This window comes from Pseudomonas sp. 14P5.3.2 (genome assembly GCF_057799175.1).
In genome coordinates, this window is sequence record NZ_JBYOKU010000003.1 from 115,344 (window position 1) to 173,014 (window position 57,671).

Consider the following 57,671-nt stretch of genomic DNA (forward strand, 5'->3'; position numbering starts at 1 on the left):
TTGAGTGCTATGACATCAGTCACTCCAGTGGTGAGGCTACTGTCGCTTCCTGTGTGGTGTTCGGCCCGGAAGGCGCGATCAAATCCGACTATCGTCGTTACAACATTGAGGGCGTCACGGCGGGCGATGACTATGCGGCCATGCATCAGGCCTTGACTCGCCGCTTCAGCAAACTGAAGGACGGGGAGGGCAAGCTGCCGGACATCCTGCTGGTGGACGGCGGCAAAGGTCAGTTGTCGATGGCCCGTGATGTGCTCAACGAATTGGCGGTGCCGGATCTGATCCTGCTGGGTGTGGCCAAGGGCGCAACACGCAAGGCGGGTTTCGAAACTTTGTATCTTAATGATGCAGCGCATGAGTTCACCTTGCGCGGAGATTCGCCGGCACTGCACCTGATACAGCAGATTCGCGACGAAGCTCACCGCTTCGCGATTACCGGCCACCGTGCGCGGCGGGGCAAGACCCGCCGCACGTCAACGCTGGAAGGCGTTGCGGGCGTCGGGCCAACTCGCCGTCGGGACTTGTTGAAACATTTTGGTGGATTGCAGGAGCTGTCTCGTGCAAGCATCGAAGAGATCGCCAAAGCACCGGGGATCAGTAAAAAGCTCGCAGAGTCGATTTATGCAAACCTGCATAGCGAGTAGAATGCCAACTCACCTCGTAGCCAGTTGTGCCGATGAATATCCCTAATCTGATTACCGTTCTCCGCGTCCTGCTCATACCGATCTTCATTTTGTTGTTTTACCTGCCTTACCAGTGGAGCTATATGGCTTCCGCCTCGGTATTCGCTTTTGCCGCGGCAACTGACTGGCTGGATGGCTACCTGGCCCGCCGCCTGGAACAAAGCACGCCGTTCGGTGCGTTTCTCGATCCGGTTGCCGACAAGTTGATGGTGGCGGTCGCGCTGGTACTTCTGGTGCAGGAACACGGCAACTTGTGGCTGACACTTCCCGCTGCCGTGATCATTGGCCGTGAGATCGTCGTATCGGCCTTGCGCGAATGGATGGCCGAACTCGGCGCTCGCGCGCATGTAGCGGTGTCCAATCTCGGCAAGTGGAAAACCGCGGCGCAGATGCTGGCGCTGGTGATCCTGCTGGCCAATCCGCGTGACTTCAGCTTCTGGGTCTTGCTGGGTTATGCCCTGCTGATGATCTCGGCGGGCCTGACATTGTGGTCGATGGTTCAATACCTACGGGCCGCTTGGCCGCATCTGAAAACCGACGTTGAAAAGAAATAAAACTTTTTTGAATCAAAGGGTTGACGGGGCTTCTGAAATCTATAGAATGCGCCACACCAAGCGGGAATAGCTCAGTTGGTAGAGCACGACCTTGCCAAGGTCGGGGTCGCGAGTTCGAGTCTCGTTTCCCGCTCCAAGTTTGTACGCGGTTGTTGTTGTGCTACTAAACAGCGATCGTTTGAGGCCGAGTAGCAAAATGGTTATGCAGCGGATTGCAAATCCGCCTACGCCGGTTCGATTCCGACCTCGGCCTCCACTATAAACAAGCTCCGTAGATCCATGATTTACGGAGCTTTTTTATTTTCAGTGTGCTGCAAGATTTAGTCTTGAAATCAGCTACTGTGAACTTGCTTCACCGGGACGTGATGTATATATTTCCCGCTCTGCTTCACAAGGCTCAACATTGTCAGGTGTGCTGGTCGACTGACATGAGCACTACACCGCGCTACCGCCCGAATGGCGAAACTGGTAGACGCATGGGACTTAAAATCCCCCGCTCGTAAGGGCGTGCCGGTTCGATTCCGGCTTCGGGCACCATGAATATCAAGGGCTTGCATGACATATCTCATGCAAGCCCTTAGTTCTTTTTTCCGCAATCAAAAAATCTTTTCCGCAATTCGTGACCGTCAGTCACTTCGTAGGGGTAACCTTCATCCCCTTCCGCATACGGATGTACTGTTCTGTCATCCCGACGGTGGTGTGTCCGAGTTGGTCCCGAGCTTCTCTAATGCTCCCTGTTGACTCCTCCTTATCCGTGGCCGCTTTTGCTCGTAGGTCGCGCATCTGAAATTCTGCTTTCGGAATACCGGCTGCTTCCCTGGCGTCATCGAACCTTTTTCTGAGCATGCTGGTCGTCATCGGCTGCCCAGAGTCGATTACTACTAGGCGTGTTGATCTGATTTTGTGTCCGGCCTTTCGCGCCATGATTCGATCGATTACGACTTTGAGCTCACCAATGATTTCAATCCTTCGTTTAGCCCCAGTTTTGCCCTGCTGGACGGAGAGTTTTCCGTCCTTTATGTCACGCTCATCCATCTTCAATGTGTCAGCGACCCTCTGACCTGTTAGATAGAACAGGTCCAAAGCATCTCTTAATGGTTGATCGGCATGCTGGTAGGCTCTGGCAAGGACGTCGTCTTCAACATATATGTCGCGACCGGTTTCTTTATTACCCTTCACGCCTGAGCAAGGATTTGCCAAGGATGTGTAGCCATTCTCGCGAGCAAAGTTCCAAATGGAGCTGAGTAACGCTTTTTCCCGATTTGCACGGACAGGAGCTGTCTTACCACGATGACGAAGGTACTGGCTGACATGCTTCGGTTCGATTGCTTCTAGAGGGGCCGGAGGGTCGTTGAAGAACAGGAGAAGATTTTTCAGTTCGCGCGCGTTGTCCTTCTGGGTGGCATGGGCTTTCGTGGGAACCACCTCATTCATATAAAGCTCGGCCACGTACGCGAAGGTAAGGACGGTTTGTGTCAGAGCTTGAGAAACGCGGCTTTTTTCGAGCTTTGCGTACTCTAAAATGGCTAGGCCGTAATCTGTACCCAGTGGGATTTCCTTGCGTGGTTTCCCGCCAATATCGTATAGGTAATAGGTAGTGTTGCCGCGTTTTCTCTCGCGCAGCCGAGGAATGCTCCCCGGCTTTGTTGGTCTTCGTCCCATTTATCCCACCAGGCGCGGCTGCCACGTTGGAGTTTCTGGCGCAGTGGTAGTTGCTCCTGTCAGCGCCGATGCAATCACGCAAGGCCAGCCATTGCGCTTGATGGTGTGACGAATGCCATTGCGCTTCAGTACCGTAATCTGACCGACTTTAGTTTTAGCTCCGGTCAGCTCGCAGACCTGCTCATGACTAAGAAATTGAATGTTCATGCTGCCTCCTTGCTAACTAATACTGAGCGCTTCGAATGCGCTTGCTGCCACGACTGGAACCTGTCCGTTGCCAATGGCCTTAAGTCGGTCCACCCGATGGGCCACCCCATCAGCCACTCGGCCCATTCCGGGTTCAGATGACCACCATCCAATGCCATCACCGCGTGATCCAGGCGATCGTTCGAGCGGTCGGCTCCCGATCGGCGAGTCAGTGCGGCAGGGGAGGATCCCTTTGCCATGCTCGCCACCAGTGTTGGCCACCGTCTGGTGGCGGTCTTCTGCGACGAGCCAGATCCGATCCCGCTGATGAGGGGCACCGAGGTCAGCCGCTCCGATAACACCCCATCGCGCGTCATACCCCATTTTCGGCAAGGTCACCGAGCACGACGGCAAGTCCTCTTCCCACAAGCAATGGTGAGTTCTCCAGGTCGACGTAGCGCGGTCGTACCTCATCGGTAATTCGTGCCATCTGCCGCCACAGTCCTGAGCGTTCTCCGGCGATACCGAGGCCGTTGCCTGCGACCGAGATGTCCTGACAAGGAAATCCTCCCGAAACCACGTCAACAAGGCCTCGCCATGGTCGTCCGTCAAAACTGCACACGTCAGACCAAATCGGGAAAGGCGGGAGCAGTCCATCGGTTTGTCGTTGCGCCAGTATTTGTGCGGCGTAGGCATCACGCTCAACGGCGCAGACCGTGCGCCAGCCGAGGAGGTGGCCGCCGAGTATTCCGCCACCAGCGCCTGCGAAAAGAGCCAGCTCATTCACGCAGCCTCCACGATGACTTGCTCGGCGCTGGAGTGTGGTTGTCCGGCCAGGCTGCCCTCGATTTCTGGTTGTAATTTCGCAGCCATCGCAAGCACCTGTTCGCGTAGGGACCGGGCATCACGCTCGAGTTTCTTGCCGGTACGAAAGGCGCTGAAGGTTTCGGCGGCGATCCGTAGCAGCTCGCCGATGGCGATCAACGTCTGGTGCTCGGCCGGGCCGAACAGCGGACCCGCTTCAAGTCGTTTACAGGTGTGTGCCAGACGCGTGTGATCGGCCCGGATGAACTGCAGGGAGGCTTGAAGCTCGCGGATGGTTTTGGCGCTTGCTGCGCGCTGGATGTCTTCGCCCTCGCGCAGACCTGTCTCGAGACCATCACTACGGCCCATGATGTAACCGCCCCAAAGCAACAGGGCGGCCAGAACTATCAGGATGACGAGTGCACCGATTTGTATTGGGGTCATCATGTGGTGTGCTCCTTGGGTTGTCGTTGGCTGGTGGTGACAGCCGTCAGTGGTGTGGGGGCAACACGGCATTGGCCGTCCTGCTGCCGCTGCATGTCTTCATCAGCCTTGTAGGCGCGGATGTCGATCAGCGAGGCGACGTGGCGGATGTGCGCGTATTTCAGGGCCTTGCGGCTGGTGTCCAGCGTGGTGATCGGAAGCTGGATCCGGCCGCTGTTGATCTCCGTCACGAACGACTGTTCGTTGAGATTGCGAAAGTACTGCTCGCGGACTTTTTCCAGCGGGATCAGGACATCACCGAAGATGCGATACAGCAGTTCAACGGTGGCCGATTCGGGCGCCGGATGCAGTCGAAGCGGATTCTGTGTAGCGTTACTCATGGCCTTGTCGAGCCTCCTTGCGTTGTTGTCGTGCCGGGTGGTTCCAGGCGTTCAGGCAGTGGCGTCTGGTCAGCTCGCGCAGATGTTCGGGCACTTCGAGGAGCGCGGCGTTACGCTCCTCGCGTGTGCGCATAGAAACGATCTGGCGGGCGTACTCCCTAGGCCACGTCACGGCGATCTGCCGGAATGACAGGAAGATCGATGTCCAACTGCTCGGCCAGCCAGCGGATGCCGGCTTGCATGACGCGGGTCGACTGGCTGTACTGCATTCCGCATTTTTCGTCATACCAGGGGCTGTCCTTGACCCGCAGGTACGCTTTGTCGCGCTTCGGGTCCGCCGGGAGGTTTCCCTTGAGCAATCCTTTTTCCCGCATGAGAGCGATCAGTTTGGGGCGAGTGATACCGAGTTGAGCGGCTGCTTGGGCGAGAGTGCGTTCCATCGCGTCCTCCTCATGCTGCGTGCGCAGCTGGAGTGGCCGCTGCAGCAAGGTGGTTGATGGACTCAATGAGCTTTGCGTAGATTTCGGCATCGGGGTCGTACAAGGTGAAGCAGCGTGTGTGCGGACTCTTGTTGCCGATGCTCAAGATAGCGGTGACGCCCCGGCGCGTATGAGTGCGATGCAGCGCCACATGCAGGGGAAGTTCGAAGCCCATGTCGAGGCTCAGCACGCCGCCGGTGTGCACCAGTTCGAATACACGCTGCTTGTCCTGGACTTCAAAGCGACCGTATTGACGATCGGCATGCGGGAGATGAACCAAGTCGCTGGAGTTGCTGGCGTCGAACGGACCGTTGGCGATCTCTTCAATGAAATCGGCCAGTTTGAGGTGCATCTTTTTGTCGTTTGGCAGGGTTAGCGTGTGGCGTTCGCTGCCCAGCTCTACAACAAAAGTGCTTTCCATTGTGCCGCGCTCAGCCTTGAGACGGAATGCCAGGCATTCACGCTTCGGTGCTGTGCGCAGGACGTGGTTGAAGGTCTCGGTCAGGTTGACCTGGGCGTTGAGCAACTGCAGGGTGCGGTTGTCGATCTTGTACTTGATCATGCCGCGTGCCCTCCACCGTTCGGATCGATAGGAGAGGGCTGGCAAGATTTGGCGACAAGCTTGGGTTTGCTGTTATGAATGATGACTAGGCAGCCCGTGGCGAGCTGCAGCTGTTCGATCAGTTTGCGATTGCTGACGCATGCCGGATGGACATGCAATGTTGCGGTGGTGCGCATAGGTATTGCCTCGCTCTGTGGTAAAGAGTGAGGCAAATATCACGCACTGTGCTTGTTTGTGTCAACACATAATGTGATTAAAATAGTGCGGCACTGTGTAGAAAGCGTGATGACTTCAATATTCCGCCTACAAGATGGATTTCCTCCACCTCTTGTTCTGCAATGTGAAGAGTTTCGTGATCGGTATTGACGCTATCCAACCGGTACATTCCGTCTCGGAGATAAATAAATTCTTTGATCATCGCTTTGCCGGAGGACGTTCGAACTATGACCTCGTCACCGCTACTGAAACGTTTGTTCGGCTCTATAAGAACGAACTCGCCATTTTTTATGCGGGGCATCAGGCTATCGCCCATGACTCTTATGCCATAGGCATCTGGGTCATCGCTATGTATGTTTAGGTAGCCTTCACCTTGCCCTGGTGGCGGTTCTACCGTGTCGAAGAAGCCCTCATTCCCAAGCTGCGCGTTTGATAGCACAGGCACCTTTCCATCTTTAGCCCAGCCTACAAGGCTGCTAACAGGTTGGTCTTTGTCTTTCGATCTTCCGTAATCCCTCACAAGACGGTCTTCAGACCGAATCCGACCTTGAATGGCGTCCGGGTACGACTCAACGTCGGAACGATTTTTTCCTGCTACCAAGTCTGGAAAAGATACTCCCAGTGCTGTCGCTATCTTTTGCAAGTCGTGGAGATTGGGCTGGCGAGCCCCTTTCTCGTAATTCCCTATACGTGACTGGGATTCCCAACCGCAAGCGAAGGCAAGGGCTTGTTGGCTCATGCCTTTGGCTTTGCGGTATTGCTTAATACGTTCGCCGAGTGTGTTCATGTGCTTTTTTTACCACGCTGTGAAATTATTTATCATCACTTTGCGTGTTGAAATATCTACGATTCGTGATTAAGATGGCTCCGGCTAATTGGAGGGCATCATGAATCTGATCGCTGAACATCGAGAGAAGGCTGGGATCAAGCAGAAGGAACTCGTTGTAGCTCTTGGATGGACTCAGGCACGTATAAGCAATTACGAAGCAGGACGTCGAATCGCAGGGCTTACGGAGTGCAGAGCCATAGTCAGGGCGCTCAATAAGTTAGGAGCGCCGTGCAGTCTTGATGACGTATTTCCTCCGGAAATGGAAGAGTCTCAAGCCGCATAGAAAAAAGGCGACCCAAGGGTCGCCCAGTTTCTCCCGACAGCATCACCACAATGCTATCGGGTCGCGATGTCAGAAGGCGAGCACACCACATGCCGCCGACTTTCATCGCGTTTCCAAGGCTCGGAAGCCTTGGTGTTGCTGCCGTTCTTACCACAGAGCTGGCAGCTGTTGCGCCAGGGGTGAACAACGGATTGTTCGCCCCGGCACGGTGCCGGTGTTGGTCTTACGAACCTAGCCGGCTTTGGGCCTCTCCAGACCACGCGGCAAATGTATCACCAACTTCTGTCGCGCGGCACTGGCAACTTTTAGGATTAATGCCATGAGCCGAATTGCTCTCAGTTCGCTGGAACGGGCGCAGCGGGAAATCCTGCCGCTCGATTTAGCGCTTTACCACTCTGCCCGCGATTATCCGGGCGGGGCTGCTGCCATCGCTGCCACGACCGGTCGCAACCCGACCACGTTGCAGCACAAGCTGTCGCCAACCCATCCGAGCCACTCCATCAACATTCAGGAGTTTGGCGAGATCCTCGAACTGACCAAGGACCGCCGCATTCTCGATGCGGTGCATGCGCTGGTCGGCGACACGATCTGGCAGGAGCTGGCCGACACCTACACCAACGACATGCCCGAGACCCTGACCACGGGTATCGCTGAATACTTCCGCCAGGTCGCGGATCTGGCCGAGACCTGGGCCAAGAGCATTGGCGACGGTGTGGTGACTGATCAGGAACTCGCGGCGATTCGCCTGCAGGTGTTCCGGGGCATTCAAGGGCTGCTCGGGTTGTTCAACCGCGCCACCTACGTCAACCAGACGACGCGAGGTGCTGACCGTGGCTGACATCGCCGATTTCGCCAACGACCTGGTGCAGGAACGCATCGATCAGGCCATGGCGGCGCGCAGCGCTGCCAAAGCAGAAAGTGCTGCCCATTCCTTGCTGTTCTGTGAAGCCTGTGACGACCCGATCCCGGAAGCACGCCGCCTGGCCTCACCGGGTTGCTCGCAGTGCTTCAGTTGCCAGTCCCTCTCTGAACGGGGAATTCAGCATGCTCGATGAGGTATTGGGCCAATTCGCCGATTACGGTCTGGAGCCAGCGCAACCGCTGGTGTTCGGCAAGCTGACCCGCTGCAAGACATCGCAAGACAAGGGCAAGGAAAAGAACGGCTGGTACGTGGTCCACGAGCAGCGCACGGAGAAGGGCGACATCCTGATCTTTGGCGCCTTCGGTGACTGGCGTTCGGGCGAGACGCAGAAGATCAAGGTCAAGGCCGGGCGGATGTCGCCGGAAGAGCGCGAAGTGATGCGCGCCCGCCAGGAAGAAGCCAAGCGCCGTGCCGCCGAAATCGCGAATAACGCTGCGCGGCGGGCCGCGAAAAGAGCGCAAGGTTTGTTCGAGCGTATGCCGACCACCGGCCGCAGTGACTACCTGGACCGCAAACAAATCGTCGGCATCAAGGTGCGTTACGCGCCGCGCACCGGTGCGGTACTGGTGCCGATGAACAATGCCCGTGATCAGATCATGGGCCTGCAGGTGATCTTCCCGAACAAGCAGGAAGACACCGGCCGCGACAAATCATACTGGCCTTACGGGATGGCGAAGGAGGGTACTTTTCACCTGCTCGGTCCTCATCCGGTACCGGGTGAACCGGTGCTGGTGTGCGAGGGTTACGCCACCGGCGCCAGCCTGCACATGGCGACGTCGCTCGCGGTGGCCGTGGCCTTCGATGCGGGCAACCTGCTGGCCGTGTGCAAGGTCATGCGCGAGCGCTTCGCCGGATGCCCGCTGATCATCTGCCGCGATGACGACTGGAAGACCACCAAGCCCAACGGCGATGCCTGGAACCCGGGTGAGGAGAAGGCCAGCAATGCTGCGTTGATTGTCGGTGCCCAGGTCGTTGCGCCGATCTTCTCGGTCGAGCGTCACCACAAGTGGACCGACTTCAACGACCTGCACGTCGCCGAAGGCCTCGACGTGGTTCGCCGCCAAGTGCTCGCGGTGGTCCGTCCACCCGCTGCCGGTGGCTGGAAAGATCAGCTGGCTCGCAGTGAGAGCGGCGCCTTGATCGCGCACATGCAGAACGTCGAATTGATCCTCGCTCACGACGAACGCTGGGCCGGGGTGATCAGCTACTGCGCCTTCAGCTCGAAGATCGTCAAGCTGCGTGCCGCGCCCTATGGAGGCGGCACCGGCGAGTGGGCGGACATCGATGACGTGCGCGTGATGAAGTGGCTCGCACAGCAGTACAACCTGCGCGTGAAGTCCTCGCACGTGATCGAGGCGGTGAGTGTCGTGGCCCACGACCACGCGTTTCACCCGGTGCGCGAATACCTGAAAAAACTTGAGTGGGATCGTGTGCCGCGCCTGGAGCGTTGGCTGACGGATGTCATGGGGGTGAAGGCAACGGATTACACCTCCAAGGTCGGCAAACGCTGGCTGATATCGGCCGTGGCGCGGGTGATGAAGCCCGGCTGCAAGGCTGACTCGGTGATGATCCTCGAAGGCGTGCAGGGCGCCGGTAAGTCGACCGCCATGAGCGTACTCGGCGGTGAGTGGTTCATGGACACGCCGTTTGCACTCGGCGACAAGGACGGCTTTCAGGCGATTCGTGGCAAGTGGATTGTCGAGCTCGGCGAGCTGGACAGCTTCAACAAGGCCGAGAGCACCAAGGCCAAGCAGTTCTTCTCGGCATCGACTGACACCTACCGCGAAAGCTATGGCCGCAGAACGCTGGACGTGCCACGCCAGTGTGTTTTCGTCGGTACTACCAACCAGGACGAGTACCTCAAGGACGCCACCGGCAACCGTCGCTATTGGCCGGTGGCCTGTACCAAGGTCGACGTGGCGTTGCTGCGCGAGATCCGCGACCAGCTGTGGGCCGAAGCGATGTTCTGCTTTGAGGCCGGCGACCTCTGGTGGGTAACGCGAGAGGAAGCGCCGATGTTCAGCGAGGAACAGGACGAACGCTTCGTGGTGGACGAATGGGAAACACCAATCCTGACCTGGCTTGAAGAGTCGCAGATCGGCGAGACCACCACCGGCAGTGAGGTGATGAGTCAGGCGCTCAAGCTCGATCCCGGTCATTGGGGCAAACCCGAGCAGATGCGTGTGGGAGCGATCCTCCATCGACTGGGCTGGCGACGGTTCCGTTTGGGCGCCTTGAGCAAGAGCGGCCAGCGGCCATGGGCGTACAAGAAACCGGAGGGTTGGGGCAGGGCGCCTGCGCTGGAACAACCTGAGTTCGAGGAGCCGTGCTTCGATGATTAAGGCAATCGATATGGCCCTCAAGCAATGGGCGCAGGAGCTGCACAGCGATGAGGTCGCCGCCGGTTACTCGGGCGGCAACATGGTCGCGATGATGATGGAAAGCGGTGGCCAGCTTGTGCGCGGAAGGCGCGGGAGCAGGGTGCCGCTGGAAGCCTCACTGGACATCGAGCGCATCGTCAAGAAACGCCTCGATCCCGAGTTGATGTCGGTGGTCCAGGTGCATTACTTCCAGCCTGATGCGCCCTTGACTGCGCGTCTGGCCGAGAGTGGCTGCACACGCAATCTCTATTACCAGCGTCTGCATGACGCTCACATCGTGGTCGAGCACTTCCTCCTGGGGGAAGCGGCTTGATCGTGGGCATTACTTTGGCTCACGCCGTCCCACCGGCCTGCCTCCGTCCCACCGCTTTTTGCGGTGGTGGGACGGGCGCAGGCCCCGTCGTTGTTGGGCTGTCCCACCGTCCTACCTTTTTCATGTCTCCCGCCCGTGTATGCGTAGCGGGCATCAATGCGCGTGTCCACGCGCACGCGTGTTTTTAAATATTCTCTCTATACACGAGAAAAGAGAGATAAAAGTAGGACGGTGGGGCAAAGCCCCAATCTGCGGGGCTTTCAGACGTCCCACCTTGTTTTAGAAAGGTGGGACGTATGGGACGCCAGAAAAGCAAAAGACAGCCGGGATAGATATTCACCGACATTCGCCAGCCGTTCACCGGGCGTAAGCCACACATTCACCGGATGGCATTAAAACGGTCTTGCTGCCACCAGAATCGACCTGTAAAAAGGGGCCATCTTCGATGGGTGCGACCGCAAAGCGCGGCAGGCCACCCGCCACCTGACCCGGCCATAGCGCCGGGTCTTTTTGTTTAAGGGGCAGGGCAATGACGAACGAGCAACAGGCGCTGGCAGAGATGCCGATCTGGTTGGTGATTGCCCTGTCATTGGTTGGCGGCGTGTCCGGCGAGATGTGGCGCGCTGACAAGGATGGGGCACGAGGCTGGGCGTTACTGCGCCGCCTCGCACTTCGGTCCGGTGCCTGCATCGTCTGCGGTGTGTCAGCGATGATGTTGTTGTTTGGCGCGGGCCTGTCGATCTGGACAGCGGGCGCCCTGGGTTGCCTGACCGCGATGGCCGGCGCGGACGTCGCCATCGGCTTGTACGAACGCTGGGTGGCCAAGCGCCTGGACCTGAGCGAGGCGGAACCGAAGGCATGAGCCCGGCAGGCCGGGTAGAGCGCAGATTTCACGGGTCCTCCCCGAGGGCCGCCCCCTACACGGGTTAGCGAACTCGCGGAATCTCTCTAGCTGAAACGGTTGCAGGGATGTCCGTCTTTGCAAACACGAGTGTTTGTAGGAAAGGAAATAACCATCGGCAGATGTATAGGTTTTTGAAATATGGGGACTCAATCACTGTTTGGGTGGTCAAGATTGATATAGGGTAAGGACAGGCGTTGTACCAATAATCGGTTCGGGGCCTGTTCAAAAGCCCGATCTAGAGCCCTCAACGATGCCCATTATCAAATCAGCCGCACTGGCTAAAGCGCGATCCAATTTTGACCTTTTTGCTGAAGCCGTAGACGAGCGTGATCTGGAGACGCTGTTCAGAGGCGCTATTGGCTACTGCCGAGCTCTGCAAAGGAATGGAGTCATCAGCGAAGATGAACTCGCGCAGCTTCTGGATGAAGCTGACCAGGTACGTGATCGTTGGTTCGGTCCGCGCAGATCTACCGCGAAGCAAAGATAAATCACCAACTCCCGCCAGAAATCAAAGCCGGCGGATCTCCGTGCACCGCTCTTGGCGCAACGCCCTCGTCGCGATCGGAATCAGCCAGAACTCGCCGGGGACCCTGAGGACTTTCAAAGGACACGGGGTCGGAAACCCGCGGGATAATGTTAGTGGGAGGCCCGCCAGCTTACTGAAATTTCAATCCACTGAAATCTTGAAAGGATTCATTGAAAAGCCGCTGAAAAGGAGGGCTTATGAGCACAGCTACGTACCTTTCGAAGAGCGCCTTTGCTGCGTACATCGGCCGATCACCGAGCTACATTACCTGGCTGAAAGAGAATGGCCGGTTGGTGCTGTCGCCCAATGGCAAGCAGGTCGACGTGCTGGCCACCGAAGCATTTATCCGCGATACCGCTGACCCGAGCAAGGTTGCCGTCGCTGCTCGCCACCAACAGGAGCGGCTTAAGCGTGATGTGTACAGCCAAGTCTCAGCCCAATCCGAGCCGACTAACATGGCTGCGCCGCCGCCCGCTGATCCTGCGCAAGGGCAGACTCCGGACTTTCAGAAAGCGCGTGCACATCGCGAACATTACTTGGCGAGGATGGCTGAAATGGAATTTCGCAAGGCGCAGGGGGAACTGGTGGAAATCAGCTTTGTGCAGAAGGCCGCTTTTGAAACGGCGCGATCGCTCAATCATTCGTTGATGAGCCTGTCGCCGCAATTGGCACCACAGCTCGCCGCGCTGTCAGACCCATGGGAAGTGGAACGGCAGCTGACCGCTGCACTACGTCAACGGCTCAACGAAGCTGCTCAGGTATCCGGCGATGACTTTGGACTAACATTGGAAGAATGTTGACGAATGGCAAGCTCCTACTGCAGAAGCAAATTTCCATACCTGTCTGATGTAGTTCAGAAGGTTCTTTGGAACTCGCTACGCTAGCGTTGCTTGATGCTGCTCACAGACACCCGGCAATGAAAATCAGATCTATCCTAAATACTTGAACTTGCCGTTGGGCTACCGTGTCCCAGCGCAACGCCAGCACCATGGGCTACGTAGGAGCGCTGGTCAGGGATGAGTCAATTAAGCCTCTAGTTAATTGCTCAGTGACCCAAAACGATTGCTACCCTTGAGATCGCCGTTTCCATGGTGATCAGGGCGTAAAGGTTGTCCCTGAGCCACACCCCTACTGGAAGTTGTTCGCATGCCTGAGCACAACTACAGCTTGATTCGGAAACTGGCGAATACGGCCCTCCGGCTTAATAAAGTGCTGGTTTGTGCAATGTTTCTCAACCTCCTTACTTTGGCGGCCTTTGGTTGGGCGTTATCAAGGTTGGTTACCCTCGAGCGGAACAAGGTATCGGTGCATTTCAATCGGCTGGTGAGCGAAATTCGCCAGCATGAAGAGTTTCTGTTACGAGTCGCTGAGCACGGCAACTCGGTCGCTCCCATAAAAACCGAAAATGGCGCGGTGACGTCGCATCGTTTGCTCGTCGATGAACGAGGGCGCAGGATCTACGAAGGCGCCGCGTATTCATTTTCCATGCCTTTCACTCTCTCACAACAGCACGCAAGAGCTGAGCCTCACCCCCGAAATTTTTACTTGGGAGCGTTACTCGCTAGCTTCTATGGAAATTTCTGGAGTACGTCGGCCTATCCATCTCCACAAGTTTTCATAATCGGTGCACGGGGCAATACCAGCATGGCGGTGCCCGCTATCGGAAAAATTGGCGTTGTGACGTTAGAGTCCTACTTTAGTGTGGTCCACAGCATTTTCAACGCTTTACCAGCTAAAGCTGGGCCAATGAGTAAGATGGAAGTGCGGTGGGCGCCAGCCCGCCATTACAGCGGCGCGGCTCAGAAAGAACTGCTTGGTTATCTTTATTTCACAATGCCAGATGCCCTTTGGTGGGTGCCTAAAATCAAGCGCCAACTTATTGCAGTCAGCTTGCTAGAGCTCAACCAGGTTGGGAATGTGACCTATGGAATGCAAAGCCTCACTTACGACAGGCTCCAACTGGTGTCGCCACGCGGAAACTCTCTTGGTGATCAGATCGGTTCGGTTGATGGCTATCACAAAGGGCTCAATTTCGCACCTCTTGGCCTGATATTCAAAATGGAAGACGCCGGTTCAGGTGGTTGGGTTGCATTGTATGAGGTCACATATCAAAGCTTTTTCGGGTATGCCAAATGGCAGGTGTTGGGGGGCTTTCTGTTATTCCTCGCGACCTTAGTTGGCGGTTGGGTGGCAACTCGTTGGTATGCCCGTAAGGTCATATCGCCTGCGCGGCGCGCGCACCTAGAAATTGTTGAGAGTGATACATTCAGTCGTACTGTTATTCAGATCGCACCTGTGGCTCTTTGCGTCCTCAGGCGTACGGATAGGCAGTTGATCATGCACAACCCTCTTGCGGAAAAGCTGTTGGGGGACGCTAGTGACGTTGCACGACTCAGTGAAAGCTGGAACATAAATCATGATCCCGCTGTTCCCGAAACAGATGTCATCTTCGACAGTGTTGGCTCCACGACTCTTCATGGCAGTTTTGCGTCCGCACGTTACCAGGGTGAAGACGTGGTGCTTTGCACATTCAATGACATTAGCGCTCACCGCCAAGCCGAGAAAAAATTGGCGGAAGCGAAACGCAGCGCTGATGCTGCTAGCGCAGCCAAGTCACGATTTCTCGCTACCATGAGCCACGAGATTCGCACGCCTCTCTATGGTGCCTTAGGTACGCTGGAATTGCTCGGCCTTACCAATCTGGATCGCCAACAGAGAATCTATCATCAGACCATCGAGAGATCCTCCTTGATTCTGCTGCAACTGGTTAGCGATGTGCTGGACGTGTCCAAGATAGAAGCTGGAGAGATGGCGCTCGCCTACACGGAATTTAGTCCAGTGGATCTCGCTGAGGACGTCGTCAGACAGTTTTACGGTTTGGCTCAGGGAAAGTTTTTATCGTTGCAACTCTGTCTTGATCCTGGAATTCCCGGTGCTGTTAAGGGGGATGCTCTCCGCATTCGCCAAATCATCACTAATTTGCTCAGCAACGCGCTGAAGTTCACAGAGCAGGGCAGCGTTACCTTAATGGTGGGCGCGCAACTGGACGACGGCTATGTAACCCTGAATTGGCAGGTGATCGATACTGGCATCGGAATAGCGGCTAGCGAGCAGGCACATTTATTTGAGCCTTTTTATCAGGCGCACCGAGTTGAACATACCATCAGTGGTACTGGTCTGGGACTATCGATATGTGCCTATCTTACACAACTAATGGGCGGACGGATCGAGGTAGCCAGCGAAGTGGCCGTTGGAAGTCGTTTTACATTCAGCCTAAAACTCGAGGTGGTTCAAGCTGAAATCCCAGCGCGAGGGCAACGGCCCCCCCAGCAGCGCTTAGGTGAGCTAGGTTTATCGATATTGGTAGTTGAAGACAATCCAATCAATCAGGCCCTGCTCAGCCATCAGTTGGAGGAGCTGGGCTGTCGCGTGACTTTAGCAAGCAATGGAGTCGAAGCTTTACAAAGGTGGAGCGCAGGTTTCGATGCGGTCTTGACCGATGTAAACATGCCGACGATGGATGGCTACCAATTGGTTCAAGAGCTACGCCGGCGAGGGGCCAACCAGCCGATCGTAGTGATCAGCGCTAGCACGGTACAGGAGAAAAGCAGGCGACTCGTTGAAGATTGGGTGAGCGCTTGGTTAGTAAAGCCAATGAGCCTACGTGATCTGTACGAGGTGCTGCGCAACTGGTGCCCCCGTGCCAATAGAGTCGAGATTGTGCAGCCCGAGAAGTTCGCACAATTGCGCGTTGAAGAAGTTGTATTAAAGTCTTCGCCGAGGATGCTTAAGCTATTTTTGACCACCATGGACGAGGACATCCAGAAGTTGCAGGATGCCTGTGAACGTCAAGATGTAAATACCGTTACGCAGCAGTTGCATCGGATTCGAGGTGCGTTAGCTGCGGTAAACGCCCGCCATTTAGTACATTCATGTGAGCAGCTTGAGCACCAGCTTCTGGAGTCGAGCAGTGACCTGCAATGGCCCTTGGCCCTGGCCGAACTCGTGAAGAATCTTGAATGCCTGCTCTTGCGTGTTCGAAACGCTGATGGGCAGAGTCACGATTCACGCCACGGGATTCCTCGTGCGCTATCTGATACGGGATCGGAAAATGATGAATAGAGTCAGCGTTGTGATAGCCGATGATCATCCGCTTATATTGTTGGCGGTCGAAGAGATAATCGAGCGGGATGATCGGTTCTATGTAGCAGGGGTCGCTAACGGTCCGAGCGAACTCGTCCGTCTATGCCATGAACTCTTACCGAGTGTGATCATTGCCGACTACAGTATGCCGGGTGATGAAACATGCGGCGACGGTCTGCAAATGATTGAATATCTACTTCGCCACTTCAAGAATTCAAAGGTTTTGATATTAACAATGCTCTCTAATCCCTTGATTCATGGTCGCTTGTACGATTTAGGTGTGTCAGGGGTAATCCTTAAAAGTGGAGACTTTAATGAGATACTCCGTGCATTGGATGTCTTGCTTTGTGGGGGGAAATATTATGTTTCAAGGCTGCCTTCGCTTTATAGCCCGCCCCCAGCAGAAGAAAGTGTTGAGGCTCGAATTTCAAGTCTGTCAGCAAGAGAATATGAAGTGCTCCGACACTTCGTTGCCGGCCTGAATGGGCGTGAAACTGCACTGCTGCTCAATCGAAGTACAAAGACAATTAGCGCCCAAAAAATCTCAGCCATGCGTAAACTAAGTGTTGATAATGAGCAGGCATTGTTGGCTTTTTGCATTGATTCCAGAGAGTTTCAATGAGGTGGAGCATTTAGTGGCGCGTCCTTGCATTTTACGCTGCTGCTCTGAAAGATTTTCAGATATATCTTAAAGACCAAAGTTTTTTCGTTGACTATCATCGGGTCCAGCAACTCGCTGTGGGTGTGCGGCTGTTGTATCACTTTTTGTTCCCGAATTCTTTATTGAGATAAGGTTATGAAATTGTGATGCTTAGCGCACTCAGGTAGGTCGCTGGAGAGTTTTGATTACGCTTTTGTATTCGCTAATCTGAGCTCGGATTTAAGACGCTGGGGTGTCCGGTGTTTTTATCGTACTAACGAAGGATGATGTTTATGAAGAAACATTTCATGTTGCCGCTGAATGTGACTGCGTTCAGTGTCCTCGGTCTGCTGATGCTGTCCACAACGTCAAATGCTGCGGATTCCGGCACGATCACATTTAACGGAAAGGTTACTGATGAAACATGTGAAGTAACCACCGGGGCGGCGGGAGATTTCACCGTAAATCTGGCGACCGCAAAGTCTAGTGATCTGAGTATTGCAGGTGCGACAGCTGTTCCTTCCAACTTCCGCATTGCGATCGATAATTGCTCGCCAACAGTAACCAACGTGCGTGCGCAATTTCTTTATGATGCAAGCTTGGTGGATTTGAGCTCGGGTCTGCTCAAGAATCAAGTGAGCGGCGCGACATCCGCAAGCAACGTCGGTCTACAGCTTTATAATTATGATGATAGTAGCGTTATTAAGCCAGGTGATGCGGGCGCCGCTAAAACTTTCGCCGTTGATAACGGCGCCGCTGAGATGGTCTATGGCGTGCAATACTACGCCACTGGAAAGTCATCCGCGGGCTTGGTGAAGAGCCAAGTTAAATATCAACTTAGCTATAACTGAGATTCGTCCCCCTGTGCGACGTTTGCGCAGGGGGGCGCTACTGTGACCATGCCAAAGTATTCATGTTTTATAAGCTTTCTAATAGTTTGTCTTTCGAGTCCGGTTGCATGCGCGAATATCGTATTGGGAGGTACGCGCTTGATTTACCCAGCAGGGGAGAGGGAAGTTACAATTGCATTGGCTAACAAAGGTGTAACGCCTTCTCTGGTGCAGTCTTGGATGGATGATGGTGCGACCAATTCTACACCCGAGAATAGTTCGGCACCTTTTTTCGTTATGCCTCCAATTTCTAGAATCGAAGGTCAAGCCTCTCAAACTCTACGAATTCTTTTTAACGGTGCAAAACTTCCAGAGGATAAGGAGGCAGTGTTTTATCTCAATGTGCTGGAGATTCCACCTGTAGCTGCGAATTCGAAGGACAAGAATAACTTATTACTAGCTGTGCAAAGCCGTATCAAGGTTTTCTATCGTCCGGAGAAAGTCAAGGAAACACTAGAGGAGGCAGCGAAAACGCTAAAGTGGCATCTGATAAAAGAGGACGGACAATGGAAGCTAAGTTGTACTAATAATTCACCGTTGCATATCTCATTCGCCAATATTCAAGTCACCAAAGATGGGGGTACCCTTGGTAACAAAGAAGGAACTCACATGGTGGCGCCAGGAAAGAAAGAGGTTTTCAGGCTTGTTCGTCAAGATGTTGTCCGAACAGGGGCGGGGGATGGGCAGGTACAATTTGAATATATAAATGACTACGGCGCGCTCAAGATGTTGAGCTCGCAAGCTATCTAAGTATTGACGATTTGGCACAAGCTTATTTGCGCACGCCGTTTTTCATATGTGCTGACATCTTTCTCAATCGCAGTGCTACTCACCTGTTGTGCGCTATCTCATCCGCAGCAGAGAAAGTGTATGGGTGTTAACGGGCTCTTAGTTGTGATGTTTTATGAAGAGTTTTGATTTATCAATACCTCGCCGTCAGTTTTTTTTGGCGATGCCACTTCGCGCGAGCAGTTGCTTTCGTGCGATGTTTTTTCTGATCTTGGGCATAGCTGATGTTAGGGCGATGGCAGCAGAAGCAACGCTGCCCGCAGCGGCGTCGCACGCGGAATATGAGGATGCCGAGTTCAGTAGCTCATTTCTAGTAGGCAATGCTAAAACCATGGACATGTCGCGCTATCAAAAAGGCAATCCGGTACTACCTGGATTCTACGATCTAGATATTTATATCAACGGAAAACAGGTTACCAGGGCAAAAGTTGAATTTGTTGAAATAAGCAGCAGCAACATTGCCCAAGCCTGCCTGACCCTGGACGCAATGCATCAGTTTGGAATCGATACTAAATCCCTGAAAGTATTTCAGGGCTGTCGCACCCTCTCTGCGGTGATGTCTAACACTGTTTCCTATGCTGACATCTCGGAGCAAAAACTCTACCTGCAAATCCCCCAGGCAGCACTGCGCCGCACTGCACGAGGCTATGTCGAACCCGATTACTGGGATCCTGGTATTACGGCGGGCAAACTTGACTATAACCTGAACTATTTCAACAGTCAGAATGACCATTCCGGCAGTACGGACTCCGCGTACCTAAGCTTGCGTGGCGGGTTCAACTTCGGACTTTGGCAATTCAGGCACAACGCCAACGTCAACTGGACCAATGGCTCCAAAAGCACTTGGAACCGTTTATCAACCTATGTGCAACGACCTGTTGGCGACATCAAAAGCACAGTTTCTTTGGGCGAGTTCAATACAAAAGGTGCGGGCTTTGACAGCGTGGCGGTTAGAGGCGTCAGTTTGGCGTCCGACGAGCGCATGTTCCCAGACTCGCAGATTGGTTTTGCACCAACCATTCGCAGTTTTGCTCGCAGCAACGCGCGTGTAGAGGTGTGGCAGAACGACACAAAAATCTACCAGACGACAGTGACTCCAGGTAATTTTGTGATCGACGATCTTTACCCAACAGGATATGGCGGCGATCTAAATGTTGTTGTAACCGAGGCTGACGGGGGCGAGCGGCGCTTCGATGTGCCTTATTCTTCTGTTACCAATCTCATGCGACCAGGTCGAGCTAAATACGATCTTGTCGCAGGCAAGCTTTATAACCAGGTTATGGCCAATGATGCCCATTTGTTGCAGGGTACGGTGTACTACGGCTTGAACAATTACCTAACCGGATACGGAGGGCTTCAATTCAGCGAGGGTTTTCAATCCGGGCTTTTAGGCTTGGGGGTGAATACTACCTACGGAGCGTTTTCGTTAGATTTAACGCAGGAAAACACCCAGCTTAGTGGTGGCTATGGCTCGACTGAAGGCCGTAGTCTCAAAATCGCGTACAGCAAAATGCTGAGTGAAACCAAGACCAACTTCACTTTGGCCGCCTATCGCTATTCCTCCTCTAAATATATGACCCTAACCCAGGCTGTGGATGCTCGCGAGTGGGTCAACGCTCCAGGGTTTCGTGAGCAGTGGCTATGGGAAGGACACGAGCGTGATCGCTTCGATTTAAGCATCGACCAACCCGTCGGCAACTTTGGCTCGCTATTCTTGACCGGCAGTACTCGTCAAACCTGGGGTGGCGGAAACGACTCTAGCCGCCAGTTTGAAATAGGGTTCAACGGCAATGCGGGCGACATCAGTTACAGCATTTCCGCCAGCCGCAATAACGACGAGTTTCTTGGCTCTCAAACTCAATACTTCGTTAGCTTGAACATACCGCTTGGAAATAGCGGGAGGTCGCCGACGCTCAGCACTCAGTATACCGGCGGTCCGGGCCAGGGTAGCACATTGCGCAACTACCTTAGTGGCGTAGCCGATGAGGCTGGACGTTGGAGTTACGGCATCACGCAAGCGACTGATACCAACACCTCAAGCTCTAGCAGCCTCAACACGCAGTATCGAGGCAATCGCAGCACACTGCGAGGATCCTTCGAAAGAGGTGGCGATTATAAATCTACATCGTTTGGCAGTAACGGCAGCGTGCTGGCGCACAGCGGAGGGGTGACTTTCTCGCCCAACACTGGCGAGACCATCGGACTGGTCTCCGCGCCGGGTGGGGAGGGCGCGAGCGTTGGTGGTTTATCCGGCCTGGTAGTCGATAAGAACGGCTACGCCATCGTTCCGTCGTTGTCACCTTATCGCATGAACAACATCAATCTGGATCCGAAAGGCAGTTCAATGAATGTCGCGTTCCAGAACACCACCAAACAGGTCGCTCCTTACGCAGGCGCCATCGTTCGAGTCGACTTCGAGACTAGGGTCGGGCAGTCAGCAGTGATACACGTTAGCAACGGCAAAAGCTTGAATCTGACCTTCGGCGCGGACGTCCGCGATCAGGAAGGCAACGTGGTGGGTGTAGTAGGCCAAGGCAACAATCTGTTCGTACAAGGTGTAGGCGACAACGGCTCCCTGACCGTAAGCATGCAGGACGATTCCAGTTGTGAAGTGATATATCAATTGGCGGCTGCGAATGCAGGTAATCACGACATTATGCGTGCTCAGGCCCCTTGTGTGGTTAGAGGAGGCGCAAGCCTGAGCAGCCGATGAAATACTTGATCAAACAATGCGGCAAGAATGCCGTTGGAAAGTGTTGTGCTAGAAGTATACGGTTAAAATTTCTGAGTAAATTATTTCGTGCGATGTTGGTCTTGATGTTTTCGTCATCGGCTTACGCAATTTGCGGCATGATGCCTAATTATCAAGAGGGCGCAACTATCGATATGGCAATGGGGCGAATATCTGTGCCGGCCACTGCCGCTGTCGGCGAGGTGTTTTATACTCAGGAGTTTCCTATTACAGGTTCGTATTTCGCTATATTAAGTTGCACCCCAGGAGATACCACCCAATGGCGAGTTGTTAAAGGAACTGCCACCTCAATAGAAAATGTTTACAGTACCAATATAGCCGGTGTAGGCATTCGAACCAGCTGGTATCAGGCAGGAGCGGCGATACCTTTCTATGCAGGCCAATCAACTACTTGGCAATTAGGCATGCCAGGTGTAAGCGGGTCAGTGCAGCAGAATTCGCTCGCTGTAAATGTAAGCGGAAGAGTTGTGGTCGAGTTGATAAAGACCAGTACTGATGTGGGATCAGGCGCCTTGGCGGGTGGTATATATACCAACAATACAGCCTATGGCACTTATCCCTTCAACAGCGGAGTTTTTCTAACTACAAGGATTTCGGGTGGTGGCGGTGAGATAGTGCCGGAAACCGGCACATGCTCGATTGGCGACTTGCTTGTGGAAATGGGCGCTGTGCCGATCAGCCGATTCCAAGGATTGGGTACGACGAGTGGTGAGACACCATTTAACGTTGCCTTCACTTGCTCTGGAAGCAATGGCGCCGTCACTCTGAATCTTGACGCCGACCGTTTTATTGCCAACGGCAGTGCGGGACTTATCAAACCCCAAACTGGCAGCGGCAATGCGGAATGTATTGCACTTCAAATTATCGACTCTGATACCGGGCAACCAATAACTCTCGGGGTAAGGCGAGTTGTCGGGTCGGTGTTGAATGGTTCGGCCAGTTTTAACTTGCCTTATCAAGTGCGCTATTACCAAAGCGATGCAGGTAAAAACTGTGTTTCTCCCGGGAAAGTCCATGGGGCAGCTACGGTAACCGTAAGTTATCAGTGATTAAAATTCTGGTCGGGCAGTCGGGAAGATTTTTCGATTGGTTGCGTGATTTTGCTTAAGTTTTATATGGGAGATGACGGATGGGGTTACTTAAAAGATCACCTGTCGATCTGGCGATAAGTTGTGCGCTGTTAGTCTTGATGTCGCCTGCAGACGCCGCTGAGTATGACCAAATTGACCTGTCATCCACTTCCGGAAAATCTCTCACACTGGAAGGTGACCATGTCACGCATATCGGTCAAGGGCCCGGCATTAGAGTCAGCGGGTCGAATAACATCTTGAACGGATCCGCTCTAAATATTAAGGCAATCGCAGATACTGACAATGGTGCTGTCAGCGGCGTGCAAGTACTTGCCGGGGGGGCGGCGCAATTGAAGCAGTCGACGATCCTCGCCAGCGGTAATTTAGCCGATGGTTCGAGCTCCAGCGGAAGAGGCTCCCTTTTGCGCTTGCAGGACACCAACATCATTGCTACCGGTGATCGTGGCCGAGGTGTCGTGGTGGAAAAAGGCGCTGTGGCTGAACTCGCTGGAGGAACCCTTAGCTCCAGTGGTAATTCTGGTGACGTGTTATCGGCCAATGGGGCAGGTTCGGTCATCAGGAGCAACGGCTCAACTCTCACGTCCTCGGGCAAAATTGCTTACGCGGTCAGGGCACAAAAAGGTGCAATCGTTGAATTAACCGGCGTATCGGCCGTAACTTTTGGGCAATTCGCACCTGTGTTCGCGATTATCGGCGCCGACACTATCATCGAGTCCGATGGTGTTTCCGCTTTGGCTCAGAATGCCCAAGGGGCAGATATAGAGGGGGGGCGGTTCGTCTTCAGCAATGGCAGTCTGAAAGCCAAAGGCGATGCCATTCTAATAAGGCCCGGCTCGCAAAACGGCGGGGAGGTATCGGTCGATCACTCACACATCGCTTCGCAGACTGGCAATGCGATCGTTCTAGATGCACGCCAAGCTAAGGCGCAGTTGGACGACGTGCAAGTAACAACCGAGGGCAACCGCGGCGCTACGCTCTGGTTACCGGGTACCGACACCCTCGCAGTGATTAAAGACAGCGATCTGCAAACTTGGGGCGCACAGGCGGCAGGAGTTGACAATCGCGCAGGCGCAGTACAAATGGCAGGCGGTAGCGTGATTACCCACGGTAAATCGGCCCACGGGCTGTATGCGTCAACGGACGTTATCGGTGATCCTTCCGAAAAACCTTCAGCTTCCTTCGATGTGCAGAACGTTTTAATCGAGACCTATGGCGCGGGCTCTGTCGGTGCGCTGGCTAGGTATGCGGGAGCGCGCATGGCAATCACCGACAGTCAGGTGCTGACTCACGGGGAGATGGGACATGGGCTATTCGCATCGGGTAAGGGCGCTGAGCTAGAGGTGACTAACAGTACTGTGACCACTCAAGGCGCCTCAGCTTATGGAGTGCACATCAGTAATAACGGCTTCGTCAGTTTAGAGGGGTCGCATGTCAAGACCTTTGCGAATAGGGCGTATGCGCTGGTCAGCCAGGCTGCTGAATCACAGGTGAGCAACCACATACAACTCGTTGATAGCGATGTGCAGTCGTATAAAAGCAGTGCGCTGAGAGTTTCGGGTGGCAGCCTCGGATTATCCATGATTAAAAGCACGCTCAGCGGCAGCAAGGGCAAAGACTCCGGCACTGCGGTATGGGTGACCAATGGTACCGGTGACGTCAAGGCAGGGTACGTGGCCATGGACGCTTACAACTCTTCAATCAACGGAGATATACAACAGGATGCCGGCCAGCTTTACATAGGCTTGCATGACCAATCTTTGCTCGACGGCGCGGTTCGTGACGCAGGCCTCATGACTTCTGCCATATCCATTGATCGCAGCAGCAAATGGACCATTCGGGGTGACTCCAGCATCGCATCGCTCACGAATAACGGTATGGTCGATTTCGGCAGCCCAGTCACAGAAAACTTCAAACATCTCACAATTGGTGGAGATCTCAACGGCGATGGTCATTACGCCGTGAACACCAACTTAAGCGCTCAGCAGGGTGACCGTCTTGAGGTTGGCGGGCAAGTGACGGGTAACAATCAAATTTTGGTAAGAAACAGCGGCACGGAACCATCGGTGAACGCTCAAAGCCTGACATTGGTACAAAGCCAAGGCGGCAGTGGTGGTTTCTTATTGGCGAACCGAAACCAGGTAGTAGATGTTGGCTCCTACCGCTACGTATTGCGCCGTAGCGATAGCGAGGCAAGTGGGAGCCAGAATGTTTCACGCTGGAGTTTGGTCAACGTTTCTCACGTTGAGCCTGACCCGGAGCCTGGAGAGCCAACTGAACCTTCGATTCCGCCGCCTAGTGTATCTACTCCTAAGCCGCCCGTTACTTCGCCTGACCCCTTGGAGCCAGCACTGCCTGGGCCTTTGCTCCCGACGCCGGAGCCGCCTATACCCGAGCCTGCTATTCCAACACCCCCCCCGGTACCAACCGCCCGAAACCTATCCACTGCAGCCAGCGCCGCAATCAACTCAAGTGCCATTGCCACTTTGCGCGGCACTTGGGATGCGGAGCGCAGCACGCTGATCCAGCGTTTGGGTGATGCGCGACAAAATGCAGAGCATGAGGGGGTGTGGATACGCAGTTATGGACAGAAACAGCTATTAGATAACGATGTCGGCCGGCATTTTTCCCAGCATGTTAAAGGCGTTCAGTTCGGCATAGATCGTCGAATTGCCGTCGGTAACGGATCTTTGATTCTGGGCGGGCTATTGGGATACAGCCATACCAACAGGCGTTTCAACGATGAGGGCAGCGGCAAGCTGGAGAGCTATCAGATTGGGAGTTACACCACCTACTTCGATGACGCTGGCTGGTACGCCGATGGTTTGCTCACACTGAATCGCTGGTCAACCCGACTGGACGTCCAAGGTAGCGACGGTGCTCAGATAAAAGGTCATACCCGCAACTATGGTGCCGGTATTGCACTCGAGGTAGGCAAACGATTCACCCTTGATGATGGCTGGTTCGTTGAACCTCAGGTCCAGTTCTCGACGCTTTATGCCTCTGCCGACAGTTACCGATTGAGCAACGGTATGCGCGTGAGCACGAGCGGTGAAATGTCCACTCAGACCCGCGTCGGCAGCCTGTTGGGTCGTGATCTGAAACTAGAAGGGAGCGTAACCCTGCAGCCGTACTTGAAAGCCGGGTGGACGCAAGACCTGAATGCTCGCGACGAAGTTAAGACCAACAGTATTGCAAGTCATCCCGAGGGCAAAGGGGGAGGTTGGTACGGCGGAGCCGGCATCACCGGTTCGGTTGGTAATGGCCACCAAATCTATGCAGATCTGGAGACAAGTCACAGCTCTACTCTCGAGCGTCCCTGGGCACTGAACATCGGTTATCGATTGACTTGGTAATGGAAGTATTAAAATGAACTTTGTTTATTCTCTTGTGTGGAAAACAGCCACCAAGGGGTGGGTGGTCGCGTCTGAATATGCCCGACGACATTGCAACTCCGGAGCCCGCAAGCTGGTGCGCTACGCTACCCGTATTATGGGTTGCTTTTCTTCGCTATCGCTGGGCTTTGTCGTGTGTTGCCAGGCGCGAGGAGGAGACGGCTTCCCTTTCGTTGTGACCGGCCCGCTTACAGAAAGCCACGTCACACACGACTATCCGAACGCAGCTGCTGTCTATGTCAATTCGGGAGGAATTTATACAGGCTATAGCGTGTTGATCAACTCATATGCGCGAGAGGGGGGGCTTGAGGGAGGTATTCAGGGCGCGCTTTATGTAGCTGACGGTGGGATCGTAAATCTAGATGAGTTCAGCGCAGTTTCGATCGAGCCTGCCACGCCTCCTGATTTGTGTTGTGCATTTGGCATGGTGGTCAGGGGCACCGGCGAAGTGAATAGTTCAGCCAAAGTTAGCGGAGTGACGGGTGGGGCAGCCGTTTTTGGGGGCGGGCGGCTTAATCTTAACGGCGGCACCTATACCGGACTTTTTGGCATTGCAGCTAGCGGCGAAGGCAGTATCGTCGAGGGCTCAACCTATGCCGCTGGGACCGAAGCGGGCGCCGGCGTGCTCGCGGAGCGGGGCGCTAGTATTACGCTGGATAGCGGCAGCAAAGTTGAAAACGGTATGGTTGCAAGAGATCCTGGCAGCACCATCACCGCTCGATCGGTTGCCACCACCGGAGAAATCAGGGCAGTGAACGGCGCAGCAATTGTGCTCGATGGGGGTACGGTGGACGCTGAAGGATGGGGTGTTGCTGCCGTAACTGCACGAGGCGTAGTCCCCAGTCACATCACCACCTCTGCCGACATCACAGTTACGGGTTTCGGCAACGCGACAGCCTTGAAAGCCACTGAGGGAGGCGTGATCGATCTGGTCGGCGGTACAGTTGTCGGGGCCGGTCAGGCGCTGCTCGCCACTGGTCCTAGCTCCGTTATCCGCATGTCGGAGGCTGTGGTCCAACAAAGTGAGATCCAGGGCTCACGCGCTGTCAGCGCATTGGACGGCGCGTCAGTCGAACTCGCCAGCGGCCAGATTATCGCACCGTACTGGAACAATATTGCCCTGGAAGCGAACGGCGGCAATTCTGTGATCCGAAACACCGCCGCGACCATTACCGGCTCCAATGCAACTGGCGCTCGCGCTTCGAATGGCGGCACTTATCTTTTAGCATCGGGCGGAACCATGTTCGGAAGCGATACGGCCTTGGAGGCGATGGGCACTGGAAGCTCGATCGTCAGCTCCGGAAATGTCAGCGCCGTTAAAACGGTCGCACGCGCCACAGACGGTGGGCTGGTTATATTTGACGGCGGAGACCTTACGACCACTGGTGCAACAGACTCGGCGATCGTTGCTGACAATCAGGGTGAGGTGAAGGTGACCAATTCAGAGGTGCTGGCCGGTGCGAGACTCAGTGGCAACGGCATTGAAGCTCGAGAGGGTGGCAAAGTTTCACTCACGGGAGGCACGCTAACTCTTTCCGGCAACGGCAGTTCAGCGCTCATTATTCAAGGCCAGGACTCAAAACTGACCAGCAATGCGCCGTTGTTCCTGAATTCCACGGCAGCGGAAGGTTCTGCCATCACACTCGTCGACCATTCCGGTCAAACTTTCAGTGAGCTACACGCCACGATGGATGGTCCGGATGCCAGCGTCATTCGATCTGCCGGTGGTCTCAATTCGCTTGCCTTGACTGATAGCGATATGCAAAGCACCCGTGGGGTAGCAATCCTCGGCGTCGCCCATTCTGCTCCGGCCGGTTTGGATTTGACGCTCTCGAAAAGCCTTCTATCAGGCGTCTCGCTGATCAGGGATAACGGCCAATCTATAAATCTGACCGCGAACGATGCCTCTGCATTGATTGGCAATACTTCCGCAGATCATTCGACCGTGAACTTGAATGGCGGATCGGTATGGGCACTGGAAACAGGCCGTTCAACGCTTGGTAGTCTGGGGGTCAGCGGCAGCGAACTCAGGTTTGCCGACGGTGCAGAGCTCACTGTTGCGGATAACGTTCGCCTCAGTGCGGGCGCCACTATGATGGGCATTATTGAGGGCACCGCCATGCTTTCGGCTCCTGAATTGATCAATGCAGGCCATCTGGTGAAAGAGGGGGGCGGTACGCTGACGCTTTCGAGCGGGATCAGTCGCGCTGGTTCTATTATGGTGTCGGATGGCACCTTGAAAATAGGTAACGGTGAAGCAGTGGGCAAGGTTGAGCTTGGCTATGTCGATAATGATTCGATGCTGGTGTTCGATCGCCCCGATACCGTCCGAGTAAATACCATTGCCGGAGCGGGTGCCGTCCGTCAAACGGGGCTCGGGACAACAATCTTGAGCGGAGACAGTCGTTATCAAGGACCGACCCTAGTTGATGCGGGAGTACTGCAGTTGGGCGATGGCGGGGCTAGCGGCAGTGTATCCGGTGACGTGATTGTCAGCACTGGTGGCGTCTTGGCCGTGCGGCGGAGTAACGATGTCGTGCTGAGTAATTCATTGAGTGGCGCAGGGCTGATCACCATTGACACTGATAGTCATGCGTTTGATTTGGCAGCGTCCACTGGGAAGGCTTTCGAAGGTGTGTTAGTCGTGGGGCGTAGTACCTTCAACCTGGGAGGTTTTAACGCGCTGTCACTTGGCAACGCAACACTGAGAGCTGACACCGGCAGCCTCATAACTGTCGCCGACGGCGAGCAAAATATCAAAGGTTTGGAGATTAAAGGGGGGAAACTTGCATTCAACGCAACCGTTCCCGCTCAGATGACTGCTGAAAGTCTTGTTACTACCCAGAGCTTAAACACGAGAGAGGGAGGGGCTATTCAGGTTAAGTTACCGACGCCATTTACCCCCACGCCTCCTGGTTTAGGCAATACAGTTGACCTGTTGAGCCAGGATGATGCTGGCGTGGGTACTCGTCTTGTGAATGCAGAGCAAGTTTTCGGTAGCGCAGGTGCATTGACGCTTGTCGATCAAAACGACCGGGTAATTAGTGCTGCGCAGCATATTGATATTGCGCAGAATGATCAAATCGTTGCCAAGGGCACTTACGACTATCGACTCACCACGGCACCGGGCGATGGGTTATACGTCAATTACGGACTTTCACGTCTTGATTTGCAATTGAACCAGACTCTTGCTCTGGCACAACGCGACTCAGCGACCGGTGCCGCCGCAGACCTATCAGCGCAACTAAGCGGCAACGGAAATATTGAAGTCAATGCTGGTGTCGGCCATTTATCTTTATCTAACGCACACAATGATTATTTGGGAACGACAACCGTTTCTTCAGGGACTTTGCTGCTAGAAGCTGATAACGCTCTGGGACGGACCCGCGCGTTACAAGTCTCCAGCAATAGCGCAGTGGACCTAAACGGTATGGTCGCCACAATTGGCCGACTCGAGGGGCAGCGCGGCTCAAGCATAGACATCAACGATGGTTCATTGACGATCCGAGAAGGTGGCCTGTCGGAAGGGAGCCTTATGGGGCAGGGGCAGATCTATCTGCGTGACGGGAATCTGCTCATCGACGGGGCTAACGAAGCATTGAGTGCCGACACGACTATTGCCTCCAATGCCGCGGCCTACCTTGATGACGCGTCAGGTTTGGGGAATGGTGAGATTAACAACCACGGCACGCTCGTCTTGGATGACGCTGGAGGTGTGTTGCGCAATGCTCTCAGCGGCGCAGGTACGGTCAGCTTGACAAACGAGAGTGATGTGACGATCAGGGGTAATAATCAGGCGTTCTCAGGACTTTACGACGTGAGAGAGAGCGCAAGGCTTTGGGTCGCTGATGCCGCCGATCTTGGTCGTGCGGCGGTGGACAATGACGGGCTTGTGACAATCGATGCAAATCACGACTGGACGATGGTCAGCCGCCGGTCGGGCTACGGTAATTGGCTCAAGCTTGGTGATGGCACGCTGACTTTGACAGGTTCTAGTGCATCTACCGGCACCACTAACGTCGAAGCAGGCACATTGCGTGCTGGAGCGGAAGATACTTTTGGCGCAGCCGCCTCCTATGTGGTGGCGCCTTACGCGAGGTTGGACACGGCGGGCTGGAGTCAAACTCTGCGCTCGCTGGAAAACAACGGAATTGTCGCTTTGCTCGGTGGCGGCGCAGGCTCGACTTTGAAGGTTACGGGCGCTTACACCAGTCACAACGGCATCCTTCAATTGGGCACTTCATTGGGGGCCGATGGCAGCGCTACAGATCGATTGCTTTTGAGCGGCCCTGATGCGACGGTGACCGGTCATACGTTCATACAGGTCACCAATCGGGGGGGACTAGGTGCGCAGACCACTGGCGACGGAATTAATATCATCGCGGCAGAGAATGGCGCTGTGACCACCGCGCAGACCTCCAAGGATGGGTTTTCGCTTGTGGGCGGTCATGTTGACGCAGGTGCGTTTGAGTATCGTCTCTACGCCGGAGACGCGAAGGGCGAGGGCGAAAACTGGTATCTGCGCACTACCTCCGGTGAGGTGCTTCAGCATGCAAACTACCGGGCAGAAGTACCGCTGTACAGCGCACTCCCAAACCTGCTGCGTCAAAGCGATATGACTATGTTGTCAACGTTGCACGCCCGAAGGGGCGACACAGATGGGGCGCGCTTGTCGAACGGTCCAGAGGCCTGGTTGCGAACGCTAGGCTCAAACTCGCGGATACGTCAGGGTGGAGCTTCCAAAACTGACAGTGACGTTGGCTTCTCAGGGATACAAGTTGGAGTGGATCTTTTCGCTCACGATGATTGGACGACCGGCTTTTATGTGGGTTATTTGCACAGTCGTGCTCGTGTGAACGGCCGCTATGGCCTTGCCAGCGCAGATCGTAGATTCGCAGGCGATCTCAAGTTCGATACTCTGGCTATTGCGGGCTATGCGAACTATGCGAATGCGCGGCATCAGTATGCCGATATCGTATTTCAGTCCAGTCATCAAAACATTACTGCCCAAACTCCTTCAGGCACTAATGATGAAGAACGTCGCGGCAACAGCGTCACTGGATCTGTGGAAATTGGGCAGCGGTTCGCTTTGAGCCAGGAGATGTGGGTGGAACCACAGGCGCAAATCCTAGTGGGCCATAATAATCTCGCTAATACCTCGATACCGGGAGCTTCTATTCAGCAGGATATGGCCACCAATGTGACGGGGCGTTTGGGGGTGAGGTTCGGAGGGGAGACGGACACGCCGCTTGGCCGGCTGACCCCTTATACACGGGTCAATGTGTGGCATGATTTTGGTGGTACCGACACGACGCGCTTCGTGACCCCAGGCACTAGTACCCGTTTTTCCGAGAGTACCGACTACAGCTCGACAGAACTCTCCTTTGGGTCGACGTTGCATCTCAATGACCGTACCCGGGTCCACGCCGAAGTAGGCAAGACGTTCCATAATGGAGGAGGCTCTCAGATCGACTCAAGGCTGCAAGGTACCATTGGGGTTAGCTTCGAGTTCTGAGGTAAGACTTTCATTCAGGAGGGGCAAATATTCAATCTTAGCCTTCACTCCGTACCAAATTGTAAGGTTTTTGCATGCCCCTCCTGCTAGTTAAATGCACTTTCAGATTTGTCTGATTGATAGCCGGCAAAGTTGGCCGTTAAGCTATCACCTTAGTATTTTAAGGTCTTCAGATGAGATCTCGTCTAATTTCAGGCAGAGCAATCAGGGCAGTTGTCGCTGAACAAAACTTTGAGCAAAGGTGTTCTGTCGAGAATTCGCTGATTGCATTGGGCTGTTTTCGTACAGCTACTGTTAGCGATTTTGATGAGCTGGTTTCAATTACTCATTACTCACCTGACTTGTTTGAGCGTTTTGATTTGTTAATAGCTAATGCACGAATATTTCGTGATGTTAAAGTTCAATGGGCGCAGTTTTGTTTGAGTAGTTCTCGTTTGAAACATGTGTTGATTTACGATGAGTACAAATCCTCAAATGAGCTTGAGGTCCTATCTGAACGGTCAGCCTACTATGTGTGGAGAGTAAAAAAAGCAGATTCCACCGTGCTCGAAAATCTTATCCCTCTGATTGATACGGCTAATAGTTAGTTTCGCGTATTATCTATTAGATGTTTCAAGTGTAGGGCTGGCGGCGGATCCGTGCGGGTGGAGTAACCTGGTGATCGAAATACTGAACAGCTTTAGGGGAAAATATTTTTCAAGTTGGTATGGCCGGGCATTTATTTTGTGGTTATGTTGATTGGCGCTCGGCAGTATAGAATGTGAGTTAGTAGTTGTTGGTGTGCTTGAAAAAGTGCTGAAGGGTAAATATTAATGACTTTTAAGATTGTTTTTTTGTTAAGTGTGAGCATGTGGTTATGATTTTTTTGATTCTTACTTGTTCTACTGAGGTGTAATTGCTTTTGCAGCAGCTGTTTGAGCGACGCGCAGTGCTGCCATGTACGCCATTTTATGTAGCTGTTCGCTAAGCCATCCAGGAGAAAATATGACAACGCTTTATCACGGCATGGATAGAAAAGCTCTCGACGCCGCATACAATAACACCCAAGCAATATCTGATTTTCCCGATGTGCTGAGGAAATTTCAATCGCGTAGCACCCGACTATACGAAAGGAGACCATGCAGGCGCGACCTTCGCTATGGCGAGGGCTCGCGGCAGCGATTCGACTGGTTCCCCTGCGGCTACGCGGAAGCTCCCACTTTCATCTTCATTCACGGAGGGTACTGGCAGAACTGCGCCAAAGAAGATTTTGCATTTATAGCGGAAGGAGCACTCGCAAAGGCTTTAATGTGATATTGGCCGAATACACTCTTGCACCTGAAGCATCTATCACACATATCGTTGGGGAAATAGGACGTCTACTTGATTGTCTTACAATGGACGTCGAAGGGCTTGGAATTGCTGGTGGTAAAGTTTGTCTCAGCGGTCACTCGGCCGGGGGGCATCTGACTGCAGTACATCGCTCGCATCCACTTGTCGCAAATGCGCTCGCAATAAGCGCGCTGGTCGATCTTGAGCCAATTAGCCTCTGTTGGCTCAATGACAAATTGCAACTGACCAGTGCGGAGGTCGAAATTTATAGCCCAATACGCCATATAAGTCGGGGGGCTCCAATGATTGTTGCGGTTGGCGCTGCGGAACTACCCGAGTTGTTACGCCAGTCAGACGCATACTCGGCAGCGTGTGAAGCTGCAGGAGAAAGAGTCGAGAGTGTGTATGTTCCTGACTGTACACATTTCTCGGTGCTTGAGGATCTTGCTCGCCCCGACGGGATTTTAATGACGGCGCTCGAGCGGTTAGCCTAAGGGCTACATTTCAGTACCTCCTACAGCAGTAAAGTCATTAAGTTTTCCGGCCCCACACTCTGTCTTTCGTCCCGGGCGGAAAACGATCGATTAATGTAACGTCGATACAAGAGAAATTGAGGCGGATGCGGTGTATCAAACCATCGGAAATTTCGCGGTGAAGGTGGTGCCACTCTCTCGTGTTGAATTCACCGATACGACACCGTTATGCGCCCTGACGATCTCTCGAACGATAAAGAGTCCAAGCCCCACGCTTCGCGAGTCGGTGCCGGTCATTTCTCCCCGAATCATGGGCTCAAACAAAACGCCCATCAACGACTTGGGAATGGCTGGCCCCAGGTTTTGTACCGATACAATGGCGTTATCCTGCTCGATGCGTGAAGTGATCGTGATCGGCTGTTGTAAATCACCATACACCACGCTGTTAGCCACCAGATTACCAATGATTTGCTGCACGCGGTCTGCATCCAGAAAAGCACTGCCGGTCCCCACAGTCCGATGCACCAACGTGGCTTGGGGGAACGTCATGCGCAATTCATCGACGCTGGCGCCAACGAAGGCATGTAAATCCACGGTCGAAGGGCCGATAGTAATGCCTTGCCCAACTCTGGCTAATGCCAAGTCTAGCAGGTCGCCAATCATGCGTTCAGCACGGTCTGCCGACAGGCTGATGTGGCCGAGCATCTTGTTATCTCGAGTGGGACGTTCCTCTCGGGCAAGGATGCCAGAGGCCATTTTGATAGCCGTCAGCGGGTTTTTCAGATCGTGGCTGACGATGGCGACCATTTGTTCGGCAAACGCGGCGCGAACCTGGGCCTTTTCGTAGGCGTTTTTTAGCTCCTCCTGAGCCAGTCTGAGAGCTGTTTCGGCGGCGGTTTTTTCGCGCAGCAGGTCTTCGGCGATTTTTCGTGCGTTGAGCAGCTCACGCTCATACTTATCGCGATCTTTGGTGCGAAACAGCGCTAACTCATAAAACGCACCGCTGGCGTGCTTGCGTCGGACGCCATTAAGCAACATGGTCACAATGTGTTTGTCATGGTGGACCAGGTCGAGCTTTACCTCAGCGACGGAGCCTTGCATCTGCATCAGCGGCGACCAATGAGTTTGGTGGAAAATGCGTCCGCCCATCGTCAGTAGGTCCTGAAAACGCCGCCCGATGATCTCCTGGGCGTCCAAGCCGATTGAATGGCTGAACGTCTTATTGCTGCGAAGAATCGTGCCGTCTTCCTTCGTTACCACCAATCCGCATGGGGCTTCATCAAACAGCGCGTGAGCATCTGGCAGCAATGGCTGGTCAGTCGACATATTCGCCCATCCAGGGTAACAAAAAGTTTTCCATGGCCTCAGAGCATGCACTGGGCGAACTCATGTGGGGGCAATGGCCGACGTTAGCCACCAGGCAGAGCGTGCTAGAGGTCATCACAGACTGTAGGTATTCACCAACGGCGACGGGAGCGATCAGGTCGTCTGTGGATTGCAGGATCAGCGTGGGTGTAGCCAGCCCGATGATGTCTTGGCGGTTGTCGGACATGAACGTCACTCGCGCAAATTGCTTGGCGATATCGGGCTCGGTGCGGCAAAAGCTATTGGTCAGATCTTCGCTCAGTGCCGGTTGCCCAGGTGTGCCCATGATCACTGGAGCCATGGTGCTAGACCAGCCAAGGTAGTTGCTGTCGAGTGTGTCGAGCAGTGAGTAAATGTCCTCCAGCTTGAAACCACCGACATAGTCGTCGGTGTCGATGTAGCAGGGTGAGGGACCGATCATTATATGGGCAGAAATGCTTCCGGGCGCCTGGCGGTCAGCCAACGCACCGATCATGCTGCTGACAGAGTGGCCTACGACGATCACGGGCCCGCGAGTGTAATAGTCGATGATTTCATTGAGGTCACGTGCGTACCCGGCCAGTGAGTTGTACTTTTCCCGATCATAGGCTTCAAGATCCGACTCACCGGCGCCGACGAGGTCGTACAGAAGGACTGTAAATCGATCGGCGAAACCTTCGGCAAGATAACGCCACATGGTCTGATCGCAGCCGAAACCATGGGAAAAGATCAACGTTGAAGGACCATCGCCCAATAGTTTTACGTTGTTGCGATGTTGAAGGTTCATGCGTGTAGCCCCGGTCGAGCCAAAGGTTTTGGTGTCTGAGGCAGTGTAGATAGTCAAGGGTATAGCGTCACGCGGTATAGGTTTATGGCTCCTTGATGACGTCGAACTTGTCTCGGACAAACATTTTGATTCTCGCGCCAGTTGAGTACGAATTTCCGCTTTGGCCGAAAGCTGCCTATGAAGACAGACACACCCCCGTGAGTATCGAAGTCGAATTAACTAAATTTTAGGGGGACGCACTTGTTTCGAAGGGGTAGGGTTGCGGAAATGACTGAAAAGATGCGGAAACGATATGGACATCAAGGAGTAAAAAAGCTCGATCCCCAGAAACGACAAAGCCCTGAATAATCAGGGCTTTGTCGTACATAAGATGGCGGAGGCGATGGGATTCGAACTCATGGACCTGTTACAGTCGACGGTTTTCAAGTCCTTCAATAATGCGCTTAATTTCAATGAGTTATGGGTCGCAGTGTTCCGCTTTGATTGCGTGCAATGTTCCTCAGCACGGCCGCTAGCAGCCAGAAGCGGACAGTCATCGCGTGGCGGTAACAGTTCTAGTGGTTTACCAGCTTGGCTCTGATGACTCCGTGGACACGCCACATCCGCTGCAGCTGTAAACAGTCAAGAGTGCTGTGCTTCCCTTCCGAACAACGCACTGCCAATGAGTCTCCGAACGTACCCACGTTCTCGAAAATACGTAGGCCAGTACCCTGGATGGAGGACCCGACCCTTTTCAGATAGGAGAATTGCTCGCCGTGTTTCTCGGCCACGAGCGCTACGACGTCACCCTTCATCGAGTCCAGAAGTGATTCAACGGATAGCTCAACAGACTCCAGCAAAACAAGATCGCCGTTCCTGACGACTGGGTAGCCGCTGTCCTCGATGATGCGCGCGGCGAGTAGCTGCTTATCCAGTATCGAACAGGCATCGATGCAGCGAGCTTCCTGATCTCCTTCTCGCGATGCGGTGCCGTAAAAAATTCCCACTATAGGAAGTATCCGAACTTTATTTCTTGGTAACGTCATCGCAGGCGCCACACGCTCTGTACCGGACTGATCGCACGCCAAAGTCAGTTTAGAAGGATCTCTGTGGTCGGAGTGAAGTCGACGGGCAAACACGGTACTCCCATAAAGAGCAATAACAGGGTCACCGTTTTTGGCTTCTTCGCTAAGCGAAACGACTACCGTTTGGCCCGGCAACGCCAGTGCTCCTAGGCTGGAGCCTCGAATGGCATAAAGGGCAATCTCACCCAAGTCGGAGAGAGAGATCGTTGTGATTTCACCCTCTACAGCAATCGCATCCGAATGTGTGCGAGCGCTGAAGTCGCCGAGAACTCGAATCTGACTCTTGTTGAGAGAGATCGGTGCGGGAGCAGGGGGCGAAGCCGCAAAAAAGAAGTCTTCGTCCTCTCGGGTGAGTCGCCCCATGAACCGGGCATATGACGCACTGCAGCTGCGGATTAATCGGTCGACTTCATCAAACGCGCCGCTCACTTCTCCGGCATCAAAAGGAGTGACATTGCGCAGATTATGATGAGCGTTATTGATGATTGAATAGAACGTTGAGCTTGGCCGCAGTGATTTGCAACTCAGCAGACGTTCGAACGGTACTTCATTAAAGGGCTGCTCACCGCCGTTGCGAGCACTACTGATGTTGGCGAGCAGGTCCGCGAGAGTCGGCTTGTAGATGAGGATAGGATCTGAAGCCAGCAAATCCCACAACCGGTTCTCAATATGAAGGCGTACTCGCTCGACGAACTCCTGCGCCTTGGCAACGTCCGATTCGTCTTCAAGCCATGCAGTGCGCCGCTCCAACACCTCCTCGACGGCTGGGGTGAACGCAGCCGTATACCGAGAGGAAGAGATGGGGCTGATTTGCAACATCGTCCAGGATGGAGAAGCCACAGAAGTTTTTGGCAATCGGCTCTTTACGGCCGCGATAAACCGGTTGTCATTCGAGGTGATGATCGGAGCCATGCCAGCCTCGACGAGCTTTGGTATCGCGGCAGCTAGGTTCTCGGTATTGATTGGGTCGAAATAGGTCTGCGGATCGTCCAACTGAAGCACCTCAAGCACCCCGGCACGATCACGAATACGCTCCCATAGACTGAAGACAAACGCCCAGACGCAAGCGCGAAGATGCGAGGAGTTCATCACCTCATGAGCGTGCACTCGAACAGATCCGAGGCCAGCGTACAGCCCTACACCTTGGGCCCTAGCTGGATCCAGACCGATATAGGCCGGCCCTCCGACGTAGTGCGGTCTGTAAATGACCTTCAACCACGCCGTCGTCCTTTCATCTAGTACCGTTATCAGGCCCTCTACCTGGTGATGAACGAGTCCAGGTAGTCGTGCGAACTCCTTGATCGCGGCGGCGGCTCGACGTACCAATCGGTGTCGCTTGCGAGCTTTCACCCAGCTTTGCCGAATAACTTCGATCTCATTCATCTGGCGCAGAAGCGCAATGATGGGGTCGGCGGATGTAACGGCTTGCTGCAGTGCAATCACTTGGTGCCTTAACGGGCACATGGCCATTTCAAGCTGGTCGTCAGAGGCCTTTACTCGGCTGAACGAGCCGCTACCAAAATAGCGCTGTGTGAGCAGCTTGATCTGATCCTCACTGAGCTGTCGATGAAGCGCGAGCAATAGCGCGGCCTGCAGATTGGCAAACCTGTTAGCAAGAGAGGTCGATCGAAGTTCTTGCGGTAACTCTATTGTCTGGGACTCGGGCAACGCGGGTAGAGGATGCGCCTGCACTGAAAGGTTCCAAACCTTCTCGGCATTTCGCTTCAGCGAGCGCAACTGGGTGCTAAAGGCCGGATCCTTAAACAGCTCACTTAGGTACGCATCTCGATAGATCTCCAACAACGTTGCACGGGATCTAACGTCAACGAACGGGCGAAGCGAATTAGGAAGCGCCTCCAGAAGCTCGCTTGCCGCGGCTTGCTGCCAGTCCTGAAGTGTCTTCGTGGCGTCCGTATGCGCGAGCGCGCTCGCTTCCAGAGCATCGAGCACCGCCTTGTCCAGCAATGCATCGGGAGGTACTTGGGTAAGATCTGAACCGCATACCGGGCAATCGCTGAGCGGCTCTTCAGGGTGATGACGGCGGTGCCACTGGGAAACTATGGCGTACAGCTGCCATCGTGCGGTTTCCTCCTTTTTCTTCTGTCGTGCAACCTGCTCAAGTGCTCTTTCCCTAAGTTCTTCGAGCTTCGCGATCACAATGGCTCTATCGGCGTCTTGGATTTCGCCTAGCCGTTTGAGTGTTTCGACAGATGGCAGAGATCCAAGTGCCACAGTCGCGAGACGCTCCTTCGCCGTCGCGAGGGTATTTACGAAGGCCTCCACTTGCTCCTTCGTTTCCAACCGGACCGCGCTCGCGAGAATCTCATCTATATCATTCTGTCCTTGCTGGCGAAGTTCCTCTAGGTGATTTATCGACGATTCGATTGTCGCTTTACAGCTTTTTTCTTCACTTTCCTGATCGGGGGACATGAGGTCGGGCACATCACCAAGCGCCTCCGTCTGCATTGTCCATGCTTCACACAATGTGCGTTTGCTCGTCAAAAATCGCAGAAGCGCGGCACTCTCATCCTCTTTGGCCTTGTCGTTTTCTTCACCCGTTAAGCGCTTGGCCAGTCGTTCGGAGCGTTTGCCAAGATCTTGCAATGGTCTCAGTCCAGTCAACTGAGCAATCGCATCAGCAAACGTGGTTTTCTCGTCAAAGCGCATGGTGGTCGCGATCGCGGGCATTAAAGTACCCGCTTCAATTGCCCATTGAGGGAGGCCGAGCTGTTCGATGCCGCTCACTGGGGTGGTGACAGTTCCTCTTGCACCTAGCTTGAGCTCTCGTCGCACCACGACCTCTTGCCCGGAGTGCTCCCTTAGGGTCAGCTCAACCCAGGTATCAACTGCAGGCTTATCCTGCAGAGCTGTTAACTCTTCGGCAGAAGGAATTGGGACTATGGGGGGCAGAACAATGGAGTTCGCGACCCCATCCGGGGCAGGATTCTCCTCGTCCGACGCCTGCATCAGTTCAACGGTTATCGGCTGATGCACGAACGACGGTTTGTGCTGGGAGCGATGTGCCTGACCGGTCAGACACCACATGATCGCGCTTTGAAAGGCCGTCTTTCCGGCGCCATTGAATCCCCATACGCAGGTGACATCACGGTCGAGGACCAGCGAAACAGGGTCCGGTGCCTGACCATCAGCACCGCAATGTCGGTGTAAGCCCGCAAACCTATGGGCTCTGATCTGCGTGATGCGCCACCGAGGACGCTTGAGCGCGGAGGCTACGACCTGTTCTTTAGGCACGGCAGCCTTAGGCGTTTCCAGTGCTTGGAGCAACAGGTCTATCTCGGTGCTGGAGAGTTGTTTTTGTTTGTCCCATAGTTCTCGCTTAGACGCGTAGAAGCGGAATGCTATTTGGGCGTCTTCAGTGCCGAAAAGAAAGCTCCCCGAGTCCTCAGGCAGCGTAATGGATCGACCCAACGACAGCGCCTCGACAATTTCTTCGAGAGTGCTGGATTCCAGCTCGAGGGGCGAGGGCTTCTCTGCCATGCTTTTTCCTCCTAGGGAGGGTTGGGGAGCTATTGAACGGCGCCCACCTCTGTCACGGTTCTGGAACCTGACAACATAGTTTGTTGCGTCTGGGCAGGGTACTGATTACCCCTAGGTTGATGACAACATAGCCTGTCCAATGGAAGCTGCCAGAATTACACCCGATTAAACACACAACCATCGCCTGCTACTGGCCGTTAACGGTCGATTGCGGACGTCTGCTTATGGCCGAAAGCTGCCAGTGGGAAGTTATCGTGATGAATATTTATGCTCGCAGGTGTTCTGGAGTTCGAATCTCTCCTTCACCGCCACATTCAGTAAACGCAAACCCCTGATTTTCCTAGAGAAAGTCGGGGGTTTGTGGTTTTTGGCATCTGAAAAAAAGCCATATGGGACTGAGATGGGACTGGAGTACTCTTTTGATGAGGAAAAGGCGCCTGAAAAATTAGTGACCAAGCCAAGGAGACCCGGCGACATCAGCTAGGCTTTCCAAACTCCTTCACTCCAGGACCGATCTCATGTCAGATAACTCTGAATCCAACATTGCCACGGCGGATGCGCTCACGTTGCTTCTACACAATCAGCATGCGATCAGTGCGGCGATAGATGAGGTCACTAAGTGGCTTACAGAGAATGGCGTCGAGGACGTTGCCCTCAGCGCTGTCATGGCTATGGAGACCTTGGACACCAACGCACAAGCGCTAACGGATGCGATCATGCGACTACGGCAGTCTTAAAGAGAAGCAACTGGCTTCGTAAATGCAAATGACTAGCGACCATGTATTTCCTATTAAATAACTCTGTCACTGCTCTCACTTCGGGAGTGGATTTCAATTACAAGGACGCAAATTGTGGCTATAGAAATTACTGCAGCAGCATTAGCCAAGGCGCTGACGCCCACAATCACGACGATAGTTAAAGAACTAGGTGTGGCTTTTAGAAAGCAGAAAATGAAGTGGGATGCGACAATCTCAATAAATAATCTGACGGAAATTATCCTAAATATCAATACAGTAAAAACTATGTGGTCGCGTGATAAGGGGGTATTGATTGGTGACTTTTATTATCCTCCGCGAATAATTCAAAAAAATAATCGAAATGCATGTTCGGTGATAGGGAGTGTAATTAACGGCAAGTCCGTTATTGAAGGGATTGTTGGTCAGGGAAAGTCTATCCTGATGCGCAATCTTTGTAATGAGATTGTAAGTAGTGGCAGGATACCAATATTTATTGAACTGCGCATGGTTTCTAGTGATCGCCCTCTTATTGATCTGATTCTCGACTTTATCGATGCTGCTGGAATAAAAGGCGGTAGAGATGTGTTCGACTTTTTAGCCACAGAGGGCAAGACAAGTTTAGTGCTTGATGGGTTTGATGAGATCCCAGAAAGCATGGTCACTTCGACAATATATGCCATTCAAAATTTTCAGAAAAAATACGGTTGCCTATCTTTAATTATATCGTCGCGGCCGCACCATGCCGTGCAACGACTTTCTGGATTTAGAAGTTTTGAAATAGATGAGTTTGAAGAAGACGACTATCAGCCTTTTTTACGAAAGCTGATTGAAGATATAATTCTAAGGGAAAACATATATCAATCTATAATAGATGCTCCCGGCAATATTCGCGGTGTTATTACAACTCCGCTTATGTTAACTTTGCTGTGTCTTGTATACGAAATGGAGAGTCATATACCGGCGACTCTCCCGGAATTTTTTAATAGCTTGTTTTCAGCGGTTTTTACCAGACATGATAGGTTTAAGCCGGGTTTTCAAAGAGAGCGATATAGTGGGCTATCTGAGTCGAAACTTCATCGTCTATTTGATGCCTTTTGTTTCATGACAATGCAATTGCGCCTTGGGCGAACGATGAAGGAAATTGAGTTTCATCATGTATTTAATGAGGCTATGGAGTACGTAGGGGGGGTGACATGTGAAGTGGAAGGCTTTCGAAAAGATATTGTGAACGTCGCGTGTCTGATGCTTGAAGATGGCTATGAGCAAATTAGCTTTCTTCATAAGAGTATACTCGAATACCATGCTGCCTCATTCGTAAGAAATTCATCAGCCGAACTGGCTTGTGATTTTTATGATATAGCAGCTGAGGATCTGAACTCTTGGGAGGATGTATTAGCCTTCCTAAAGTATATGGACGAATTTCGATACGGCCAACACTACGTCTTAAAGTATTATCCGGCAGAGCTTGAGGAGATTTCTCTGGCTGTATCAAGTCAGAATGAAGAAGATCATCTTCGTTATTTAGAGAAAAAGCTTCCAAGTTTTTTCATTGAGACGTCCGGAACTACCATTAGTGCATTTGTAGTTATGCACGCGGAAACAATGTTTCCTTTCTATCATCTCCTCACTGATCTCATGCATGAAGTTGCAGAGGCGGCAATGGCGAATGCTTCGGATCGCGATATATACAGTTCAATAAGAGCAACGAAAACATCGAGGGGGGGAGTTTTGGGGGTGAACCTCAAGGCGATGTTTGATTATCTTAATCCGAAGGGCGTTGTATCGGTGCTCATTCAAGTTCAAGAGGATATTAAGGCTGAACTCGCAAAGTTTGATGCCATAGTTGGTGCTGAGCGAAAAAAACTAAACATACTTCGACCAGAAAAAAAATCGTAATCTCTCCGTCGAAGTTGCAGAGATTCACGTACTTCCGCCCTATGTTCAATCGGCCCCCCACACCTCGCCTAGGTGTGGGGGCCTTTTTGTGGGGGCACGGAACCCACTCCCCCCCGGGGCCGGTCTACCTTTCCCCTGCCGTCTGGTTAGGCGCAACAACAATTATTGATACGAACAGCGAGGCAATCTGTCGAATATTTACCGGCGTCCGAAGAGCCGGTCACTATTAACGGTTGGAAATGGAATTAAGCATGAATGACGCATCATCCCCGCTGAACTCGCCAGCCGCGATTCGCGCCCAGGCGTCTGCGTTGCTGGCCACCATCGAAGGCGCGAGCAACCTGGGCGAACTGCTGCGCGCCACTGGCGGTGCCAAAGGGTTTGTCTTGGGCCTCGAGACCGTCTACCCGCTGACCGCGATCGACGTCCAAAACCTCTACGTCATGGTGGAGGCAGTCGCCCAGCGGCGCCACGCGAAGCTGGGCGGGTGACGGGCGAAGGTATTCACGAAGAGGTGTTGCGCGCCCTGGTCGAACAATACGCGGTGCGCGAATGCCTGGTGGTCAGGATCAACGGCGGCCCCGACTGGGGCCTGTCGATTCGCCTGGGCTGCAGCGGCGCACGCTGGGTGCCGGTGCGCTCGCGACGTGAGTCACTGCGCACCTGGGCCAGCTTGACCGCGGTGGGGCGTTTTGCCGAAGGCGTGGGCCTCAGCGGATTCAATGTAGAGCTGTAACCGGTGACAGCTTCAAGGCCATTTCTACAGACCTACATCCGGCTGCCTTTGCTTGAAATACGGGCTTCCGGCGGCCCGAATTCTTTCCGCAATTTGTTTTGAGGTCCTGGTTTCACTACCCTAAAACGAACAGAGAATTTGTGTGATGCGGAAAAATAATCACCATAAGATTATGATTTATAAGGAAAAAATAATGGACTTAAAATCCCCCGCTCGTAAGGGCGTGCCGGTTCGATTCCGGCTTCGGGCACCATCTAAAATCAAGGGTTTGCGAGCGAAAGCTGATGCAAACCCTTGTTTGTTTCCGGTCCGCAATTTTGAACTTGATCAGCCATTTACCTTGCGGGCATGACCTTTTTGCCCTTGCGATTCAGCTGCTTCAACTCATTTGCCCTCAGGCCATGTCAAATCTCCTGCACAGACTTCCGCGCCATGATTTGATCAAGATGGCATTTAGAGCGGGTTCAGCCAGCGCACGACGTTCTTCAGGCTGCGGGTTTGACACGGAAGGCCAAGTAAACCGGCCCGAATGGGAAGGTACTGACTTCCAACTCGTCTAGAGGGGCGAGCGTACGGGTGCGGGTTCCGGCGTTGCTGTAGATCATGTGGCTGTTCGACACTGCAATGTTGATCTTTCCGGCGGCAGCCTGGATTAGTGTCGCCTTGAACCCCTCAATTACATCGTCACCAATCGTCAGCGTGACGTCTGTGTCGCTAATGACCAGGATCGACTTACCTGAATCCGCCATGGTCAGTGGCCTGCTGCCGGTGATCGAGACATTGGTGTGAACGTGGCCGCCGGCGTGGTAGCTGACCATCCTCGGGTCGGCGAAGACGCGTGCGAAGGAGCCGACATAATTCACACTGGCGCGCATGTCATCGAATTGCTCGACCACATAGGTGCCGATGCTGCCCGAGACTTCGCCATTGGGGTCCAGAACCCACTTTCGCCCTACCATCAGCCCGATCTGGGTGTTGGCGCGTACTCCCGCGCGCATTTCTTCGAGAAAAAGTTGACTGATCTGACCGCCACCGTTGCCCTGAACATAGGTAAATCGTGCAATGGAGTGGCTGTCTCCAGTCGGGCTGCCTTGGGTGGTATCGACTCGATAGTCGACAAAGTCTGCCGATACAGTGGTGGTCGTTGTGTTGGTGTTAGGCGCCCAGGTGAAATCCAAGGCTCTTCCGGTTTTCACCTGCTCCAGCGAGGTGGTGGTCTGTGTGGTAGTAGTCGAGCCTGACTGCTTCAAATCATCGTTCATGATGCTCATCCTTAAGTGAAGTGCGGTAAGCCTGCTACTGAGCGGGGTTTTCATTCATCTGACAGGGGCAGGTGGAAGATTCGGACTGCGCCGGGGACTAAATGCGCAGGCTGTACCAAGCCAGGCAGACGGTCTCCAGTTCTTCTGTAAGACATGTCAATTCGTCGTGAGTGATCATTCCGGATATTTGTAGTGCCTGGTTAAAGCTGATCGAACTGCTCTTCAGCGCAAGAAGCTGAATTTCATCTCGGGCCTCTCTGAGATACCCGAAGTTTGAGCGTGCCATTGCCATGACGGTAATTGCTTCAGTGGGCATAGCCTATTCGATCAATCATTAAAAATGAGAGGTTGCCAGCTATGGTCGCTGTTTAGCCATCAACCAATTGGCAGGGTGTCAATAGAGCGCGACACGATGCTTCGCGTCCAGGATGTTGCAATGCGTCTGCTGGAGCTACATTTCGACGATGTCGAGACCAGCATTGATCATGCCCGTTGCGGACTCGACTGCTGAAGAGATTCTCCAGCAGGTGGATGGGAGGGTACTTAACCAGGTCGAGGTGGTTACGTGAGCAAGGCCGCTTCACCCTCTTGAAAAATATTGTGCTGATTGGCAGGAAACAAAAAGCCCGGACGTATCCGGGCCTGTCAGAGGAATCACTCAGCGCGAATTTACTTCTTCCTGAGTCCGGGCAGACGCTCTTTCCCTACGCCGGCGAACCCAGCTGAAGAAAGCGTGAACCGGGTGTAAAAACGCTGCAAGCACGCACAGCAGCATGATGATGAAAATGGCGATCAGCGGGAGGCTTTCGTGCGAGAACATGGTGGGGTACTCCTGTAGGCACTATGTTGGAACCCGCAGGCTAGACGCATTGAGCCATGCTTGCGATGAACGTATGTTCATCCTCGGGCGCTTGAACTGTGCTAAGGAAGGACTCGCCAAAATGATCGATTCTGGAGGTGCGCAAACAGTCGTCGCGCAATCATCCAACGATCTTTTTTCAACGCAGTTAGGTTTCGTAACGCGGTAAACCGGCGACGTTCGGCGCCGGCCTTGGTTAAGGCCAACGCCGTGCGTGGAATGATTAAGCAGGTGTCTTGTCAACTGCGCTTGGGCAGTTTCCAGTTCGGGCGGATGAAGTGGCAGGTGTAGCCATTCGGTATCCGCTCCAGGTAGTCCTGATGCTCCGGTTCCGCTTCCCAGAACGGTCCGGCAGGTTCGATTTCGGTGACCACTCGGCCCGGCCAAAGACCAGAAGCGTCGACGTCGGCGGCGGTGTCCTCGGCGATGTCGCGTTGCTCGTCGCTGAGGTAATAAATCGCCGAACGATAGCTAGGGCCGAGATCGTTGCCTTGGCGGTTAGGCGTGCTGGGGTCGTGGATCTGGAAGAAGAACTCGAGGATCTGCCGGTAGCTGATCACGGCCGGGTCGAAGATGATTTCGATGGCCTCGGCGTGGTTGCCGTGGTTGCGGTAGGTGGCATTCGGCACCTCGCCGCCGGTGTATCCGACGCGGGTTTTCAGCACGCCAGGATAACGCCGCAGCAGGTCCTGCATGCCCCAGAAGCAGCCGCCGGCGAGAATCGCGGTTTCGGTTTGTCCGGTCATGATCTTTTTTGCCTCTCGGTGACTGTAGATACGGTTCTGGTTATGCGGGCGTGTTGGCTATTTGCAAGCCTGATTCAGGGTTACGGACTGCTGGATCCGGTGTTTTCAACAAAAAGCCCTGACGATAAGGCCAGGGCATTGATGGTTCGAGCTGAATTCGGACAGTTCACATCGAGTGATGTACTAAAGACACCACATCAAGCGGTTATACAAACGCTTGCCCGAAAAAGCCCCGTGGCAGGCGCTGCGGCCCGGCCAGCGCGGTCAGTCGTTCGATCCACTCCGTACGCCAGTTCGACGCACCGTGATCAGCCTTGGTGTGGCGCGCTGCGCGCCGTGCTGCATTGCGCTGGGTTTTGCGCGCTTCCTTGTAGGCATCGGTGTTGCGGCAGCTGCGGCATTTGACGCGATTGAGTTCCAGGCTCGAGGCAAGGTTGTTGCCCTTGTGACCACAAGCCAGATGTCCGTCTGTTTTGAAATGGATAACCATGAACAGTCTCCTGGGTGACGTGTACAGGTTATGACCCCTCACGGCAGCAGGCGTTCGCTGTATCGGCCAAGCGGTAGGCCAGGAGACTGTCGTTTATCGCTGTGCAATCATCTGAAGCGAGGCAACGGCCGTTCGACGGGTTCTAGCGAAGACAGAGTGCGGCGGATCAGCGGCGTGTCTTTTTCGATGTCGTTAAGGCGATCACGGATGCGCAGGGCGGTCGGGTGCCCGCCTTGATGATCGACCCAGTCGGCGATTTCCTTGCAGGCCGCGGCAAGGCGCGCCTGACGGGAGTCGAGCAGGGTGAGGAGGGTGGTGATGGACTCTTTTTCGGACATGGAACACCTCCGTTCAGACAAACCGTTGAGAGGCAGCAAAAAGCTCGCGGGTTGCGAGCTGTCTGCCGTTGGGGCGCTGGTCCGTCAGCTGCCTTGAGTATAGACCCCGCCTGTCAATTGCATCAGCCGGCTGTTTGGCGCGCCAGCATTGGCGAGCTGGCCGCATTGAGCCGTCGGCATTCGTGTCGGGCCTCATCCTCAAGGTCGTAGCCATCACCGATGAAGCCGCCGGTGCGGGTATCGTTGATCCGAAACCAGCTGCTGGCCTCGGCGGGTTCATGCTGGCTATCCCCGGCGCGCCGGCCGTGAATGATGATCTTGTTGCAGCGCTTCACGACAAATATGTCTTCCATGGCGTCACCACAGCAAATGGGTGTCAGATCAACTATAGAAGCCGTGGCTGATCGTGCAAAAAATAGACAGTCAGTTCGTCGGTTGCAGCCGCCATCCCTCGCGGTACCCATCCAGGCGATGCGTCGGTTTCAAGGCTTGCAGAAAGTCAGGATCGTGGGAAACCGCGACAATTGCACCGGGAAACGTCTTCAATGCCTGTTCGAAAGCTTGCACCGACGCCAGATCCAGATGATTGCTCGGCTCGTCGAGCAACAACAGTTGCGCGGGCGTCTTACCCCACAAGGCCACCGCCAGTGCGGCTTTCAGGCGTTCGCCACCGCTCAGTGAAGCGCTCGGTCGGGTCACCCGTTGCGCGTCCAGTTGCAGATGAGCCAAATGCCCGCGCAATGCACTTTCACTCAACGGACTCTGCAGCGCGAGCAGTTGCTCGATGACGCTGAGACCGTCGTCCAGCAACTTCAGATGCTGGTCCAGATAAGCCACGGGAACATGGGTGACGCATTCGCCGCTGGCGGGATGCAGTTGGCCCGCGAGCAACCTGAGCAACGTCGATTTGCCGCAGCCGTTCGGACCATTGACGGCGACGCGCACAGGACCACTCAGCGTGAGATTGAACGGTTGCGTCGGTAGCCATGGCACACACGCATCAATCAGCGTACAGACCCTACGCGCGGCAGGCACTGAACTGCCGGGCAGGTTCATCAGCACCACATCGTCCGGGAGCACGTTGGCGTAGGCATCACGCACCTGCGCGTTGAGCTCCGATTTGCGCTGCTGATGACCATGTCGCACCTGGCCCATGATCTGCCTCGCGGCACCTTTGAGGCCTGCGCGCTCGAAACCCGAGACATTGGCGGTTCTGGCGTTGCGCAGTGAGCGGGCAGCATGGCGCTGGATGGTGTCGTGTTCGTTTTGCAAGCGCTGCTGCTCGCGCCGACGCTCGGTTCTGCTTTGATCCAACGTCGCTTGCGCCGCCGCCTGATGGATCTGTCGCTGCTGCTGATAAGTGGAAAAATTGCCGCCGTACACCGTGGCACCCCGCGGCGTCAGCTCGACGATACGCTGCATGCGCTCAAGCAATTGGCGGTCGTGGCTGATGACGATCAATCCGCCGCGCCATTGCTCCAGCCTGTTCATCAGCCAGTCGCGGCCGGGGCCGTCGAGATGGTTGGTCGGCTCATCCAGCACCAACAGGCGCGGCGGATTCAGAAATGCCCCGATCAACGCCAATCGCGCTTGCTGGCCGCCGCTCAGCGGTTGGGTCAAATCCGTGGGGGCGACGTCCGGCAGACCGGCGTCATCCAGCCATTGGCGCAGGCGTTCGGGCAGATCCCAGCGTTCGCCGAGGATGTCGAAATCTTCCGGCGACGCCTCGCCGCACTGCAACCGTTGCAATGCACGAAGGGCGGCAGCGGTGCCCGTGGCGTCGGCCACGGTCTGTCCCGCGTCGGCGGTGAATGTTTGCGCCACATAGGTCAGGGGAACCGAGCAAGTCACGCTGCCGGCAGTCGGTTGCAAGTGTCCGGCAATCAGCTTGGCCAGCACGCTTTTACCGACGCCGTTGCGCCCGACGATTGCGGTGTGGGTGTGATCGAATTGCAGATTCAGGTCGTTGAAAATCGTCTCGCCATTAGCGAACTGAAAAGTCGTTTGATTCAGGGAGACGAGGGCAGGCGTACGCGAGACGTGAGTCATCGGCACCTCCGAAAAATGTCGTGAACACTGACAGGCGCTATTCAGCGCTTATCGCGATTACATTTTCAGAAGGCTTGATTGTTCACTTTCTGCGGTCGTCCTGAAGGGGGAAAGGTGGCTAGCCTAGACCACCCATCCAGCGCAGATCAAGGCGCATCCATCATTTGCTCAAGAAACATCGCCAGCGCCACTTCCTCGGAGCGCAAGCCCTTGCGCACCCTCGGGCGTGGCAGTTCGGCCAGCGCACCGAGCAGGAAGCGCTCGACCACGGCCGGATGGATGTAGCACTTGCGGCACACCGCCGGGGTGTTGCCTAACTGTTTGGACACGCTCTTGACCATCTCCACCACATGCCGTTTCGCCTCGGTTTCCGACTCCCATTGCAGCTCGCGCAATACCGCCAGGGCCAGCGCACTGCCGGCCCAGGTTCGGTAATCCTTGGCAGTGAAGTCGGCGCCGGTGATGGTTTTCAGATAGGTGTTGACGTCGTGCGAGCTGACGGAGTGTCGCTCACCGTTTTCGTCCAGGTACTGGAACAGATTCTGTCCGGGGATTTCCAGGCAGCGCTTGATGATGCGCGCCAGGCGCCGGTCTTTCACGGTGATCTGGTGGTCGATGCCGCTTTTGCCGCGAAACTGGAACAGAATCGCGCTGCCGTTGACCTCGACATGCCGGCTGCGCAGGGTAGTCAGGCCATAGGAGCGGTTGTCCCGCGCGTACTGGGTGTTGCCGACGCGGATCAGTGTGGCGTCGAGCAGCGTGATGACAGTGGCCATCACCTTGTCGCGACTGAAGCCGGGAGCATCCAGCAGCGTTTCAAGCTGTTTGCGCAGTTTTGGCAGCGCTAGGCCGAATTCACGCAAGCGCGAGTACTTGTCTGCATCGCGCACTTCGCGCCAGCGTGGGTGATAGCGATACTGCTTGCGGCCCCGGGCATCGCGGCCAGTGGCCTGCAAATGGCCACGCGGATCGGCGCAGATCCACACGTCGGTGTAGGCCGGCGGCACCGCGAGCGAATTGATCCGTTTGATCTCGTCGGGGTCGCTGATGCGCTGCCCGGCCGGATCGAAATAGACGAACTTGCCGCGCAGTTTTTTGCGGGTCAGGCCGGGTTGGGTATCGTCGACGTAATGCAGGTCGGGTGGGAGCACGTCGGCTGGCGCGGTGTCGGGCATGGCAGTGTCCTTGGCGAATCGCTCTGTTACAGCGATTGACCGCGCGCCATGGCCGTCGTGCCAACGAATTCAGGCCAGTACGGCGACGGCCTTGATCTGCGCCCACAAATGCTGGCCCGGGTGTATGCCGAGCTGATCCCGGGAAAACCGCGTGATCCGCGCCAGCAGCGGTGTGCCGCCGGCATCGAGACGAATCAGCACATGCGCGGCATTGTCCGCCGCCAGCTCGCTGACCACGGTCACCGGCAAGCGATTGAGGATGCTGCTGGCCTCGCTGTTGTGCAGGGCCAGACTGATGTCCCGCGCATGCACCTTGCAGCGCAGGGCTTGGCCGACTGCCATCGGCGCGTGAGTCACCCGGATGTTCATGGCGGTGGCCGGCAATTGCAGGCTGAGCAACTGGTACTCGGCATCGTAGGCGCTGACCTGGCCTTCGATGATCACCCCGGCGTCATCGCCCATCGCCATTGGCAGATCCAGCCGGGCGAGCGTTTCGCCAATCGGGCCGCTGGCCAGGGCCTTGCCGTCGCTGAGCAACACCAGATGATCGGCCAGGCGAGCCACTTCATCTTGCGCGTGGCTGACGTAGAGCACTGGAATCTCCAGCTCATCGTGCAGACGTTGCAGGTACGGCAGGATTTCGTTTTTGCGCTGGCTGTCGAGGGCGGCCAGCGGCTCATCCATCAGCAACAGTTTCGGGCTGGTCAACAGTGCGCGGGCGATGCCGACTCGCTGGCGTTCGCCGCCGGACAGGTGCTGCGGATGGCGCTCCAGCAAATGGCCGATGCCCAGCAGTTCGGTGGCCTGCGCCATGTCGACCCGACGCTGGGCCTTGGCGATGCGTTTGAGGCCGAACTGCAGGTTGGCCAGTACCGACAGGTGCGGAAACAGACTCGCTTCCTGGAACACATAACCGATTGAACGTTTGTGCGGCGGGACAAAAATTCGTCGCTCGCTGTCCTGCCAGACTTCGTCGTTGACCTTGATGAAACCCTGTTCGGCCCGCTCAAGACCGGCGATACAACGCAGGCAGGTGGTCTTGCCTGAGCCGGAATGACCGTAGAGCGCGGTCACGCCGTGTCCCGGCAAATGCAGATCGACATCCAGGCTGAAACCCGAATAAGCGATTTTCAGACGTGCATCAATCATTGATCAGCTCCAGCCCGCGCGGGTCTTGCGGCTGGAGTAGAGCGCCAGCAACACCAGAAACGAAAACACCAGCATCGCCCCGGCCAGCCAATGGGCCTGGGCATATTCCATGGCCTCGACGTGGTCGTAGATTTGCACCGAGACCACTCGGGTCTTGTCGGGAATGTTGCCGCCGATCATCAGCACGACGCCGAATTCACCGACGGTGTGCGCGAAGCCGAGGATCGCCGCGGTCACGAAACCGGGGCGGGCCAGAGGCAGGATCACGCTGAAAAAAGTGTCCCATGGATTGGCGCGCAACGTTGCGGCCACTTCCAGTGGGCGGGTGCCGATCGCCGAGAACGCGTTTTGCAACGGTTGCACCACGAACGGCATGGAATAGATCACCGAACCGATCACCAGCCCGGTGAAGCTGAAAGTCAGGGTGCCCAGGCCCAGCCACTGAGTGAAATGGCCGAGAAAGCCGTTGGGACCCATCGCCAGCAGCAGATAGAAGCCGATCACGGTCGGCGGCAGTACGAGGGGCAGGGCGACGATTGCGCCGATGGGGCCGCGCAGCCAGGAACGGCTGCGCGACAACCACAGGGCAATCGGAGTGCCGACGACCAGCAGGATAGCGGTGGTCAGGGACGCCAGTTTCAGGGTCAGCCAGATCGCCGCGAAGTCGGCACTCGTCAGCGACATTTAGAGCTGGTAACCGTAGGACTTGATCACCGCAGCGGCTTTCGGGCCTTTGAGGTATTCAACCAGGGCTTTGGCGGCGGCGCTGTCCTTGCCTTTGTTCAGAATCACCGCGTCCTGTTTGATCGGGTCGTGCATGCTCGCTGGAACGATCCATGCCGAACCGCTGGTGACCTTGCCGTCCTTGTAGATCTGCGACAGCGCCACGAAGCCCAGTTCAGCGTTGCCGGTGGACACGAACTGATAGGCCTGAGTGATGTTCTGGCCTTCGACGATCTTGGCTTTGGTCGCTTCAGTCAGCTGGAGTTTTTCCAGCACCTGAGTGGCGGCCAGGCCATATGGCGCGGCTTTCGGATTGGCGATGGACAGGTGCTGGTACTCGTTTTTCTTCAGGACTTCACCCTTCGAATCGACGTAACCTTCTTTCGCCGACCACAGTGCCAGGGTGCCGATGGCGTAGGTGAAGCGCGAGCCTTTGACGGTGTCGCCTTCGGTTTCCAGTTTTGCCGGAGTGGTGTCGTCAGCCGAGAGGAACACTTCGAACGGTGCGCCGTTCTTGATCTGGGTATAGAACTGACCGGTGGCACCGTAGGCGGCGACCAGTTTGTGCCCGGTGTCTTTTTCGAAATCGGCAGCAATTGCCTGGATCGGTGCGGTGAAGTTGGCGGCAACTGCCACCTGCACTTCATCAGCCTGAGCGGCGCCGAAAGCGAATACCGCCAGCAGGGAAGCCAGGCAGGTTGGGGCAAAACGTGAGGCACGAATGGTCATGTAACAGCTCCGTTATGGGCGAGTGCAGAGGGCAGTTATTGTTGTGGGTGGACTGCACCGATGCGAGGGGGTGAAACGCTATATAGCGAAATATATAGCGAAACGCCGCTAAACAGGAAGTGCTGTTGTATACAGGATGAAGCTGTACCGTGCCTCACCCTGGATCGGATCAGCGACGGACCAATTTTGCCAGTGCGCCTTGCGCCAGTTCCTGGGTCAGTTCGGCGCTGCTCAGCTCCTTGCCCAGCGGGAAAGCCTGACCGGCCCAGAAGTTACTGAATTGCGCTTCACTTTTGGCGCGCAATGGCATCAGCGCCCCGCCAGCCAGCGGGAACGCCGGGGCGATGGGCGACATCGGCCCGATTTCGCGCATCACCCGATTGAGAATGCCGCGAGCCGGACGGCCGGTGAACAGGTTGGTCATCGCGGTTTCGCTCTCCTTGGCGGTACGCAGCGCCTGGTGATGCGAGGCACTGACTTTCGCTTCCGGGGTGAACAGATACGCGGTGCCGACCTGTACCGCTGACGCGCCGAGCAGCAACGCCGCGGCCACACCGCGCGCATCGGCGATGGCCCCGGCAGCGATCACCGGCACCTTCACCGCATCAACGATCTGCGGAACCAGAGCAAAGGTGCCGACCTGGCTGCTCAGGTCATCGCTGAGAAACATCCCGCGATGCCCGCCAGCCTCGTAACCCATGGCGATGATCGCGTCGCAACCGTTTTGCTCAAGCCACACCGCTTCATCGACAGTGGTGGCGGACGAAAGGATTTTCGCACCCGTGGCCTTGACCCGATCCAGCAAGGATTTCTCCGGCAGACCAAAGTGAAAACTCACCACTTCCGGGCGAAACTCGTCCAGCACTTCGCACGCTGCCGCATCGAATGGCGCCCGGTTGGAAACCGGTGTCGGTGCGTCGAAATCGACACCCAGTTCGCGGTAGTACGGCTCCAGCAGATTTTTCCAGTCTTGCGCGAGCTGTTCATTGGCGGCCGGTGGCTGGTGGCAGAAGAAATTGACGTTGAACGGCTTGCGAGTGTGCTCGCGAATGGTCTTCAGCTCTTCGCGCAACTGCTCGATGCTCAGCATCGCGGCTGGCATCGAACCCAAGCCGCCGGCGTTGCACACGGCGATCACCATGGACGAGTTCGTGGCACCGGCCATCGGGGCCTGGATGATCGGCAGCTCGATGCCGAGCAGGTCAAGGATGCGGGTGTCAGGCCATTGGCTCATGGAAGCGGTTCTCCGAACGATGAAGCGGGGCAGGGACGGCAGAACCGGTTTTTTAACAGCTAAGCCGGCCCCAGGGCCAGTCCGATTTTTTCGCACACGGACAGTCGCGCGCCGTCAGCGTCGATGAAAACCACCGCCACCGCCACCGCCGCCTCCAAATGACCGGTTCATGACTTGCGAGGAATTGTGAAAGTTGTTGGTTCGCTGGTTGCCGAAGTTACGTGCGGCCGACTCGCGATTGAGGTTTTGCAACTGGGCATTGTTGTTGACCGGTGCCGTGCGAGTCGGGCTGCCCTTGACCATCGATTGCCAGCCGTTGTCGGTTTTCTTGTAGACGTTGCCGTCGTGCCCGGCATAGACGTTGTCGCCCACTCGGGCGGCGCCGCCGTTTCGTCCTTTCACGCCGCCATATTGTGTGGTCTTGTCGGTGTTGGGGTTGTACACCGCGCCACGATTGGCGGTGACCTGGGTGCCATTGCGAGCATTGCCTGCGGTCACTTTTCCACCGGCGATGGCGCCACCGTTCGGCCCGACCACCTCACCACTGCGCCCGGCCGCGTAATTGCCGTTGTAGACATTGTGTACGGCACCGCGCTGGCCTGCGGCCGCAATGCCGGTGCGCGAGTTGTAGGAGGAGCCGACCTGTCCGGCCCAGCGATTGCCGGTCCAGGCGTTGTACCCGGCGCCATAACGACTGACGGTCGCGCGGTCGCCCCATTGCCGATAGATATTGCCGGTGGTGCCGGCCCAGCCACCGGGCCCCCAGGCCACGGCGCCCCCGCGATAGCCGTAAGCGGCGCCGCCCCAGGCCAGCGGCGCGGGATACAGGCGCGGGCCCCAGGCGTAACCCCAGCCGTAATTGCCCCACCATGGATAAGCGCCCCAGCCCCAACCCATCGCCACGGTGTTGCCGCCCCAGCTCCAGCCGAAGCCGAAACCGAAGGTCCAACCGGTCCACGGCGTGTAGCGCATGGCGACGCCGAAACCGTAGGTCACCGGTGGCCCGTACCAGACGCTGCCGACCCACGGCGTGTAGGGATAACCGGTGCCATAGACCACGACACCCGTGGCCGGATCCAGATTCGATCCTTGATAGCCGGGGGTATAGCCCACCACCACGGTATCGCCGCTGGATTCATAGACTTTGACGTAGGTGAGGTAATGCATCGGTGAACTCGGCGGGATCGAATAGACCACCGCCGGTACGGAGCTGGCCACGGCCCAAGGCCCGTTAACCGAGGTGGCGCTGAACCAGATTCCGTTTTCCACCGCATACCAGCTGTCGCTGTCGACCCGAATGATCGGCGTCGCGCTGTTGACCACGTATTGCAGCGGCGTGCTGTTGATCGCCTTCAACTGCGGCTCGCCATCGAACTGCGGCGCGGTCATTTTCACTGCGCTTTTCTTGATCGCCGAGGTTTGTGGAATGGTTGCAGCGATCGCGGCTTCCCTGGCCTGTGGCGTGCCGGCGACCGACGCCTTGACGTTCTCTTTCGGGCTGTCATCCGGGATATTGGCGAAGTCTGCCGGCAGTTTGTCAGCCGGGGTGAAGGTCCACGGGCCTTGCATGTCAGCGGCGCGGAACCAGCGGCCGGAGATCAGCACGTAACTGTTCTGGTCGCCGATTTCCTTGAAGATATGCCCGGTGGTATTGCTCACATACAGCAGACGGGTGCCCTGTATCGGCAGCCACTGCGGCGCGCCGTCGGTGACGATCAGTTCAGTGGGCGTGGTGGCGATGAAGGTTTTCGGTTGCGGTGATTTGGCCAGACTCGGAACCTTGTCTTTCGGATCGCTCTGGCCGGTCAGCAGATCGACCTGACGACTCTGGATTGCCGCCTGTTTGGCTTTCTCCAGATCAGCCGGCGGCGTGGCCAGCCGGGTGTATTCGCCGTTCAGGCTACCAGCGACCATCCAGCCGTCGAACACGTGCAGGTAGTGTTTGCCTTCGGCGTCCTTGAGCAATAGCGGACGGGTGTTGATCACCCGTTGCAGCCCGGTGCCCTCGACCGCCCGGTAGACGGCGTCGCCATCGATGTAGACGAGCAGGGCAGGGACGTCGGAACTGATGATCGCGGGCGGGGTATTTTCCAGTGGCGCGCTGTCGGCTTTCTGCTCTGCCGACAGCACGCCGACCGCGGCTTCGAGTTGATCGAGGGATATGGTTTTCTTGCGGCTTTCGGCATCTTTTTGCAGGGCTCCAAGCCAGACGTCGGCCTGACTGGCATCGGCGGGGAAGTCGGCCTTGATGATCTTGTATTGATCCAGCGCGACCCAGCGCGTGGCCTTGTCGACCAGCGTGTGCGCGCTGAACTGGACAATGCCGAAAGTGGGTTTGCCATCGGCTCCGGTGGCTTCGACGGCAGCGCGGGCATTGAGGGTGTAGCCATCCCAACTGTCGAGTTGCGGCTGATACACGGTGAGTCTGGCCTTGCCGCTGGTAATCACTTGCGGCCATGTCGGCGCGCTGCCCGCAGTGTCTTTCGTCGCAGGGGGGGAGGCTGCCCAAGTGTTGCCAATGATCAGCAGGCACAGCATCAGCATCGCTAGCAATGAGCGCGGGTAAGGCATTGTCAGCTCCATCGACAGGGGCCGCTTTCAGCAGGGATGACAGCGAAAGCACGACCGTCGAAAAAGCATAGCCGCCCGCTTCACAATTACTTGGCGGATTTGCGAATTGGCGCAAAGTCGGGTGGGGCAATGTGTTGCTTTGTGTTATTTCAGGGCACGAGGATTTGAAATCATTGATTGAGAGGCAGCCATGTTCAACGGCATTTTGATCGACAAAGACGACAGCGGTTACCGCGCCAGCCTGCAGCAGATCAGCGAAGCACAGTTGCCCGATGGCGACGTGACGGTGAAGGTCGCGTACAGCACGCTGAACTTCAAGGACGGTCTGGCGATTACCGGCAGCAGTCCGGTGGTGCGCAAGTTTCCGATGGTGCCGGGGATCGATCTGGCGGGCACGGTGGAAGTCAGTTCGCATCCCGACTACCAGGCCGGTGATCAGGTGCTGCTCAATGGCTGGGGGGTGGGCGAAAGTCACTGGGGCGGGCTGGCGCAGAAGGCGCGGCTCAATGGCGACTGGCTGATTCCGTTGCCCAAAGCCTTTACCGCCGCGCAAGCCATGGCCATTGGTACCGCCGGCTACACGGCGATGCTGTGCATTCTGGCGCTGGAGCGTAACGGCGTGACCCCGGATCAGGGCGAAGTGCTGGTGACCGGCGCCAATGGCGGGGTGGGCAGTTTCGCCATCGCCTTGCTCAGCAAGCTCGGTTATCGCGTGGTGGCGTCCACGGGCCGGGTGTCCGAGCATGACTACCTGAAGCAACTGGGCGCCAGCGAGATCATCGACCGCGCAACCTTGTCGGAGCCGGGCAGACCGCTGGCCAAGGAACGTTGGGCCGGAGTGATCGATTCGGTCGGCAGTCACACCTTGGCCAACGCTTGCGCCAGTACCCGCGCCGAGGGCACCGTCGCTGCCTGCGGTCTGGCTCAGGGTATGGATTTTCCGGCGTCGGTGGCGCCGTTCATTCTGCGCGGCGTGACGCTGGCGGGGATCAACAGCGTAACTCAGCCCAAAGCGCGGCGGATCGAGGCCTGGGAGCGTCTGGCCAAGGATCTGGACTTCGCCCTGTTGCCCTTGATCAGTCATGAAATCGCCCTGAGCGAGGCCATCGACGCGGCACCCAAGTTGCTCGCCGGACAGCTTCGCGGCAGGGTTGTGGTCG

Annotated in this window: 51 protein-coding genes, 3 tRNA genes and 2 pseudogenes (2 of these 56 cut by a window edge); 29 read left to right on the top strand and 27 right to left on the bottom strand. The window is 55.4% G+C overall.

Annotated elements, in window-relative coordinates; genetic code table 11:
- The 5 genes from uvrC to AC27VU_RS03500 all read left to right on the top strand — a co-directional run.
- Positions 1-644: the final stretch of an excinuclease ABC subunit UvrC gene (gene uvrC, locus AC27VU_RS03480; RefSeq protein WP_103486481.1), read on the top strand. 1,180 nt of this gene lie to the left of the window's left edge; the window shows 644 of its 1,824 coding nt (coding positions 1,181-1,824); the start codon falls outside the window, past its left edge; its stop codon occupies positions 642-644.
- A 32-nt stretch (positions 645-676) separates the two neighbouring features.
- The gene (gene pgsA, locus AC27VU_RS03485) at positions 677-1,237 is read left to right on the top strand and encodes a CDP-diacylglycerol--glycerol-3-phosphate 3-phosphatidyltransferase (protein WP_003225417.1); all 561 of its coding nucleotides are present in this window, start codon (positions 677-679) and stop codon (positions 1,235-1,237) included.
- Positions 1,238-1,297: 60 nt separating this feature from the next.
- Positions 1,298-1,373 (top strand) — tRNA-Gly (locus tag AC27VU_RS03490).
- 46 nt (positions 1,374-1,419) lie between these two features.
- Positions 1,420-1,493 (top strand) — tRNA-Cys (locus tag AC27VU_RS03495).
- Positions 1,494-1,687: 194 nt separating this feature from the next.
- Positions 1,688-1,774, top strand: a tRNA-Leu gene (locus AC27VU_RS03500).
- A gap of 93 nt (positions 1,775-1,867) precedes the next feature.
- On the opposite strand, the gene AC27VU_RS03505 is transcribed toward AC27VU_RS03500, so the two are convergent.
- From AC27VU_RS03505 to AC27VU_RS03545, 9 genes and pseudogenes are all read right to left on the bottom strand, one after another.
- On the bottom strand, positions 1,868-2,899 hold the full coding sequence (locus AC27VU_RS03505; RefSeq protein ID WP_266200167.1) for a site-specific integrase: 1,032 nt from the start codon (positions 2,897-2,899) through the stop codon (positions 1,868-1,870).
- Complete coding sequence (locus AC27VU_RS03510) at positions 2,900-3,106, bottom strand: DUF4224 domain-containing protein (protein WP_488723412.1); 207 nt, start codon at positions 3,104-3,106, stop codon at positions 2,900-2,902.
- A gap of 12 nt (positions 3,107-3,118) precedes the next feature.
- A pseudogene (locus AC27VU_RS03515) lies at positions 3,119-3,872 on the bottom strand (DNA cytosine methyltransferase).
- Entirely contained in the window at positions 3,869-4,336 is a 468-nt protein-coding gene (locus AC27VU_RS03520) for a hypothetical protein (RefSeq protein ID WP_488723413.1), read from the bottom strand. The pseudogene AC27VU_RS03515 and the gene AC27VU_RS03520 overlap by 4 nt, the downstream one beginning before the upstream one ends.
- The gene (locus tag AC27VU_RS03525) at positions 4,333-4,713 is read right to left on the bottom strand and encodes a pyocin activator PrtN family protein (RefSeq protein WP_488723414.1); all 381 of its coding nucleotides are present in this window, start codon (positions 4,711-4,713) and stop codon (positions 4,333-4,335) included. Before AC27VU_RS03525 ends, AC27VU_RS03520 begins: the two co-directional genes overlap by 4 nt.
- A gap of 158 nt (positions 4,714-4,871) precedes the next feature.
- Entirely contained in the window at positions 4,872-5,153 is a 282-nt protein-coding gene (locus tag AC27VU_RS03530) for a phage antirepressor KilAC domain-containing protein (RefSeq protein ID WP_488723415.1), read from the bottom strand.
- 10 nt (positions 5,154-5,163) lie between these two features.
- Positions 5,164-5,754: a hypothetical protein gene (locus tag AC27VU_RS03535; RefSeq protein ID WP_488723416.1), complete on the bottom strand. Its 591-nt coding sequence runs from the start codon at positions 5,752-5,754 to the stop codon at positions 5,164-5,166.
- The gene (locus AC27VU_RS03540; protein WP_488723417.1) at positions 5,751-5,930 is read right to left on the bottom strand and encodes a hypothetical protein; all 180 of its coding nucleotides are present in this window, start codon (positions 5,928-5,930) and stop codon (positions 5,751-5,753) included. Before AC27VU_RS03540 ends, AC27VU_RS03535 begins: the two co-directional genes overlap by 4 nt.
- 77 nt (positions 5,931-6,007) lie before the next feature.
- Positions 6,008-6,757 carry an XRE family transcriptional regulator gene (locus AC27VU_RS03545; RefSeq protein WP_488723418.1) on the bottom strand — a complete coding sequence of 250 codons (750 nt, stop codon included), beginning with the start codon at positions 6,755-6,757 and terminating at the stop codon, positions 6,008-6,010.
- A 100-nt stretch (positions 6,758-6,857) separates the two neighbouring features.
- On the opposite strand from AC27VU_RS03545, the gene AC27VU_RS03550 reads away from it, so the two are divergent.
- The 19 genes from AC27VU_RS03550 to AC27VU_RS03640 all read left to right on the top strand — a co-directional run bounded on the left by AC27VU_RS03550 (position 6,858) and on the right by AC27VU_RS03640 (position 33,145).
- Positions 6,858-7,082 (top strand): helix-turn-helix transcriptional regulator, encoded by a 225-nt coding sequence (locus AC27VU_RS03550; protein WP_045123078.1) that lies wholly within the window; start codon positions 6,858-6,860, stop codon positions 7,080-7,082.
- A gap of 319 nt (positions 7,083-7,401) precedes the next feature.
- Positions 7,402-7,920 (top strand): phage regulatory CII family protein, encoded by a 519-nt coding sequence (locus tag AC27VU_RS03555; protein ID WP_488723419.1) that lies wholly within the window; start codon positions 7,402-7,404, stop codon positions 7,918-7,920.
- Complete coding sequence (locus tag AC27VU_RS03560; RefSeq protein ID WP_488723420.1) at positions 7,913-8,137, top strand: TraR/DksA family transcriptional regulator; 225 nt, start codon at positions 7,913-7,915, stop codon at positions 8,135-8,137. The genes AC27VU_RS03555 and AC27VU_RS03560 overlap by 8 nt, the downstream gene beginning before the upstream one ends.
- Positions 8,127-10,346 (top strand): VapE domain-containing protein, encoded by a 2,220-nt coding sequence (locus AC27VU_RS03565; protein WP_488723421.1) that lies wholly within the window; start codon positions 8,127-8,129, stop codon positions 10,344-10,346. The genes AC27VU_RS03560 and AC27VU_RS03565 overlap by 11 nt, the downstream gene beginning before the upstream one ends.
- The gene (locus tag AC27VU_RS03570) at positions 10,339-10,698 is read left to right on the top strand and encodes a PA0613 family protein (protein WP_103366964.1); all 360 of its coding nucleotides are present in this window, start codon (positions 10,339-10,341) and stop codon (positions 10,696-10,698) included. Before AC27VU_RS03565 ends, AC27VU_RS03570 begins: the two co-directional genes overlap by 8 nt.
- 529 nt (positions 10,699-11,227) lie before the next feature.
- Complete coding sequence (locus AC27VU_RS03575; RefSeq protein WP_008080174.1) at positions 11,228-11,560, top strand: phage holin family protein; 333 nt, start codon at positions 11,228-11,230, stop codon at positions 11,558-11,560.
- 292 nt (positions 11,561-11,852) lie between these two features.
- Positions 11,853-12,089 carry a hypothetical protein gene (locus AC27VU_RS03580; protein WP_488723422.1) on the top strand — a complete coding sequence of 79 codons (237 nt, stop codon included), beginning with the start codon at positions 11,853-11,855 and terminating at the stop codon, positions 12,087-12,089.
- Between the two features lie 236 nt (positions 12,090-12,325).
- Positions 12,326-12,928, top strand: a complete 603-nt coding sequence (locus AC27VU_RS03585; protein ID WP_488723423.1) for a terminase small subunit — start codon at positions 12,326-12,328, stop codon at positions 12,926-12,928.
- Between the two features lie 346 nt (positions 12,929-13,274).
- Entirely contained in the window at positions 13,275-16,250 is a 2,976-nt protein-coding gene (locus tag AC27VU_RS03590; RefSeq protein WP_401061875.1) for an ATP-binding protein, read from the top strand.
- Entirely contained in the window at positions 16,240-16,893 is a 654-nt protein-coding gene (locus tag AC27VU_RS03595; protein WP_401061873.1) for a response regulator, read from the top strand. Before AC27VU_RS03590 ends, AC27VU_RS03595 begins: the two co-directional genes overlap by 11 nt.
- Before the next feature lie 311 nt (positions 16,894-17,204).
- Complete coding sequence (locus AC27VU_RS03600) at positions 17,205-17,762, top strand: fimbrial protein (protein WP_401061871.1); 558 nt, start codon at positions 17,205-17,207, stop codon at positions 17,760-17,762.
- A gap of 48 nt (positions 17,763-17,810) precedes the next feature.
- Positions 17,811-18,551: a fimbrial biogenesis chaperone gene (locus AC27VU_RS03605; RefSeq protein ID WP_488723520.1), complete on the top strand. Its 741-nt coding sequence runs from the start codon at positions 17,811-17,813 to the stop codon at positions 18,549-18,551.
- Between the two features lie 154 nt (positions 18,552-18,705).
- On the top strand, positions 18,706-21,303 hold the full coding sequence (locus tag AC27VU_RS03610) for a fimbria/pilus outer membrane usher protein (protein WP_488723424.1): 2,598 nt from the start codon (positions 18,706-18,708) through the stop codon (positions 21,301-21,303).
- Positions 21,300-22,391 (top strand): fimbrial protein, encoded by a 1,092-nt coding sequence (locus AC27VU_RS03615; protein ID WP_488723425.1) that lies wholly within the window; start codon positions 21,300-21,302, stop codon positions 22,389-22,391. The genes AC27VU_RS03610 and AC27VU_RS03615 overlap by 4 nt, the downstream gene beginning before the upstream one ends.
- An 80-nt stretch (positions 22,392-22,471) precedes the next feature.
- Positions 22,472-25,786 carry an autotransporter outer membrane beta-barrel domain-containing protein gene (locus AC27VU_RS03620; protein ID WP_488723426.1) on the top strand — a complete coding sequence of 1,105 codons (3,315 nt, stop codon included), beginning with the start codon at positions 22,472-22,474 and terminating at the stop codon, positions 25,784-25,786.
- 13 nt (positions 25,787-25,799) lie between these two features.
- Positions 25,800-31,340, top strand: coding sequence for an autotransporter outer membrane beta-barrel domain-containing protein (locus AC27VU_RS03625; protein ID WP_401061863.1), 5,541 nt, complete (start codon positions 25,800-25,802; stop codon positions 31,338-31,340).
- A gap of 173 nt (positions 31,341-31,513) precedes the next feature.
- Positions 31,514-31,927 (top strand): hypothetical protein, encoded by a 414-nt coding sequence (locus AC27VU_RS03630; protein ID WP_401061861.1) that lies wholly within the window; start codon positions 31,514-31,516, stop codon positions 31,925-31,927.
- 397 nt (positions 31,928-32,324) lie between these two features.
- Entirely contained in the window at positions 32,325-32,633 is a 309-nt protein-coding gene (locus AC27VU_RS03635) for a hypothetical protein (RefSeq protein ID WP_488723427.1), read from the top strand.
- Entirely contained in the window at positions 32,630-33,145 is a 516-nt protein-coding gene (locus tag AC27VU_RS03640) for an alpha/beta hydrolase (protein ID WP_488723428.1), read from the top strand. The genes AC27VU_RS03635 and AC27VU_RS03640 overlap by 4 nt, the downstream gene beginning before the upstream one ends.
- 135 nt (positions 33,146-33,280) lie before the next feature.
- Here AC27VU_RS03640 and AC27VU_RS03645 read toward each other — a convergent pair whose 3' ends face one another.
- From AC27VU_RS03645 to AC27VU_RS03655, 3 genes are all read right to left on the bottom strand, one after another.
- Positions 33,281-34,450, bottom strand: a complete 1,170-nt coding sequence (locus tag AC27VU_RS03645; protein ID WP_488723429.1) for a PAS domain-containing sensor histidine kinase — start codon at positions 34,448-34,450, stop codon at positions 33,281-33,283.
- Positions 34,440-35,255, bottom strand: a complete 816-nt coding sequence (locus AC27VU_RS03650; RefSeq protein ID WP_401061855.1) for an alpha/beta fold hydrolase — start codon at positions 35,253-35,255, stop codon at positions 34,440-34,442. The genes AC27VU_RS03645 and AC27VU_RS03650 overlap by 11 nt, the downstream gene beginning before the upstream one ends.
- Before the next feature lie 554 nt (positions 35,256-35,809).
- Positions 35,810-39,817, bottom strand: a complete 4,008-nt coding sequence (locus tag AC27VU_RS03655) for an ATP-binding protein (protein WP_488723430.1) — start codon at positions 39,815-39,817, stop codon at positions 35,810-35,812.
- A gap of 518 nt (positions 39,818-40,335) precedes the next feature.
- On the opposite strand from AC27VU_RS03655, the gene AC27VU_RS03660 reads away from it, so the two are divergent.
- The 4 genes from AC27VU_RS03660 (at position 40,336) to AC27VU_RS03675 (ending at position 43,186) form a co-directional block, all read left to right on the top strand.
- Positions 40,336-40,554, top strand: a complete 219-nt coding sequence (locus tag AC27VU_RS03660; protein ID WP_488723431.1) for a hypothetical protein — start codon at positions 40,336-40,338, stop codon at positions 40,552-40,554.
- A 114-nt stretch (positions 40,555-40,668) separates the two neighbouring features.
- Complete coding sequence (locus AC27VU_RS03665; RefSeq protein WP_488723432.1) at positions 40,669-42,450, top strand: NACHT domain-containing protein; 1,782 nt, start codon at positions 40,669-40,671, stop codon at positions 42,448-42,450.
- Positions 42,451-42,701: 251 nt separating this feature from the next.
- Positions 42,702-42,941 (top strand): hypothetical protein, encoded by a 240-nt coding sequence (locus AC27VU_RS03670; protein ID WP_401280277.1) that lies wholly within the window; start codon positions 42,702-42,704, stop codon positions 42,939-42,941.
- The gene (locus AC27VU_RS03675; RefSeq protein ID WP_488723433.1) at positions 42,938-43,186 is read left to right on the top strand and encodes a hypothetical protein; all 249 of its coding nucleotides are present in this window, start codon (positions 42,938-42,940) and stop codon (positions 43,184-43,186) included. The genes AC27VU_RS03670 and AC27VU_RS03675 overlap by 4 nt, the downstream gene beginning before the upstream one ends.
- Positions 43,187-43,671: 485 nt before the next feature.
- Here AC27VU_RS03675 and AC27VU_RS03680 read toward each other — a convergent pair whose 3' ends face one another.
- The 15 genes and pseudogenes from AC27VU_RS03680 to AC27VU_RS03750 form a co-directional block, all read right to left on the bottom strand.
- Entirely contained in the window at positions 43,672-44,448 is a 777-nt protein-coding gene (locus tag AC27VU_RS03680; RefSeq protein ID WP_003225416.1) for a hypothetical protein, read from the bottom strand.
- 97 nt (positions 44,449-44,545) lie between these two features.
- Complete coding sequence (locus AC27VU_RS03685; RefSeq protein WP_488723434.1) at positions 44,546-44,764, bottom strand: hypothetical protein; 219 nt, start codon at positions 44,762-44,764, stop codon at positions 44,546-44,548.
- 342 nt (positions 44,765-45,106) lie between these two features.
- Positions 45,107-45,268 carry a hypothetical protein gene (locus AC27VU_RS03690; protein WP_003225415.1) on the bottom strand — a complete coding sequence of 54 codons (162 nt, stop codon included), beginning with the start codon at positions 45,266-45,268 and terminating at the stop codon, positions 45,107-45,109.
- A gap of 278 nt (positions 45,269-45,546) precedes the next feature.
- Complete coding sequence (gene msrA / locus AC27VU_RS03695) at positions 45,547-46,053, bottom strand: peptide-methionine (S)-S-oxide reductase MsrA (RefSeq protein WP_488723435.1); 507 nt, start codon at positions 46,051-46,053, stop codon at positions 45,547-45,549.
- A gap of 205 nt (positions 46,054-46,258) precedes the next feature.
- A complete protein-coding gene (locus tag AC27VU_RS03700) occupies positions 46,259-46,543 on the bottom strand; it encodes a hypothetical protein (RefSeq protein WP_003225413.1) in 285 nt (94 codons plus the stop codon).
- Between the two features lie 107 nt (positions 46,544-46,650).
- Positions 46,651-46,881, bottom strand: coding sequence for a hypothetical protein (locus AC27VU_RS03705; RefSeq protein ID WP_003225412.1), 231 nt, complete (start codon positions 46,879-46,881; stop codon positions 46,651-46,653).
- 122 nt (positions 46,882-47,003) lie between these two features.
- Positions 47,004-47,234, bottom strand: a complete 231-nt coding sequence (locus AC27VU_RS03710; RefSeq protein ID WP_488723436.1) for a hypothetical protein — start codon at positions 47,232-47,234, stop codon at positions 47,004-47,006.
- A 70-nt stretch (positions 47,235-47,304) separates the two neighbouring features.
- Positions 47,305-48,372, bottom strand: coding sequence for an ATP-binding cassette domain-containing protein (locus AC27VU_RS03715; protein WP_488723521.1), 1,068 nt, complete (start codon positions 48,370-48,372; stop codon positions 47,305-47,307).
- A gap of 90 nt (positions 48,373-48,462) precedes the next feature.
- Positions 48,463-48,822: pseudogene (locus tag AC27VU_RS03720) on the bottom strand (ATP-binding cassette domain-containing protein); the annotation flags it as partial.
- 254 nt (positions 48,823-49,076) lie between these two features.
- The gene (locus AC27VU_RS03725; protein ID WP_488723437.1) at positions 49,077-50,105 is read right to left on the bottom strand and encodes a DNA topoisomerase IB; all 1,029 of its coding nucleotides are present in this window, start codon (positions 50,103-50,105) and stop codon (positions 49,077-49,079) included.
- 69 nt (positions 50,106-50,174) lie between these two features.
- Positions 50,175-51,254 carry a molybdenum ABC transporter ATP-binding protein gene (modC, locus tag AC27VU_RS03730; RefSeq protein ID WP_488723438.1) on the bottom strand — a complete coding sequence of 360 codons (1,080 nt, stop codon included), beginning with the start codon at positions 51,252-51,254 and terminating at the stop codon, positions 50,175-50,177.
- Between the two features lie 3 nt (positions 51,255-51,257).
- Positions 51,258-51,938, bottom strand: coding sequence for a molybdate ABC transporter permease subunit (gene modB, locus AC27VU_RS03735; RefSeq protein ID WP_003225407.1), 681 nt, complete (start codon positions 51,936-51,938; stop codon positions 51,258-51,260).
- Positions 51,939-52,706 carry a molybdate ABC transporter substrate-binding protein gene (modA, locus tag AC27VU_RS03740; protein ID WP_488723439.1) on the bottom strand — a complete coding sequence of 256 codons (768 nt, stop codon included), beginning with the start codon at positions 52,704-52,706 and terminating at the stop codon, positions 51,939-51,941.
- A 169-nt stretch (positions 52,707-52,875) separates the two neighbouring features.
- The gene (locus tag AC27VU_RS03745; protein WP_488723440.1) at positions 52,876-53,940 is read right to left on the bottom strand and encodes an NAD(P)H-dependent flavin oxidoreductase; all 1,065 of its coding nucleotides are present in this window, start codon (positions 53,938-53,940) and stop codon (positions 52,876-52,878) included.
- 114 nt (positions 53,941-54,054) lie between these two features.
- The gene (locus tag AC27VU_RS03750; protein ID WP_488723441.1) at positions 54,055-56,511 is read right to left on the bottom strand and encodes an autotransporter; all 2,457 of its coding nucleotides are present in this window, start codon (positions 56,509-56,511) and stop codon (positions 54,055-54,057) included.
- Positions 56,512-56,701: 190 nt separating this feature from the next.
- Here AC27VU_RS03750 and acuI point away from each other — a divergent pair, with 190 nt between their 5' ends.
- Positions 56,702-57,671: the 5' portion of an acrylyl-CoA reductase (NADPH) gene (gene acuI, locus AC27VU_RS03755; protein WP_488723442.1), read on the top strand. It continues 14 nt past the right edge of the window; the window shows 970 of its 984 coding nt (coding positions 1-970); it begins with the start codon at positions 56,702-56,704; its stop codon lies off the right edge, out of view.

Coding starts and splice junctions, on each gene's coding strand:
- AC27VU_RS03610 (WP_488723424.1), top strand. CDS start 18,706: ATGAAGAGTTTTGATTTATCAATACCTCGCCGTCAGTTTTTTTTGGCG.
- AC27VU_RS03580 (WP_488723422.1), top strand. CDS start 11,853: ATGCCCATTATCAAATCAGCCGCACTGGCTAAAGCGCGATCCAATTTT.
- AC27VU_RS03635 (WP_488723427.1), top strand. CDS start 32,325: ATGACAACGCTTTATCACGGCATGGATAGAAAAGCTCTCGACGCCGCA.
- AC27VU_RS03550 (WP_045123078.1), top strand. CDS start 6,858: ATGAATCTGATCGCTGAACATCGAGAGAAGGCTGGGATCAAGCAGAAG.
- msrA (WP_488723435.1), bottom strand. CDS start 46,053: ATGACCGGACAAACCGAAACCGCGATTCTCGCCGGCGGCTGCTTCTGG.
- AC27VU_RS03605 (WP_488723520.1), top strand. CDS start 17,811: ATGCCAAAGTATTCATGTTTTATAAGCTTTCTAATAGTTTGTCTTTCG.
- modC (WP_488723438.1), bottom strand. CDS start 51,254: ATGATTGATGCACGTCTGAAAATCGCTTATTCGGGTTTCAGCCTGGAT.
- AC27VU_RS03590 (WP_401061875.1), top strand. CDS start 13,275: ATGCCTGAGCACAACTACAGCTTGATTCGGAAACTGGCGAATACGGCC.
- AC27VU_RS03585 (WP_488723423.1), top strand. CDS start 12,326: ATGAGCACAGCTACGTACCTTTCGAAGAGCGCCTTTGCTGCGTACATC.
- AC27VU_RS03510 (WP_488723412.1), bottom strand. CDS start 3,106: ATGAACATTCAATTTCTTAGTCATGAGCAGGTCTGCGAGCTGACCGGA.
- AC27VU_RS03685 (WP_488723434.1), bottom strand. CDS start 44,764: ATGCCCACTGAAGCAATTACCGTCATGGCAATGGCACGCTCAAACTTC.
- AC27VU_RS03600 (WP_401061871.1), top strand. CDS start 17,205: ATGAAGAAACATTTCATGTTGCCGCTGAATGTGACTGCGTTCAGTGTC.
- AC27VU_RS03655 (WP_488723430.1), bottom strand. CDS start 39,817: ATGGCAGAGAAGCCCTCGCCCCTCGAGCTGGAATCCAGCACTCTCGAA.
- AC27VU_RS03645 (WP_488723429.1), bottom strand. CDS start 34,450: ATGTCGACTGACCAGCCATTGCTGCCAGATGCTCACGCGCTGTTTGAT.
- AC27VU_RS03540 (WP_488723417.1), bottom strand. CDS start 5,930: ATGCGCACCACCGCAACATTGCATGTCCATCCGGCATGCGTCAGCAAT.
- AC27VU_RS03715 (WP_488723521.1), bottom strand. CDS start 48,372: ATGAACAGGCTGGAGCAATGGCGCGGCGGATTGATCGTCATCAGCCAC.
- AC27VU_RS03575 (WP_008080174.1), top strand. CDS start 11,228: ATGACGAACGAGCAACAGGCGCTGGCAGAGATGCCGATCTGGTTGGTG.
- pgsA (WP_003225417.1), top strand. CDS start 677: ATGAATATCCCTAATCTGATTACCGTTCTCCGCGTCCTGCTCATACCG.
- AC27VU_RS03505 (WP_266200167.1), bottom strand. CDS start 2,899: ATGGGACGAAGACCAACAAAGCCGGGGAGCATTCCTCGGCTGCGCGAG.
- AC27VU_RS03530 (WP_488723415.1), bottom strand. CDS start 5,153: ATGGAACGCACTCTCGCCCAAGCAGCCGCTCAACTCGGTATCACTCGC.
- AC27VU_RS03705 (WP_003225412.1), bottom strand. CDS start 46,881: ATGTCCGAAAAAGAGTCCATCACCACCCTCCTCACCCTGCTCGACTCC.
- AC27VU_RS03670 (WP_401280277.1), top strand. CDS start 42,702: ATGAATGACGCATCATCCCCGCTGAACTCGCCAGCCGCGATTCGCGCC.
- AC27VU_RS03745 (WP_488723440.1), bottom strand. CDS start 53,940: ATGAGCCAATGGCCTGACACCCGCATCCTTGACCTGCTCGGCATCGAG.
- modA (WP_488723439.1), bottom strand. CDS start 52,706: ATGACCATTCGTGCCTCACGTTTTGCCCCAACCTGCCTGGCTTCCCTG.
- AC27VU_RS03555 (WP_488723419.1), top strand. CDS start 7,402: ATGAGCCGAATTGCTCTCAGTTCGCTGGAACGGGCGCAGCGGGAAATC.
- AC27VU_RS03545 (WP_488723418.1), bottom strand. CDS start 6,757: ATGAACACACTCGGCGAACGTATTAAGCAATACCGCAAAGCCAAAGGC.
- AC27VU_RS03725 (WP_488723437.1), bottom strand. CDS start 50,105: ATGCCCGACACCGCGCCAGCCGACGTGCTCCCACCCGACCTGCATTAC.
- AC27VU_RS03565 (WP_488723421.1), top strand. CDS start 8,127: ATGCTCGATGAGGTATTGGGCCAATTCGCCGATTACGGTCTGGAGCCA.
- AC27VU_RS03615 (WP_488723425.1), top strand. CDS start 21,300: ATGAAATACTTGATCAAACAATGCGGCAAGAATGCCGTTGGAAAGTGT.
- AC27VU_RS03595 (WP_401061873.1), top strand. CDS start 16,240: ATGATGAATAGAGTCAGCGTTGTGATAGCCGATGATCATCCGCTTATA.
- AC27VU_RS03520 (WP_488723413.1), bottom strand. CDS start 4,336: ATGATGACCCCAATACAAATCGGTGCACTCGTCATCCTGATAGTTCTG.
- AC27VU_RS03620 (WP_488723426.1), top strand. CDS start 22,472: ATGGGGTTACTTAAAAGATCACCTGTCGATCTGGCGATAAGTTGTGCG.
- AC27VU_RS03630 (WP_401061861.1), top strand. CDS start 31,514: ATGAGATCTCGTCTAATTTCAGGCAGAGCAATCAGGGCAGTTGTCGCT.
- AC27VU_RS03750 (WP_488723441.1), bottom strand. CDS start 56,511: ATGCCTTACCCGCGCTCATTGCTAGCGATGCTGATGCTGTGCCTGCTG.
- AC27VU_RS03680 (WP_003225416.1), bottom strand. CDS start 44,448: ATGAACGATGATTTGAAGCAGTCAGGCTCGACTACTACCACACAGACC.
- AC27VU_RS03650 (WP_401061855.1), bottom strand. CDS start 35,255: ATGAACCTTCAACATCGCAACAACGTAAAACTATTGGGCGATGGTCCT.
- AC27VU_RS03710 (WP_488723436.1), bottom strand. CDS start 47,234: ATGGAAGACATATTTGTCGTGAAGCGCTGCAACAAGATCATCATTCAC.
- AC27VU_RS03535 (WP_488723416.1), bottom strand. CDS start 5,754: ATGATCAAGTACAAGATCGACAACCGCACCCTGCAGTTGCTCAACGCC.
- AC27VU_RS03625 (WP_401061863.1), top strand. CDS start 25,800: ATGAACTTTGTTTATTCTCTTGTGTGGAAAACAGCCACCAAGGGGTGG.
- AC27VU_RS03690 (WP_003225415.1), bottom strand. CDS start 45,268: ATGTTCTCGCACGAAAGCCTCCCGCTGATCGCCATTTTCATCATCATG.
- AC27VU_RS03570 (WP_103366964.1), top strand. CDS start 10,339: ATGATTAAGGCAATCGATATGGCCCTCAAGCAATGGGCGCAGGAGCTG.
- AC27VU_RS03700 (WP_003225413.1), bottom strand. CDS start 46,543: ATGGTTATCCATTTCAAAACAGACGGACATCTGGCTTGTGGTCACAAG.
- AC27VU_RS03660 (WP_488723431.1), top strand. CDS start 40,336: ATGTCAGATAACTCTGAATCCAACATTGCCACGGCGGATGCGCTCACG.
- AC27VU_RS03525 (WP_488723414.1), bottom strand. CDS start 4,713: ATGAGTAACGCTACACAGAATCCGCTTCGACTGCATCCGGCGCCCGAA.
- modB (WP_003225407.1), bottom strand. CDS start 51,938: ATGTCGCTGACGAGTGCCGACTTCGCGGCGATCTGGCTGACCCTGAAA.